The 51,416-nt window shown below is 61.2% G+C and carries 46 protein-coding genes and 2 tRNA genes; 37 read left to right on the top strand and 11 right to left on the bottom strand.

What is annotated here, in order from left to right:
- From QMB55_RS13055 to QMB55_RS13065, 3 genes are all read right to left on the bottom strand, one after another.
- On the bottom strand, positions 1–127 hold a 127-nt coding region (locus tag QMB55_RS13055; RefSeq protein WP_497589197.1), incomplete at its 3' end, for an Hsp70 family protein.
- A gap of 87 nt (positions 128–214) precedes the next feature.
- Entirely contained in the window at positions 215–760 is a 546-nt protein-coding gene (grpE, locus tag QMB55_RS13060) for a nucleotide exchange factor GrpE (RefSeq protein WP_497589156.1), read from the bottom strand.
- 111 nt (positions 761–871) lie between these two features.
- On the bottom strand, positions 872–2,479 hold the full coding sequence (locus QMB55_RS13065) for a methyl-accepting chemotaxis protein (protein WP_497589157.1): 1,608 nt from the start codon (positions 2,477–2,479) through the stop codon (positions 872–874).
- 296 nt (positions 2,480–2,775) lie between these two features.
- On the opposite strand from QMB55_RS13065, the gene QMB55_RS13070 reads away from it, so the two are divergent.
- Positions 2,776–4,119: a protein kinase domain-containing protein gene (locus tag QMB55_RS13070; RefSeq protein WP_497589158.1), complete on the top strand. Its 1,344-nt coding sequence runs from the start codon at positions 2,776–2,778 to the stop codon at positions 4,117–4,119.
- A gap of 9 nt (positions 4,120–4,128) precedes the next feature.
- Here the strand turns inward: QMB55_RS13070 and QMB55_RS13075 are convergent, their stop codons facing one another.
- From QMB55_RS13075 to hrcA, 4 genes are all read right to left on the bottom strand, one after another.
- Positions 4,129–5,739, bottom strand: a complete 1,611-nt coding sequence (locus QMB55_RS13075) for a methyl-accepting chemotaxis protein (protein WP_497589159.1) — start codon at positions 5,737–5,739, stop codon at positions 4,129–4,131.
- 173 nt (positions 5,740–5,912) lie between these two features.
- A complete protein-coding gene (locus tag QMB55_RS13080; RefSeq protein ID WP_497589160.1) occupies positions 5,913–7,001 on the bottom strand; it encodes an SPM autocatalytic domain-containing protein in 1,089 nt (362 codons plus the stop codon).
- A gap of 224 nt (positions 7,002–7,225) precedes the next feature.
- Entirely contained in the window at positions 7,226–8,272 is a 1,047-nt protein-coding gene (hemH, locus tag QMB55_RS13085; protein ID WP_497589161.1) for a ferrochelatase, read from the bottom strand.
- A gap of 17 nt (positions 8,273–8,289) precedes the next feature.
- Complete coding sequence (gene hrcA, locus QMB55_RS13090) at positions 8,290–9,315, bottom strand: heat-inducible transcriptional repressor HrcA (RefSeq protein WP_497589162.1); 1,026 nt, start codon at positions 9,313–9,315, stop codon at positions 8,290–8,292.
- Between the two features lie 109 nt (positions 9,316–9,424).
- On the opposite strand from hrcA, the gene QMB55_RS13095 reads away from it, so the two are divergent.
- From QMB55_RS13095 to QMB55_RS13105, 3 genes are all read left to right on the top strand, one after another.
- Complete coding sequence (locus tag QMB55_RS13095) at positions 9,425–10,360, top strand: NAD kinase (protein ID WP_497589163.1); 936 nt, start codon at positions 9,425–9,427, stop codon at positions 10,358–10,360.
- A gap of 33 nt (positions 10,361–10,393) precedes the next feature.
- Positions 10,394–12,064 (top strand): DNA repair protein RecN, encoded by a 1,671-nt coding sequence (gene recN, locus QMB55_RS13100; RefSeq protein WP_497589164.1) that lies wholly within the window; start codon positions 10,394–10,396, stop codon positions 12,062–12,064.
- Positions 12,065–12,186: 122 nt separating this feature from the next.
- Positions 12,187–12,759: a putative metalloprotease CJM1_0395 family protein gene (locus QMB55_RS13105; RefSeq protein ID WP_497589165.1), complete on the top strand. Its 573-nt coding sequence runs from the start codon at positions 12,187–12,189 to the stop codon at positions 12,757–12,759.
- A gap of 50 nt (positions 12,760–12,809) precedes the next feature.
- On the opposite strand, the gene fur is transcribed toward QMB55_RS13105, so the two are convergent.
- Entirely contained in the window at positions 12,810–13,277 is a 468-nt protein-coding gene (gene fur / locus QMB55_RS13110) for a ferric iron uptake transcriptional regulator (RefSeq protein WP_497589166.1), read from the bottom strand.
- Positions 13,278–13,411: 134 nt separating this feature from the next.
- Here fur and QMB55_RS13115 point away from each other — a divergent pair, with 134 nt between their 5' ends.
- From QMB55_RS13115 to greA, 6 genes are all read left to right on the top strand, one after another.
- Positions 13,412–13,888 carry an outer membrane protein assembly factor BamE gene (locus tag QMB55_RS13115; RefSeq protein WP_497589167.1) on the top strand — a complete coding sequence of 159 codons (477 nt, stop codon included), beginning with the start codon at positions 13,412–13,414 and terminating at the stop codon, positions 13,886–13,888.
- 1 nt (position 13,889) lies between these two features.
- Positions 13,890–14,699, top strand: coding sequence for a 4-hydroxy-tetrahydrodipicolinate reductase (gene dapB / locus QMB55_RS13120; protein WP_497589168.1), 810 nt, complete (start codon positions 13,890–13,892; stop codon positions 14,697–14,699).
- Positions 14,700–14,716: 17 nt separating this feature from the next.
- Positions 14,717–17,296, top strand: coding sequence for a response regulator (locus QMB55_RS13125; RefSeq protein ID WP_497589169.1), 2,580 nt, complete (start codon positions 14,717–14,719; stop codon positions 17,294–17,296).
- Positions 17,297–17,459: 163 nt separating this feature from the next.
- Complete coding sequence (gene carA, locus QMB55_RS13130; RefSeq protein WP_497589170.1) at positions 17,460–18,608, top strand: glutamine-hydrolyzing carbamoyl-phosphate synthase small subunit; 1,149 nt, start codon at positions 17,460–17,462, stop codon at positions 18,606–18,608.
- A gap of 3 nt (positions 18,609–18,611) precedes the next feature.
- On the top strand, positions 18,612–21,818 hold the full coding sequence (gene carB / locus QMB55_RS13135) for a carbamoyl-phosphate synthase large subunit (protein ID WP_497589171.1): 3,207 nt from the start codon (positions 18,612–18,614) through the stop codon (positions 21,816–21,818).
- 74 nt (positions 21,819–21,892) lie between these two features.
- Entirely contained in the window at positions 21,893–22,369 is a 477-nt protein-coding gene (gene greA, locus QMB55_RS13140) for a transcription elongation factor GreA (RefSeq protein ID WP_497589172.1), read from the top strand.
- Between the two features lie 95 nt (positions 22,370–22,464).
- Here greA and QMB55_RS13145 read toward each other — a convergent pair whose 3' ends face one another.
- Complete coding sequence (locus tag QMB55_RS13145) at positions 22,465–22,812, bottom strand: YhbY family RNA-binding protein (RefSeq protein ID WP_497589173.1); 348 nt, start codon at positions 22,810–22,812, stop codon at positions 22,465–22,467.
- Between the two features lie 46 nt (positions 22,813–22,858).
- On the opposite strand from QMB55_RS13145, the gene rlmE reads away from it, so the two are divergent.
- The 27 genes from rlmE to QMB55_RS13280 all read left to right on the top strand — a co-directional run bounded on the left by rlmE (position 22,859) and on the right by QMB55_RS13280 (position 50,066).
- The gene (gene rlmE, locus QMB55_RS13150) at positions 22,859–23,479 is read left to right on the top strand and encodes a 23S rRNA (uridine(2552)-2'-O)-methyltransferase RlmE (protein ID WP_497589174.1); all 621 of its coding nucleotides are present in this window, start codon (positions 22,859–22,861) and stop codon (positions 23,477–23,479) included.
- Between the two features lie 124 nt (positions 23,480–23,603).
- Entirely contained in the window at positions 23,604–25,487 is a 1,884-nt protein-coding gene (gene ftsH, locus QMB55_RS13155) for an ATP-dependent zinc metalloprotease FtsH (protein WP_497589175.1), read from the top strand.
- Between the two features lie 75 nt (positions 25,488–25,562).
- A complete protein-coding gene (gene folP, locus QMB55_RS13160) occupies positions 25,563–26,384 on the top strand; it encodes a dihydropteroate synthase (protein WP_497589176.1) in 822 nt (273 codons plus the stop codon).
- 168 nt (positions 26,385–26,552) lie between these two features.
- A complete protein-coding gene (locus QMB55_RS13165) occupies positions 26,553–28,073 on the top strand; it encodes a CYTH and CHAD domain-containing protein (RefSeq protein WP_497589177.1) in 1,521 nt (506 codons plus the stop codon).
- A gap of 115 nt (positions 28,074–28,188) precedes the next feature.
- Positions 28,189–29,556 (top strand): phosphoglucosamine mutase, encoded by a 1,368-nt coding sequence (gene glmM, locus QMB55_RS13170; protein WP_497589178.1) that lies wholly within the window; start codon positions 28,189–28,191, stop codon positions 29,554–29,556.
- 79 nt (positions 29,557–29,635) lie between these two features.
- A complete protein-coding gene (locus QMB55_RS13175; RefSeq protein WP_497589179.1) occupies positions 29,636–30,625 on the top strand; it encodes a PstS family phosphate ABC transporter substrate-binding protein in 990 nt (329 codons plus the stop codon).
- A 60-nt stretch (positions 30,626–30,685) separates the two neighbouring features.
- Entirely contained in the window at positions 30,686–31,633 is a 948-nt protein-coding gene (pstC, locus tag QMB55_RS13180) for a phosphate ABC transporter permease subunit PstC (protein ID WP_497589180.1), read from the top strand.
- Position 31,634: 1 nt separating this feature from the next.
- The gene (gene pstA, locus QMB55_RS13185; protein WP_497589181.1) at positions 31,635–32,558 is read left to right on the top strand and encodes a phosphate ABC transporter permease PstA; all 924 of its coding nucleotides are present in this window, start codon (positions 31,635–31,637) and stop codon (positions 32,556–32,558) included.
- 29 nt (positions 32,559–32,587) lie between these two features.
- A complete protein-coding gene (pstB, locus tag QMB55_RS13190) occupies positions 32,588–33,379 on the top strand; it encodes a phosphate ABC transporter ATP-binding protein PstB (RefSeq protein WP_497589182.1) in 792 nt (263 codons plus the stop codon).
- 137 nt (positions 33,380–33,516) lie between these two features.
- Complete coding sequence (tpiA, locus tag QMB55_RS13195; protein ID WP_497589183.1) at positions 33,517–34,272, top strand: triose-phosphate isomerase; 756 nt, start codon at positions 33,517–33,519, stop codon at positions 34,270–34,272.
- A 9-nt stretch (positions 34,273–34,281) separates the two neighbouring features.
- The gene (gene secG, locus QMB55_RS13200; RefSeq protein WP_497589184.1) at positions 34,282–34,653 is read left to right on the top strand and encodes a preprotein translocase subunit SecG; all 372 of its coding nucleotides are present in this window, start codon (positions 34,282–34,284) and stop codon (positions 34,651–34,653) included.
- Between the two features lie 64 nt (positions 34,654–34,717).
- Positions 34,718–34,802 (top strand) — tRNA-Leu (locus tag QMB55_RS13205).
- 58 nt (positions 34,803–34,860) lie between these two features.
- On the top strand, positions 34,861–35,235 hold the full coding sequence (locus QMB55_RS13210) for an NADH-quinone oxidoreductase subunit A (protein ID WP_497589185.1): 375 nt from the start codon (positions 34,861–34,863) through the stop codon (positions 35,233–35,235).
- 3 nt (positions 35,236–35,238) lie between these two features.
- Positions 35,239–35,715: a NuoB/complex I 20 kDa subunit family protein gene (locus QMB55_RS13215; RefSeq protein ID WP_497589186.1), complete on the top strand. Its 477-nt coding sequence runs from the start codon at positions 35,239–35,241 to the stop codon at positions 35,713–35,715.
- Between the two features lie 18 nt (positions 35,716–35,733).
- A complete protein-coding gene (locus QMB55_RS13220; RefSeq protein WP_497589187.1) occupies positions 35,734–36,330 on the top strand; it encodes an NADH-quinone oxidoreductase subunit C in 597 nt (198 codons plus the stop codon).
- Position 36,331: 1 nt separating this feature from the next.
- Positions 36,332–37,585, top strand: coding sequence for an NADH-quinone oxidoreductase subunit D (locus QMB55_RS13225; RefSeq protein ID WP_497589188.1), 1,254 nt, complete (start codon positions 36,332–36,334; stop codon positions 37,583–37,585).
- Entirely contained in the window at positions 37,585–38,058 is a 474-nt protein-coding gene (gene nuoE, locus QMB55_RS13230; RefSeq protein ID WP_497589189.1) for an NADH-quinone oxidoreductase subunit NuoE, read from the top strand. The genes QMB55_RS13225 and nuoE overlap by 1 nt, the downstream gene beginning before the upstream one ends.
- Positions 38,059–38,084: 26 nt before the next feature.
- Positions 38,085–39,386 (top strand): NADH-quinone oxidoreductase subunit NuoF, encoded by a 1,302-nt coding sequence (nuoF, locus tag QMB55_RS13235; protein WP_497589198.1) that lies wholly within the window; start codon positions 38,085–38,087, stop codon positions 39,384–39,386.
- A 9-nt stretch (positions 39,387–39,395) separates the two neighbouring features.
- Positions 39,396–41,726 (top strand): NADH-quinone oxidoreductase subunit NuoG, encoded by a 2,331-nt coding sequence (gene nuoG, locus QMB55_RS13240; protein ID WP_497589190.1) that lies wholly within the window; start codon positions 39,396–39,398, stop codon positions 41,724–41,726.
- A gap of 59 nt (positions 41,727–41,785) precedes the next feature.
- Positions 41,786–42,832: an NADH-quinone oxidoreductase subunit NuoH gene (nuoH, locus tag QMB55_RS13245; RefSeq protein WP_497589199.1), complete on the top strand. Its 1,047-nt coding sequence runs from the start codon at positions 41,786–41,788 to the stop codon at positions 42,830–42,832.
- 10 nt (positions 42,833–42,842) lie between these two features.
- The gene (gene nuoI, locus QMB55_RS13250) at positions 42,843–43,331 is read left to right on the top strand and encodes an NADH-quinone oxidoreductase subunit NuoI (RefSeq protein WP_497589191.1); all 489 of its coding nucleotides are present in this window, start codon (positions 42,843–42,845) and stop codon (positions 43,329–43,331) included.
- Positions 43,332–43,344: 13 nt separating this feature from the next.
- A complete protein-coding gene (locus QMB55_RS13255) occupies positions 43,345–43,977 on the top strand; it encodes an NADH-quinone oxidoreductase subunit J (protein ID WP_497589192.1) in 633 nt (210 codons plus the stop codon).
- 77 nt (positions 43,978–44,054) lie between these two features.
- Complete coding sequence (gene nuoK / locus QMB55_RS13260; protein WP_497589193.1) at positions 44,055–44,360, top strand: NADH-quinone oxidoreductase subunit NuoK; 306 nt, start codon at positions 44,055–44,057, stop codon at positions 44,358–44,360.
- Positions 44,361–44,362: 2 nt separating this feature from the next.
- Positions 44,363–46,414, top strand: a complete 2,052-nt coding sequence (nuoL, locus tag QMB55_RS13265; protein ID WP_497589200.1) for an NADH-quinone oxidoreductase subunit L — start codon at positions 44,363–44,365, stop codon at positions 46,412–46,414.
- 26 nt (positions 46,415–46,440) lie between these two features.
- Entirely contained in the window at positions 46,441–47,925 is a 1,485-nt protein-coding gene (locus QMB55_RS13270; protein ID WP_497589194.1) for an NADH-quinone oxidoreductase subunit M, read from the top strand.
- 27 nt (positions 47,926–47,952) lie between these two features.
- On the top strand, positions 47,953–49,425 hold the full coding sequence (gene nuoN / locus QMB55_RS13275) for an NADH-quinone oxidoreductase subunit NuoN (protein ID WP_497589201.1): 1,473 nt from the start codon (positions 47,953–47,955) through the stop codon (positions 49,423–49,425).
- Between the two features lie 65 nt (positions 49,426–49,490).
- Positions 49,491–50,066 carry an NUDIX domain-containing protein gene (locus QMB55_RS13280; protein ID WP_497589195.1) on the top strand — a complete coding sequence of 192 codons (576 nt, stop codon included), beginning with the start codon at positions 49,491–49,493 and terminating at the stop codon, positions 50,064–50,066.
- 128 nt (positions 50,067–50,194) lie between these two features.
- On the opposite strand, the gene QMB55_RS13285 is transcribed toward QMB55_RS13280, so the two are convergent.
- Together QMB55_RS13285 and QMB55_RS13290 are read right to left on the bottom strand one after the other, a co-directional pair.
- Positions 50,195–50,271 (bottom strand) — tRNA-Arg (locus QMB55_RS13285).
- Between the two features lie 95 nt (positions 50,272–50,366).
- The gene (locus QMB55_RS13290) at positions 50,367–51,176 is read right to left on the bottom strand and encodes an IclR family transcriptional regulator (RefSeq protein ID WP_497589196.1); all 810 of its coding nucleotides are present in this window, start codon (positions 51,174–51,176) and stop codon (positions 50,367–50,369) included.
- Between the last annotated feature and the right edge of the window lie 240 nt (positions 51,177–51,416).

Consider the following 51,416-nt stretch of genomic DNA (forward strand, 5'->3'; position numbering starts at 1 on the left):
TGTAGGCGACGATCGACGGCGTGGTCCGCGCGCCTTCCGAGTTTTCGATGACTTTCGGCTTGCCGCCTTCCATGACGGCGACGCAGGAGTTGGTCGTGCCGAGGTCGATACCGATGATTTTGCCCATTTCAGTGTCCTTTTTGAATTTCGTGAATACCGTGAATCTGCCGGATGGCCCCTAGATGGGGCGGGTCATTTCGATTTCAAGCCCGGCTCAGGATTTGGCCTTGGCAACGATGACCAGCGCCGGGCGCAGGACGCGGTCGGCGAGCAGGTAGCCCTTTTGCAGCACCGTGACCACGGTGTTCGGCTCCTGGTCGGACTCGAGCATGCTGATCGCCTGGTGGACATTGGGGTCGAACTTCTCGCCCAGGGGATTGATCTCGCGCAGGTTGGACTTCTCAAAGGCGGCGACCAGTTGCTTGAGGGTCAACTCGCTGCCCGATTTGAGGCTCTCGACGCTGGGCGTCTCGGTGGCGAGGGCGGCTTCGAGGCTGTCCTTGACCGCGAGCAGTTCGCCGGCGAACTTCTCGACGGCGAATTTGGCGGCCTTGGCGATGTCCTCCTGGGCGCGGCGGCGGACGTTCTCGGTCTCGGCCTTGGCGCGCAGCCAGGCGTCGTGATGCTCTTCGGCCTTGAGTTCGGCCTGGCGGATCATCTCTTCGAGGCTGGGCGTGCTTTCCGTCCCGGCGTTGGCGGCGGTCGCCGCGTCTTCGGCGCCCTGAGGCGCGTTCTTGTTGGGGTCTTGGCTCAGTTCCATGGTGTGGTCTCCCGGATAACCCCATTCATCTGGGGGTGGTTTTCCGGGTTTCAAGAGGAAAAAATCAAAAACCGGGAACGTCGGCGTTCCCGGGGCGATGCAGGGGGGCGCTCAGACCTTGAAGCGGACGATGGCTTCACGCACCGCGCTCGCCTGCCGGTCGAGCAATTGCGCCGATTCGGCGCTGTCGCGTGCGGCGGCGCTGCTTTCCTCGGCCATTTCGGCGATGCGTTCGATGTGGCGGGCGATGTCGTTGCTGGCCGAACTCTGCTCGCGGATCGAGGTGGCGATTTCTTCGACCATGCGGACCCCGGCCTGGCTTTGTTCGCCGATCTGAACGATCGTGCGGCTGGCATCGTCGGCGCGGCCGACCCCGGTCTGCACCAAGTCAACGGCGTGGCGCACGCTCAGGCTGGCGGCGCCCGAGACGCTGCGGATGGCTTCGATCATGCCGCCGATCTCCTTGGTTGAGCTGGCCGTGCGTTCGGCGAGCTTGCGCACTTCGTCGGCGACGACGGCGAAGCCGCGTCCATGCTCGCCCGCGCGTGCCGCTTCAATGGCGGCGTTGAGGGCCAGCAGGTTGGTTTGCTCGGCCAACTCGGAGATGACCGAGACGATGCTCGAGATGCCGTTGCTGTGGCCTTCCAGTTCGCGCAGGCGTTCCGAGACCTGTTGCACCGCAGCGGCGATGGCCTTGATGTCGTTCACCGTCTGGCTGATGACTGCATTGCCGGAAAGCGCCATTTCGCCTGAGGTGCGCGAGAGCTGGTGCGCTTCGCCGGTACGCTCGCTGACCAGGCTGATGCTGACCGTCATCTGCTCGACGCTGGCGGCCATTGTCGATGCGGCCTCACTTTGTTGGGACGAGGCGGTGGCCGTCTGCGACGCGGCGCAGGCGAGTTGAGCCGAGGCGTCGGCGATGCCATGTACACTCTGCGCGATCGCGGCGAAGCTGCCGCGCAGGGTGGCGAGCAGGCGGTTGAGCGCCTGCGAGACTTCGGCGATCTCGTCCTTGCCGGTGACTTCGGCGCTGAGCGTCAGGTCGAGTTCCCGCTCGATGCGGGTGACGGCGCTCTGGATCGGCGCCAGCGCCCGGCGCACCGCGCGCGCGGTGGCGAAAGCCAGGCCGCCGACCACGAGCAGGACGAAACCGCCGATTGCCGCGAGAACGAGTGCGTCGTCGAGGTAGGTTTTTTCGATGTCGTCGGTGAATTGCCCGAAGCCCACGATCCAACCCCATTCGGGCAGTTTGCGCACGCCGTTGATCTTGCCGACGTAGGCCTTGCTCCCCGGTCGAGTCGTCTTGAGGTCGACAAAGGCGAAGTCCTGAGTGCTCAAGGCTTTCAGGTACCGCTGATGGACTGAGTTGCCGTCTTCGTCCTGCAGGCCGAGGTCGATTTTACCCAGGCGTTGGGCATCGGGGTGGACCAGCATGCGGCCATCGAAGTCCCGCACGAAAATGTAATCGTCGCCCTTGCGCAACTGCGCCAGCGTTTCCTTGGCGCGCTGTTGCGCCTCAGCGCGCGTCAGGACGCCGCTTTTTTCCTGGGCGATGAAGGTGTTGATCTGGTTGGTGGCGAGGGTGACGGTCAGTTCGATCTGGTTGCGCCGGTCTTCGAGCATCCCGACGTAGAGGATGCGCAAGGCGGAGGCGATCAGGATAAGCAGGCCGACGGCGGTGCAGACCGCGACCAGATTGAGTCGGGTGTTCAGCTTCATGGTGTGGTTCTGGGGGCGTTGCGCGCAAGTCGGCCCGGCACCGCAAAGGGAGCCAAGCCGATGATGCGAGGGATACAGGGATTAGGCGCCGGATACGCGCGGCGACGCGACGCTGCCTAAGGCGCGCGGACAAACGGTTGGTGCATGATCTCCCCTGTTTATTTCTGGTCTCTGCTCGTTGCGAGCCGGACGTGTCTGTGGTATTTGGTTAGCATGCTAAAGCCGGTTGGCCGGCATGCTTTGCATTTTTAGATTATCACGATTCCGCGGCAAGGCTTTGGGGCGAAGAACCTGGTATGGCAGAAAAAATCGGCAAATACGAAATCGTGCGCGAACTCGGCAAGGGCGCGACGGCCGTCGTCTATCTGGCGACCGATCCGGACACCGGGGAAGACGTGGCGATCAAGCTGATTCGCTTCAACGAGAACAACGCGGCGATGTCGCGCCGCCTGCGCAAGCTGTTCCAGACCGAGGACGCGATCGGCCGCCGGCTCGAGCATCCGAACATCGTGCGCGTACACGACGCGGTGATCGAAGAGAAACAGGCGTGGCTGGTGATGGATTACGTCCAGGGGCAGCCGCTCGACGCCTTTTGCGCGATCAACAAGCTGCTGCCGATGCATCGGGTGATCGGCATTGTCTTCAAGTGCTGCCTGGCGCTCGATCACGCTTTCCGGCAAGGGGTCGTGCACCGCGACATCAAGCCGGCAAACATCCTGATCACCGACGACGATGAGCCGAAGATCACCGACTTCGGTCTGGCGCTCAACCTGCACAAGGATCTCGACAAGGATTCGACCTTCGTCATGGGCGTCGGCTCGCCGGCCTACATGTCGCCGGAGCAGATCAAGAACTACCCGCTCAACCAGAAGACCGACCTCTATTCGCTCGGCGTCGTGCTCTACCAGTTGCTGACCGGTCGCCTGCCGTTCCGCGCCAGCAACCAAGGGGCGCTGGTCTATAAGATCGTGAATGCCGACATCCCTTCGGCCTGCGCGCTCAATCCCAACCTTCCGCCGGGGCTTGACCCCATCATTCGGAAGGCGCTGGAGAAAGACCTCTACAACCGCTACCGCAACGGCGCGGAGTTCGCCAAGGACCTGTCGGCGGTCCGCTACCAGATGCTCGAGGAAGACACGACGCAGCAGGACGCCGAGCATTTCGAGCGTTTGCGCCGGCTCGAGTTTTTTGCCGATTTCGAAGACGTCGAATTGTGGGAGGTGCTGCGTATCAGCGTCTGGCGCGAGGTGGCGACGAAGGTGACCTTGCTGCGCGAAGGTGAGAACAACCGGATGTTCGGCGTCGTGGTCGAGGGCTTCGTCGAAGTCTCGGTGGGTGGGCGCGTGCTTTGCCGGCTCGGCTCCGGAGAAGTGATCGGCGAGATGGCCTACCTGCATCCTGCCGACAGCACGCGCTCGGCGACCGTGGTGACGCTCGAGCCGACCTTGTTCCTCGAAATCAACAGCGCGGCGCTGGACCTCTCTTCGGATGAACTCGTCGAACGCTTCCGCCGTACGCTGGTGGCCAAGGTGCTGGCCCGTCTGCGCGAGGCTAATCAGGCCTTGGCCAAATTAGGCCAATCCGCGGTGGTGGGCAGCAGCGGGCTCGGCGCTGGCGAACTGGCACTGGCGCCGCCCTGAGCCTTAAGACTAAGCCTTGAAACGACTGACCGAGTCGCGCAGCGATTCGGCCAGGGCGTCGAGCGTCTGCGCGGCTTGCGAGGTCTGCTTGAGGGCGGCGTGGTTGGCTTCGGTGGCCGCGGCGATGGCGGTGATGCTGGCGCGCATCTCTTCGCTCGAGCGCTCTTGATCGGCCGCAGCGGCGGCGATGGCGTTCAGCCCCTCTCCAACCTGGTGCACCGAACCGTGTTCCGATGCCAGTATGTCGGAGACGTTGTCCACCGTGCGATGGCTGGTGACGATGTGCGCCAAGCCCTCGTCGATGCTCTGGCGGACGAGGACCGACTGGGCATTGAGCGTTGTCGTGATGTCGTCGATGTCGCGCGCCGCGCGGCCGGACTGCTCGGCCAGCTTGCGCACTTCGTCGGCGACGACGGCAAAACCGCGTCCGGCTTCGCCAGCGCGCGCAGCCTCGATGGCGGCGTTGAGGGCCAGGAGATTGGTCTGTTCGGCAATGTCCTGCACGCCGCGCGTGATGCGGTGAATGGCTTCGGTGTGGCGCACGAATTCGTCGATGGTGGTCGACATCCGTTGCACGGCCGCTTCGGTGTCGTTCATGGCTTGAGTCAGGCCGAGCAGGCTGGCTTGCCCGGCATCGGCCCGACGCAGGCTTTCCTGCGATTGCGCATGCACGCCTTCGGTGCTTTCGGAAATGGCGTGGATGCTGTCGTCGAGGGCGCCGATCGAGAGCGAGGCCTGGGCGGTCTGTTGCGTCTGCTGCTGGATACCTGCAGCAACTCGGCGGGCGGCGGCCGAGACTTCGTGCGATTGGGCGGAGACACGCAGGGCCGCCTCACGGATTTGGCGAATGAGTTGGGCGACGTTATCCATCATGGCGTTGAAACTGCCGGCGGTTTGCCCGATTTCGTCCTGACTGCGAACGGGCAGGCGACGCGTCAGGTCGCCTTCGCCGTGTGCGATTTCGCGTAACCCCTGTTCGAGTTGCTCGATCGGTCGGGTCACGAAATGCCGGGTAAAGTAGAAGATCAGCGCGAGCAGGACGAGGCTGGCGGTGGCCGCAGCCAGGGCAATCTGAAGGCGGAAGCGCGATGCGTCCGCTTCGACCGTGGCGAGGGATACTTTCATGCTCACGACGCCCAGGACCGTGCCTTCCGGTACCTGATGGCAGGCGATGCAATCCTTGCCCAGGTAATTGCTGGACGCGAGGGTTGGGGTGATGACCCGAAGCACCGGGATGCCCTGGTCGCTGTCGATCCGTGTGAGCCCTTTGCCTTCGTTCAAAACCTGTTGTTCCAGCGGGTCCAAGGGACGTCGATCCACGCTGTCGGCCCCGAACAGGCGGCTGACGGCCGGGGCACGAGCCACGTGCAGATCGCGGATCAGACTCAACTGGCGGATCTGATCGAGGAAGACGGCGCGCTCGGCGATGGTGCCCGTGATCATCATCCCGGTCAGGCCGGCCATCGTCATCTCATGGACGCTCTGGGCGAAGTCGCCGGCCTGGCGGATCGAGGTTTCGCGGCTGACGTTGCTCTGCCAGTGGATCATGCCGGCCCAGACCAGAACCAGCATGCCCCAGATGGCGGCCGTTAGACGAATCCAGATCTTTGGCGTTTTCATCCCGCAGTTCTCCACGAAAACCGGACCTGCACTGGCGCGAGGGGAACGGCCTCCAGTCTCTCTCCAGTATGGGAGGCGCTGCGTTTCGCTTCAAGACGGGACGAGGGGCCACGCGGCGGTCTGTGCCATCGACACGCCGCCGGGCAAGAGGTTCGCGCTCGGGCGAGGCGCGCTTAGACGCTCAGGTCGATCTGCTGGACGACGCCCGGTGTGCCGTTTTCGCCGAGGAAGAGGCCGCTGCTGCGGATTTCTCCTGGCGATGCCTGGTTCGCCGTCTTAAGTTCAAATGGTGAACTGACGCGACTGAGCGCGATGGCGCCGACCTGGGCTTCGTGCAGCGTGCTCAGTCGCTCCTGGCCGTCTGCGTCTTTGCGCAACAGGCGCAGCTGGGCGTAGGCCGGGTCATTCTCGTCGATCCAGCCGTTGGCATCGCTGTCCAGGCTGACCAGTTCGGCGAAACCGTCACCGCTCTGTGCGCCGAACAGCTCCTTGCCGTTGTCGATGCGCCCGTTGCCGTTGCGGTCGAGGGCCAGGAAACCGCTGCCGCCGGTGGCGAAGTGAATCTGGTCGGCCTTGCCGTCGCTGTCGAGGTCGAAGGCGAAGCGTTGGCTGGTCAGTTGCGCTGCCGGGCCGGCGAAATTGAGGATCAGCGGGTCTTTCTTGGGGCGCGCGGCGTCGCCGAGTTTCAGGCTTGTCTCACTGCTGAAGGAAAAGCTCCGGTTGAGCGTGAGCGAGAGGTCGAAACGAATGTCCTGCCCGTCGGCGGTGCGGATCATCCCTGAGGCGGAAAAGCTCATCGATTCGCTTTCGCTGTACTGCACGGATTGTGAAAACTCAACGCCCCAGCCGACCGCAGGCGCACCGGCGTTGGCTTGTGAGGGGGCGGCAGTGGGCGTCTCGGAGGCCGGCGCGTCCGCGGAGGTCTCGGTGGCGGAGGCGAAATCGCTGAGGCTCAGCGAAAGCGGGTCCTTCCCGGTCAGCAGGGCGATCAGGGCGCGGAGGAGGCTCAGCCGTGGGTCGTTTTCAGCGGCCTGGGCCGCATCCTCGATGGCGCTGGTTGCATTGCTTTCGTCGGCTTGAGCCTTACGCCCAGCTTCGGAGAGGCTGACCCGGGCGGGGCTGGTGGCCGGCGGAGTGGAGGGCGAGGGGGCGGCGCGGTCGGTGGGCGCGTCGCGCCAAGCGCGCAGGGATGTGCTTTGACTGTAGCTTTCCTGGCGTTGATGCAGGGCGTCGAGGTGGAGGGCGGAAGCGGCGATCTTCATGGCGGTCTCCTTCTGAGCAGAAGAAGCCTTGTGCCCGTCCCGCAGGCGGCGGGGCGTGCAAGGGCGGCAAGGGGGAGCGGGGGCAGTCGGTGCAGGCCGGTTGTTGGGTCCCGATATCCGGTTAACGGTGTTACGGGGGAGGACTTGAGCGCCGGTTGCAGGCGGAGGCGTTGAAGAGGGGCGGCCGCAGCAACTGGCCTGGGTGAGATTGGCCGAGATGGGCCTCAGTCGGGCCTGCGCGTCGGCCAGCCCTGCAAATGGCGTTCGGCGAGGTCGGCGAGCGCGGCGATCCACTCCGGCCGGTCGTTGAGTGCCGGAATGTAGTGGTATTCGCCACCCCCTGCGGCGAGGAATTCTGCCTTGCCTTCAAGGGCGATTTCTTCGAGCGTTTCGAGGCAATCGGCCGTGAATCCGGGGCACAGGACGTCGATGCGGGCGAGTTTCTGTTTTCCGAGTTCAACCAGGGTGGGCGCGGTGTAGGGTTGTAGCCACTCGGCGCGCCCAAAGCGCGACTGAAACGTGACGACCAGTGTTTCGTCCGAGAGGCCGAGGGCCTTGGCGAGCAGGCGCGCGGTCTGGAGGCATTCTCCGTAATACGGGTCGCCGAGGTCGCGCGTGCGGCGCGGGACGCCGTGGAAGCTGGTCAGCAGGCGATAACCCGTGGCGGGGCGCGGGTGGGCCTGCCAGTGTTGGCGGACGCTGGCGGCGAGCGCCTCGATGTAGCCGGGATCGTCGGCGTAGGCGCGCAGGCTGCGCCATTCGGGTTGCCGACGTTGTCGCGTCAGCCAACCGGCGGCGGCGTCGACGGCGGTGGCCGTGGTGCTGGCGGCGTACTGAGGATAGAGCGGCAGGAGCAGGATTCGGCTGCAGCCTTCGGCCTTGAGTCGGTCGAGGACGGCGGGGATGGACGGGGTGCCGTAGCGCATCGCGTAGTCGACGACGACCCGGTGGCCGCGCGCGGCCAGGGTGTCGCGCAACAGCGCGGTCTGGCGTTCGGTGAACACCTTGAGCGGCGAGCCTTCGGGCGACCAGATCGCGGCGTATTTGGCGGCTGATTTGGCCGGGCGAGTGTTGAGGATGATGCCGTTGAGGATGGGCCACCAGATGAGGTGCGGAATCTCGACGACGCGGGGGTCGGAAAGGAACTCCTTGAGGTAGCGCCGGACGGCCTCTGCGGTCGGCGCCTCGGGGGTGCCGAGGTTGATCAACACGATCCCCGTTTTTTGCGGGGCGTCGCTCGGGTCGGCGGGTGCGGCGGCGTAACGTGGCATGGATTGTCCGTTGGCGCTCAGGTGCCGCGCTGGGTGAGCGCCGAGGACAGCAGCCTGGCGGTGATGTCGATGATCGGGATGACCCGTTCGTAGGCCATGCGCGTCGGGCCGATGACGCCGACCGAACCCACCACTTGACCGTCGACCTCGTACGGCGCGGCGACAACGCTGCATTCGTCGAGTGGGGCAAGGCCCGATTCGCCGCCAATGAAAATCTGGATGCCGTCGGCGCGCTGCGAAATGTCGAGCAATTGCATCAGGGCGGTGCGCTGTTCGAAGAGGTCGAACAGTTCGCGCAGGCGCTTCATGTTCGACGACAGTTCCTCGACTTCGAGCAGGTTGCGTTCGCCCGAGATGACGTAATCGTCGCCGGCGTCGCGCAATGCCTCGTCGCCAGCGACGAGCGCCGCGGCCATCAGGTCGTGCAGGTCGGTGCGCAGGCGGAGCAGTTCGTCCTTGACGCGGGTGCGGATGTGTTCGAAATCGTGGCCGGCGAAATACTGGTTGAGGTAGTTGGTGGCGACGACGAGTTCGGAGGCCGAATAGGCGCGCTCGGTGAACAGAATGCGGTTCTGCACGTCACCGTCGGCGGTGACGAGGATCAGCAGGATGCGCTTCTCGGCCAGGCTGACGAACTCCATGTGCCGGATTTTCGGCGTTGCCCGGCGCGGGGTGAGGACGATGCCGGCAAAGTGGGTGAGTTCGGAGACGAGGTGCGAGGCGTTACTGATCAATTGCTGCGGTTGGCGCGGGTGAAGTTGCCCGGCCATGGCGCTGATGCGCTCGTTTTCGAGCGGCTGCACGGTGAGCAGTGAGTCGACGAAGAGACGGTAGCCGCGCGGGGTCGGGATGCGCCCGGCCGAGGTGTGCGGGCTGGCGATCAGACCGAGGTCTTCGAGGTCGGCCATGACGTTGCGCACCGTTGCCGCCGAGAGGTCGAGGCCGGAATATTTGGAGAGCGCCCGCGAACCGACCGGCTGACCGTCGGCGATGTAGCGTTCGATCAGGGTCTTGAGCAGGGTTTTGGCGCGTTCGTCGAGCATGGGTTCGATTTTACAAAGCCCGGGCGAGGGCGGCAAATCGGCGCGAGAATGCGCTGTGACGGCCGCGACGCGGCGGCGCGCCGACAATGAAATGTGGTTTAATTTCAGGATGACTAAAAATGACCCGAAAGCCCAGCGCCGCCCCACCGGAGACGCCGGCTCAACGCGTACCGTGGCGCTGATCGGCAAATACCACAGCCCGGAAATCGCCGAATCGTTGGTGGCGATGGCGCATGCCTTGAGCGTGCGCGGTGTGCGGGTGGTCATCGAGACGGTGACGGCCAAGAATTCGATCTCGCCCGACGAACTGCGTCCCTGGGAATTCATGGATTTCCAGGCGATCGGCGAATGCGCCGAGATGGCCGTCGTGATCGGCGGCGACGGAACGCTGCTCAATGCGGCTCGCCAGTTGGCGAGCTACGGCGTGCCCTTGGTCGGGATCAACCAGGGACGGCTCGGGTTCATGACCGACATCGCCCGGCAGGACATGCTGACCTGCATTGACGATCTTCTCGACGGCCGTTTCGCACCGGAAACGCGCATGCTGCTCGACGCCGACGTGTTACGCGGCGGGGTGCGCATCGCCGCCAACCTGGCGCTCAACGACGTGGTGGTCGACAAAGGGGCGATCGGTCGGTTGATCGAATTTGAACTCTTCATCGACGGCGAATTCATCTACAGCCTGCGTTCGGACGGTTTGATCGCGGCCACGCCAACCGGCTCGACCGCTTATTCGCTCTCGGCCAACGGGCCGATCCTGCATCCCGCTGTGTCCGGCATTGCGCTGGTGCCGCTCTGTCCGCATTCGCTCACCAATCGGCCGATCCTCGTCGGCGACCGCAACGAAATCGGCGTGCGCATCGTGCGCGCGACCGACTCGCGCGTGCACTTCGACGGCCAGGTCACCTTTGACCTCAAGCAAGGCGACCTCGTGCGCATCCGCCGTTCGGCGCATTCGATCTGCCTGCTGCACCCTCCGGGCTACAGTTACTTCGCCATGCTGCGCAAGAAGCTGCATTGGAGCGAGCAGCCCATCCCCCACTGACCGACTCTCCTGATCCGAACGGACCCGCTTGCCATGCTGCGCCGCCTGAACATCCGCGATTTCGTCCTCGTCGATCGTCTCGAACTTGAGTTCGATGCGGGCTTCGGTGTGCTGACCGGGGAAACCGGGGCTGGCAAGTCCATCCTCGTCGATGCCTTGGCCTTCGTGCTCGGCGAGCGCGCCGATGCCGGCCTCGTGCGCAACGGCTGCGAACGTGCCGAAGTGGGGGTGAGTTTCGATCTCGACGATGCGCCTGCCGCAGCCGCTTGGCTCAAGGCGCTCGACCTCGATCAGGACGGCGAACTGGTGCTGCGGCGCGTGCTCGATGCAGGCGGGCGTTCGCGCGCCTACATCAATGGCGCGCCGGCGACGGTGCAGCAATTGCGCGAAGTGGCCGAAACCTTGGTCGACATCCACGGCCAGCACGCGCACCAATCGCTGCTGCGGGCCGATGCGCAACGCCTCTTGCTCGACGGCCACGCCGGGCTGCTGCCACAGGCCGCCGCGGTGGGCGAGGCCTGGCGAGTCTGGAAGGCCGCGCTGACGCGCCTCGCCGAAGCCGAGGGCGGCGCCGAAGCCTTGGCCGAAGAACGCGAACGTCTTGAATGGCAGGTGGGCGAGGTCGATGCGCTGGCCTTTACCACCGACGAATGGGAGTCGCTCAACCTCGAGCACAAACGGCTCGGGCACGCGGCCGGGTTGGCTGAGGGCGCGCGTTTTGCGTTGGCCGCTTTGTCCGAGGACGAGACCGCCTGCGCCAGCTTGCTCGACGGCGTGGTCAAGCGCCTCGCCGATCTGGCCGAATACGATCCGGCGCTTGCCGAAATCGGCGGCGTGCTGCGTTCGGCGCAAGCCGAGCTTGCCGACGCCGTCTCCGACCTGCGTCGCTATGCTGACCGCGTTGAGCTTGATCCGCAGCGGCTGGGCGAAGTCGAACGACGCATCGATGCGGTGCTCGGGTGCGCCCGCAAGCACCGTGCCACGCCCGAGGAACTGCCTGGGCTGCTGGCCGGCTGGAAGGCGCGTCTGGCGGCGCTTGGCGAGCAGGCCGATCTGGAGGCGCTGCGCGCCCGTTGCGCGGCCGCGCAGCAGGCGTACCAGCGCAGTGCCGAAGCGCTGGGCAAACAGCGGGCACGGGCGGCACAGCAACTGAGCAAGGACGTCAGCCGCGTGATGCAGCAGCTGGCGCTGGCGGGCGGGCGTTTCGAAGTCGCGCTGCTGCCGCTCGAAGGCGGGTCGGCGCAGGGGCTCGAAAGCGTGGATTTCCGCATTGCCGGCGCCGGCAACGGGCCAGCGCGACCGCTGGCCAAAGTCGCCTCGGGCGGCGAGCTGTCGCGCATCAGCCTGGCCATTCAGGTGGTCACCAGCCAGGCGGCGAGCGTGCCGACGCTGATTTTCGACGAGGTCGATGTCGGCATCGGCGGTGGCGTTGCCGAGGTCGTCGGCCGCCTGTTGCATGAGTTGGGGCGCGAGCGGCAGGTGCTCTGCGTGACGCATCTGCCCCAGGTGGCGGCGCGCGCCGATTGGCAGTGGCAAGTCAGTAAGGGCATCGAAAGGGGCGTGCTCAAGAGCCGAGTTACGGCGCTCGACGCCGATGCCCGCGTCGAGGAGTTGGCGCGCATGCTGGGGGGCGTGGAAATCACCGCCATTACCCGCCAGCACGCCCGCGAGATGCTGACCCCGGGGGCGTCGGCGCAAGCGTGATTCGGGCCGCGATCCTGGTCGGGGTGGTGCGGGGTGCGGGTCGAGGGGGCGGCGCAGGGCGTTCTGGATTTACGCGGCCAGCTCGACTACCTTGAGTGAAGGGTGTTTCGAGGCGTTTGCCAATGATGAATGCGCAAGCGGCCGGATCGTCGTCCGATCTCGGTTTTTCCACCCTCTCCCGGTTCCTGGCCGGCTCGGATACAAGTGCCGCGAAGGTTCAGGCTCGGCAGAGCAGTCGCGCTACAGCGCAGGCGGGAGTAGCGCTTTCTCCTGCCGAACTGCAGGACGTTGCCCGTTTGCGCGCCACTGATCGCGCGGTCCGGGCTCACGAGCAGGCGCATCTGGCGGTTGGCGGCGACTTGGTGCGCGGCGGTGCCAACTTTTCCTACACCACGGGGCCGGACAGCAAGCGCTATGCCGTGGCCGGGGAGGTTTCGATCGACGTCTCGCCGGGGCGTACCCCACAGGAAACCCTGCCCAAGGCGGCACATATCCGGGCGACGGCCTTGGCGCCGGCCGATCCTTCTCCGCAGGACCATTCTGTGGCCGCGCACGCGACGCAGATGGAGCAGCAAGCACGGATCGACCTGGTGGCGGAGCGGCAGGCCGAGGCAGCGCATGTGCTTTATGCGCCCGATGGGCGCGCAGAAAGCAACCTCGCCGGGCTTGGCGCTCGATTGGATCAGTACGCTTGATTTGCACGCCCCGTGCCATTACGGCAGCAGGGCTCAGGTAGGGGAGGGGTTCAGGCGCCGCCGTGCTGTGGCTCGTGGTTCGCGCTTTCGCCTTCCGCACGATGCGGGCAATCCGGCTTGTTGCATTCGGCGTAGAGGTAGAGCGCGTGTTCCTGGATCACGAAGCCGCGTTCGCGCGCAATGCGCTTCTGGCGGCGCTCAATCTCTTCGTCGACGAACTCTTCGACCCGGCCGCAATTGATGCAGACAAGGTGGTCGTGGTGCTGCCCGGCCTTCATCTCGAACACGGCTTTCCCGGATTCGAAATGATGCCGTTCGAGCAGGCCGGCCTGTTCGAATTGGGTGAGGACGCGGTAGACGGTGGCCAGTCCGATGTCCATGTGCGCACCGAGCAATTGCCGATAGACGTCGTCGGCGCTCAGGTGCCTTTGTTCGGCCTTTTCGAACAGTTCAAGAATTTTCAGGCGCGGCAGGGTCGCTTTGAGACCCATGCTCTTCAGTTCGTTCGATCGGCTCATGGCTGCTTTGCGAGAAGGTGTCTGCTTTTCGGTTATGATATACCGCCGATACGACATGCGTTATGCGGATCGGTTCATGTGGCCGGCTCCACGGCTTCGGGCCGGTCTTGATTCAACTATCCCAGACCACAGGCATGACTTTCTACCGCCTCTTTCGTTCAGTCTTCCTGCTGACCCTGCTTGCCGGTTGCTCGTCAGTACCGCGCATCGTAAACGAGTACAAGATCGACGTACAGCAGGGCAACGTCCTGTCCCAGGAAATGGTATCGCAACTGCGACCGGGGCTGAGCAAGGACCAGGTCCGTTTCATCCTCGGCACGCCGATGCTGCAGGACATGTTCCATGCCAGTCGCTGGGATTACGTCTATTCCCTGAAGAAGGGCAGTACCGGCGAAGTCGAGTTGCGCAAGTTCTCGACCTTTTTCGACGCCAACAACCGCTTGGTGCGGGTGGCCGGCGACGTGACGGCGGCGACTGCCGAAGATACGTCCAAGGCGGGCGAGAGCCGGATGCGCGAGATCGACCTGGGCTCGATCAGTGCCGACGCTGTCGCGCCGCCGCCCGAGGAGCAGGGGTTCTTCTCCAGAATGTTGGAAAAAGTAGGGTTCTGATATGAGTGCAGCGATCAAGATTGCAGTGGTGGGCGCCAGCGGGCGCATGGGACGGATGATCATCGAGTCGGCGCTGAAAGACGCCGGCGTTCGCCTCGTGGCAGCGATCGATCAGCCGGGAACGTCGGCGATCGGCAAGGACGCGGGCGAACTCGTCGGCCAGCCGTGCGGGGTCATGGTGACGTCCGACGTCGAGGCTGGCATCGCGCTGGCCGATTGTCTGATCGATTTCACCCGCCCTGAAGGAACGCTGCATCACCTCTCGATCTGCCGTCGACATCATGTCGGCATGGTGATTGGGACGACCGGCTTCGATGCCGCCGGAAAGGCGGCTATCGCCGAAGCCGGGAAGGAAATTCCGGTCGTCTTTGCGCCGAACATGAGCGTCGGCGTGAACGTGGTTTTCAAGCTGCTCGACATGGCTTCGCGGATCATGAACGAGGGGTACGACATCGAGATCGTCGAGGCCCATCACCGGCACAAGATCGACGCGCCGTCAGGCACTGCGCTGCGCATGGGCGAAGTGGTGGCTCAAGCGCTCGGGCGCGACCTCAAGGAATGCGCGATCTACGGGCGTGAAGGCGTGACCGGTGAACGCGATCCGTCGACCATCGGTTTTGCCACCGTGCGCGGCGGTGACATCGTCGGCGATCACACGGTGATGTATTGCGGTACCGGTGAGCGTGTCGAGATCAACCACAAGGCCGGCAGCCGCATGCCGTATGCGCTTGGCAGTCTGCGCGCGGCACGTTTCCTGGCCGGGAAGCAGAACGGCCAGTTCGACATGCAGGACGTCCTCGGGCTGCGCTGAGTCCGGGCGAGGGCGCGATGAAATCGCCGCTGCTCGCGGCCCGGGTCCATGCGATCTTCGGCGCCGAGGGCGAAGCGGCCCTGCGGCGGTTGCTGAACACTGCGGCGCCGCAGCATCCTGCGCTCACCGATGGTGTCTCTCGGCTGGTCGCCATGGCCGACGCCTTGGTTGCGCAGCTTGCCGCAGTCCAGCGGGTCCAGGCCGAGCTTTCCGGGGATGCGCTCGCCGACTGGAATCTCCGGAGCGGGCGCATTGATTCCGGGCGTCATTGGAAGCAACTGCTCGGTTTTTCCGACGGCGACCTCGAGGACACCCTTGCCGCATGGCGTTCGCTCGTCCATGTTGACGATCTTGAGCGCCTCGATGCGGCCATCGCTGCGCATGTCGGGGGCGAGGCCCCGTTTTTTCAATGCGAATGCCGTCTCCGTACCCGTTCCGGGGCGTGGGCCTGGTTGCTCGTCAAAGGCAAGGCCATGGCCCGCGACGAGCGTGGCGGCGTGCAACGCATCATTGTCTTGCAGCGCGACGTGTCGTCCTTCCGCCAGTCGGAAGCTGATGCGCTGGCCGCAAAATCGGCTGCCGAAGCCGTCAGCCAGGCGCGTAGCGCCTTTCTGGCCAACATGAGCCACGAAATTCGGACGCCGATGAACGGCATCATCGGGATGACCGAACTGGCCCTCGATACGCCGCTCGACGCCGAACAGCGGCATTACCTTCGCACCGTCAAATCTTCCGCCGAGGCGTTGCTGGCGATCGTCAACGACATCCTCGATTTTTCCAAGGTCGAAGCCGGCAAGCTCAGCCTCGAGACGATCTCTTTTGCACTGGCGCCAGTGGTCTTCGAAGCGGTACGGACGCAGGCCGTTGCGGCGCATCGCAAAGGGCTCGAGGTGGTCGTGGTTCTGGCCGACGATGTGCCGCTACGGGTGCTTGGCGACCCGACTCGTCTGCGCCAGGTCATCGTCAATCTGGTCGGGAATGCGGTCAAGTTCACCGAGCGGGGCGAGATCGAGGTTCGGGTTGCCGTTGACTCGCAGACAGCACGCGAAAGCGTGCTTTGTCTCTCTGTGCGCGACACCGGCGTCGGCATTCCGGAACACCGTCGCAGGGCAATCTTCGAGGCGTTTTCTCAGGCCGACGACTCGACCACCCGGAAATACGGTGGAACAGGGTTGGGCTTGGCCATCTGCAGTCATCTCGTAGAGCTGATGGGAGGACGGATCTGGGTCGAGAGTACGCTCGGGCACGGGGCCTGTTTCCGTTTTACCGCCCATTTCGGGCGTGATGCCGAGGCGGGTGAGTTACCGCAAGCGCCGGTGCTGGTCGGAAAGCGGGTATTGCTGCTGGCCGATCATCCGGGTTTGGTCGCCCAATTGCAGGCGGTGCTGGGTGCGACGGGCGGGGAGGTTTGCGTGGCCCACGATCCAGAGGTGGCGGTCCGGCTCCTGACGCCGGCGCCGGAGCTTGCGCCCACAGCCCCGTTCGATGTGGTGCTTGCCGATGCCCAGATGGGCGCGCCTTGCGGTCTGGCCTTGCCTGAATATTTGGCGGCGCGGGCCGCCGGGCGCGAAGTGCTCGGGCGGACGATCATGCTGATCAACAGCGAGCAGCAACGCGAGCATTTTTCCCGTTTGCGTGAGCTCGGGGTGGCGGCGCATCTCGTCAAGCCGGTGGCTGCGGAAGATTTGTACGCGGCTTTGCGCTTGGTGTTCGGCTGCGGCAGCGAGAGTGGCAGTCTGCTCGATCCCTTTGTTCTGCCAGACACGTTGGCCGCGTCGGATGCGCCGAAGCGGGAAGCGTTGGTGGTCGAGGATAATCCGGTCAATCAGGAGCTCGCCGAGCGTCTGCTGACGCGGTGCGGCTTTAAGGTCACCCTGGCCAACCACGGTGCGGATGCTGTGGAGTTTTTCGAAAAGCGTGCCTTCGACCTCGTCTTCATGGACATGCAGATGCCGGTCATGGACGGCCTGGAGGCGACCGAGGCGATCCGTTCGCGCGAAATGCGTCGCAGCTGGGTCGTTTCCCAGGAATTTCGTCCGGTCTACATTGTGGCGATGACGGCCAATGCAATGCCGGGCGATCGCGAGCGCTGTCTACAGGCCGGAATGAACGACTACGTGGCCAAGCCTCTGCGTCCGGTAGAGCTTGATGCCGCGTTGGCGCGCTACCGCGATTATCTCGGGGGTGATCTACCTGTGCCGCGGATGGCGGTGTCCTCCCCAGCGTTACCGAGCGGAGCCGAAGTCTCCCTGGACTTGCCCGCCGCGCTGGCCGATTTGGGCGACGTAGAGTTGTTGCTGACCATGGCGCGGATGCTGGTCGGCGAATGGGATCAGCACACCGAGCGCATTGCCCAGCGGCTCCGCGAGCGAAACGCAGCGGCCTTGTGCATCGATGCGCACACCCTGAAAAGCCTGCTCGCCATCTTTCATGCTCACAAGGCGCGACGACGTGCCTTGGAATTGGAGGAGGCTGCGAAGAAAGGTGGCGAGGCCGACTGGCCGGCGATCACGGCGCAGGCGGAAGTGCTGCTGGCCGAACTCAAGCGTCTCAAGCCTGAAATGCAAGGTTTCGTCGAACGTGGTACGGTCGTCTAAGCGGTGGTGGCGGCGCGGTGGCGCCGTGGTCGCGGCTTTTTTGTATTCATGGCTTGCGCTTGGTGTAAAAAATCCATATAATCAAAAGGTTTGACGTGCAAAGCGGAACTGGGTCAAACCGGTTCCGCTTTTGTGTATATAAGCTACGGATCAGGAGTTCTACGTGTCGTTGTTACCCTCTTTTCCGCCCGCGATTCTCGCGCTCGCCGATGGCACCCTCTTCAGAGGCTTCTCGATCGGCGCGCCTGGTGCCACCTGTGGCGAGGTGGTCTTTAATACGGCCATCACCGGTTATCAGGAGATCTTGACCGATCCCTCGTACAGCCGACAAATCGTTACCCTGACCTATCCGCACATCGGCAACGTCGGCTGCAATGTCGAGGACTTCGAGTCCGGCGCGAACTATGCCGCCGGTCTGGTGATCCGCGATCTGCCGTTGCGCGCTGAAAACTGGCGCATGCAGGACACCTTGCCCGACTATCTGCAAAAGCACGGTGTCGTGGCCATCGCCGGCATCGACACCCGTAAGCTGACGCGCATCCTGCGCGAAAAAGGGGCGCAGGCCGGTTGCATTATGGCCGGCAACGTCGATGAGGCAGCCGCCATCGCCGAAGCGCGCGCGTTCCCCGGGCTGGCCGGCATGGACCTGGCCAAGGTGGTGTCTTCCACCTCTGCCTACGTTTGGAACGAAGGCGAATGGACGCTCAAGGGCTACGTCGATGCGCCTGTCGGCGAGTTCAATGTCGTGGCCTATGACTTCGGCGTCAAACGTAACATCCTGCGCATGCTCGCCGCCCGTGGCTGCAAAGTTACCGTCGTGCCGGCGCAGACGCCCGCCGCCGAGGTGCTCAAGCTCAATCCCGACGGCGTCTTCCTCTCCAACGGGCCTGGCGACCCCGAGCCCTGCGATTACGCGATCACCGCCATTCGCGAAATTCTCGCTGCCGGCGTCCCGACGTACGGCATCTGCCTGGGCCACCAACTGCTCGCGCTCGCTTCGGGTGCCAAGACGGTGAAGATGAAATTCGGTCATCACGGCGCCAATCACCCGGTCAAGGACCTCGACACCGAGCAGGTGCTGATCACCAGTCAGAACCATGGCTTCGCGGTCGACGCAGAGACCTTGCCGGCCAATCTGCGCGCCACCCACGTTTCGCTCTTTGACGGTTCGTTGCAGGGCATTGCCCGCACCGACGTGCCGGCGTTCTCCTTCCAGGGGCACCCGGAAGCAAGCCCGGGCCCGCGCGACGTGGCCTACCTGTTCGACCGATTCATCCAGCTGATGCAAGCCAAGAAGGGCGGGAGTAAGTAATTCATGCCGAAGCGTACAGACATCCAGAGCATCCTCATCATCGGCGCAGGTCCGATCGTCATCGGTCAGGCCTGCGAGTTCGACTACTCCGGCGCCCAGGCCTGTAAGGCCCTGCGCGAGGAAGGATTTCGCGTCATCCTGGTGAACTCCAATCCGGCGACGATCATGACCGACCCGGAGATGGCCGATGTGACCTACATCGAGCCGATCAACTGGCAGGTCGTCGAGAAGATCATCGAGAAGGAAAAACCCGACGCACTGCTACCCACCATGGGCGGCCAGACGGCGCTCAACTGTGCGCTCGACCTCGCGCGCCACGGCGTGCTTGAGAAGCATGGCGTCGAGATGATCGGTGCCTCGCAAGAAGCGATCGACAAGGCCGAGGACCGCGAGAAGTTCAAGGCTGCGATGACCAAGATCGGCCTTGGCTCGGCGCGTTCGGCGGTCGCCCACTCGATGGAAGAAGCGCAGCAGGTGCAAGCGATGATCGGTTTCCCGGTCATCATCCGTCCGTCCTTCACCATGGGCGGTTCAGGCGGCGGCATCGCCTACAATCAGGAAGAATTCGTCGAGATCTGCAAGCGCGGCCTCGAGGCTTCGCCGACCAGCGAACTGCTGATCGAGGAGTCGCTGATCGGCTGGAAAGAATTCGAGATGGAGGTGGTGCGCGACCGTAAGGACAACTGCATCATCGTCTGCTCGATCGAAAACCTGGATCCGATGGGTGTGCACACCGGCGATTCGATCACTGTCGCTCCGGCACAGACGCTGACGGACAAGGAATACCAGATCATGCGCGATGCCTCGATCGCGGTGTTGCGCGAGATCGGGGTCGATACCGGCGGTTCGAACGTCCAGTTCTCGATCAATCCCGACGACGGTCGGATGATCGTCATCGAAATGAACCCACGTGTCTCGCGTTCGTCAGCGCTGGCCTCGAAGGCGACAGGCTTCCCGATCGCCAAGGTTGCGGCCAAGCTGGCGGTCGGCTACACACTCGACGAATTGGCCAACGAGATTACCGGCGGAAAAACACCGGCTTCCTTTGAGCCGTCGATCGACTACGTTGTCACCAAGGTGCCGCGTTTCGCCTTCGAGAAATTCCCGACCGCCGATTCGCGCCTGACCACGCAGATGAAGTCGGTCGGCGAGGTGATGGCCATCGGCCGAACTTTCCAAGAGTCTTTCCAGAAAGCGTTGCGCGGCCTGGAAGTCGGCGTCGATGGGATGAACCAGCGCACCACTGACCGCGAAGAGCTCGAACGCGAACTCGGCGAGCCGGGGCCGGAGCGCATCTGGTATGTCGGCGATGCCTTCGAGAACGGCTTTACGCTCAATGAAGTGCACCAGCTCACGCACATCGATCCGTGGTTCCTGGCGCAGATCGAAGACATCGTGCGCCTCGAAATGCTGCTCGACGACATGGCGCTGAATGACCTCAACGCGCCGACGCTGCGCGAATTGAAGCGCAAGGGCTTCTCCGACCGCCGCTTGGCCAAGCTGCTGCATACCACTGAGGCACAGGTGCGCGCCCGTCGTCACCTGCTCGGCATTCGTCCGGTCTATAAGCGCGTCGATACCTGTGCCGCCGAATTTGCGACGAGCACCGCCTACATGTACTCGACCTACGAGGAAGAGTGCGAGTCGCGGCCGAGCGACAAGAAGAAAATCATGGTCCTCGGCGGCGGCCCGAACCGCATCGGTCAGGGCATCGAGTTCGACTACTGCTGCGTGCATGCCGCGCTCGCCATGCGCGAGGACGGCTATGAAACGATCATGGTCAATTGCAACCCGGAGACCGTCTCGACCGACTACGACACCTCGGACCGCCTGTACTTCGAGCCGCTGACGCTCGAAGACGTGCTCGAGATTGTCGCCATCGAGAAGCCAGTCGGCGTCATCGTCCAGTTCGGCGGCCAGACGCCGCTCAAGCTGGCGCGCGACCTCGAAGCCAACGGTGTGCCGATCATCGGCACTTCGCCGGACATGATCGACGCGGCCGAAGACCGCGAGCGCTTCCAGAAGCTGCTCCACGACCTCGGCCTCAAGCAGCCGCCCAACCGCACCGCGCGCACCGAGGCCGACGCCCTGCGCATGGCCGAGGAAATCGGCTATCCGCTGGTCGTCCGTCCGTCTTACGTGCTCGGCGGCCGGGCGATGGAGATCGTGCATGAGCCGCGTGACCTCGAGCGCTACATGCGCGAAGCGGTCAAGGTCTCGAACGACTCACCGGTGCTGCTCGATCGCTTCCTTAACGACGCTTGCGAAGTCGACGTCGATGCGTTGTCCGACGGCGAAACGGTGATCATCGGCGGCGTGATGGAGCACATCGAACAGGCCGGCGTTCATTCGGGCGACTCGGCGTGTTCGCTACCGCCGTATTCGCTGTCGCAGGAACTTCAAGACGAGTTGCGGCGTCAGACCAAGCTGATGGCCAAGGGACTCAACGTCTGCGGCCTGATGAACGTACAGTTTGCGATCAAGGACGACGAAGTTTACGTCCTGGAAGTGAATCCGCGTGCCTCGCGCACCGTGCCCTTCGTTTCCAAGGCCACTGGCTTGCCGCTCGCCAAGATTGCCGCACGTTGCATGGCCGGGCGTACGCTGGAAAGCCAGGGGGTGACCAAGGAAGTGATCCCGCCGTATTTTTCGGTCAAGGAAGCTGTCTTCCCGTTCAACAAGTTCCCGGGCGTCGATACCATCCTCGGCCCGGAAATGAAGTCGACGGGCGAAGTCATGGGCGTCGGACGGAGCTTCGAGGAGGCCTTCGTCAAGAGTCAGATGGCGGCCAGCGTCAAGCTGCCCGAGTCGGGGCGCGTGTTCATCAGCGTCAAGGATTCGGACAAGAACAAGGTGGCCGCGATTGCGCGCGACCTGCACGACGCCGGGTTCACGATCCTCGCCACGCGTGGGACGGCGGCCGTGATTTCGGCCGCTGGACTGCCGGTAACGGTGGTGAACAAAGTCGTCGAAGGACGTCCGAACATCGTCGACATGATCAAGAACAAGGAAGTCGCCTTGATCATCAACACGGTGGACGAGCAGCGCAACGCGATCAACGATTCGCGTTGGATCCGTATCTCTGGACAGGCGGCTCGGGTTACCATATATACGACGGTGTGGGGCGCCGAAGCGGCCGCGGTCGGGATCAAGAACCGCGGCGAGTTGGTCGTCTATCCGATCCAGGAGTTGCACGCCCAACTCAGCTGATTTTTTTCTAACGAACAGACCGCCGGGAACCCGCGCGCTGCGGGCCGGCGGTTTTGCTTTTGGCAAGCGAAGAGATGAGTAAAGTACCTTTGACCCTGAAGGGCGCCGAACTGTTACGCGCCGAACTCCATCAACTGAAGACCGTTGGTCGTCCGAACGTGATTGCCGCGATCGCTGAGGCGCGCTCGTATGGCGACCTCTCGGAGAACGCCGAATACGATGCGGCCAAGGAGCGCCAGGCCTTCATCGAAGGTCGCATCCAAGAGCTTGAGGGCAAGCTCTCGAATGCGCAGATCATCGATCCAAAACTGCTCGACGCCGATGGGCGCTGCGTGTTTGCGGCGACGGTCGATCTTGAGGATCAGGAAAGCGGTGCGCAGATGACTTACCAGATCGTCGGTGAAGATGAAGCCGACATCAAGGAAGGCAAGATTTCGGTGAATTCGCCCTTTGCCCGTGCGCTGATCGGCAAGTTTGCCGGCGACGTGGCGCAGGTGCAGGCGCCGGGCGGCTTGCGCGAGTACGAAGTGCTCGAAGTGCGCTACGAATAGCGCGCGAGCAGCATAGGGCAGGTGCCCGGTTCATGCCATGAAAAAGCCCGGCTTGGCCGGGCTTGTCATTGGGGCGGGGTAGTGGGTGGCAGTGTTCAGGCGCCCTGAAAACTGCGCTTGGTGCGCCGGGCCTCCGGGCGGGCGCCGCGCGACTTCTTGGCGCCTTTATCTTCCGGCGCCGGGCGCCAGACGACCAGAAGCTTGCCGATGTGCTGGACCGGGGCGGCCCCGAGGGTGTCGCAGATGGTCTTCAGGTAGCCTTCGCGCAGTTCGCGTTCGTCGCCGAAGACCCGGATCTTGATCAGCTCATGGGCGTCGAGGCTGTGGCTGATTTCGCGCAGGACGGCGTCGGTGAGGCCGTTCTGGCTGATGGTGACGACGGGATTCAAGCCATGGGCTTGTGCGCGCAGGTCGCGACGTTGGGCAATGGAAATTTCGAGCATGTATTCTTCAACCTTTCAAAGCAGGCATTTTACCGGGTTTTAGCCGATGAAACGAACGCGTACAAGCAAGGCCTGGATGCACGAGCACGTGACTGACGTTTACGTGCAGCGCTCCAAGGCCGAGGGCTATCGCTCGAGGGCGGCCTACAAATTGATGGAGATCGACGATCGCGATCGATTGATTCGTCCGGGCGATACCGTCGTCGACCTCGGCGCGGCGCCGGGCGGGTGGTCGCAGGTGGTCGCCAAGCGCTTGTCCGGGCGCGGTCGCATTGTCGCGCTCGACCTTCTGGAAATGGCCCCGATTCACGGCGTGGACTTCATCCAGGGCGATTTCCGCGAGGATGACGTGTTGCAGCAACTGGAAAATCTGCTGGGCGGGGGGAAAGTGGGGCTTGTACTTTCCGACATGGCCCCCAATATGTCGGGTATCCCGCTCTCTGATCAGGCGCGGGTGATGCATCTTGCCGAACTCGGTCTCGAATTCGGCCGCAACTGGCTGAAACCGGACGGCGCCTTTTTGGTCAAAGTTTTCCAGGGCCATGGTTATGAGGAACTGGTGCGCAGCATGCGCGAAACGTTTCGCAGTGTGGTGACGCGCAAACCGGATGCGTCGCGTGATCGAAGCGCCGAGGTTTACCTGCTCGGAAAAGGGTTGCGCGAATGATTGCCGGACAAGCGGTTTGTCGTGCTGGCCGAAAGGCTTGCTACAATATGCTTTTGACTGTTTTTGCTCCCTGAGGCTGCGCCACTCCTGAGCGCTGCGGGAACGACGAGGAAGAGGTAAGGCTTTGAATAACATGTTCAAGAACCTGGCTGTATGGCTGGTCATCGGCATGGTGATGATGACCGTCTTCAACCAGTTCAATTCCCGTCAGGCGCCGCAAGCCTCGATGGAATACTCGCAGTTCCTCGAGGAGGTCGGCCGCGGCACGATTTCCAAGGTGGTGATCGAAGGTCGGGTGCTCAAGGCGACGACCAACGACGGACGTAAGCTCACGACGTATGCGCCGCCCGATCTGTGGATGGTTTCCGATCTACTCAAAAACGGCGTCAAGGTCGAGGCTAAGCCGGAAGAAGAGCAGTCTTTCCTGATGAATATTTTCGTCAGTTGGTTCCCGATGCTCCTCCTCATCGGCGTGTGGATTTTCTTCATGCGCCAGATGCAAGGCGGCGGCAAGGGCGGCGCCTTCTCGTTCGGCAAGAGTAAGGCGCGCCTGCTTGATGAGTCGAGCAACAGCATCACCTTCGCTGATGTTGCCGGTTGTGACGAAGCCAAGGAAGAAGTTTCCGAACTGGTGGATTTTCTGCGCGATCCGTCCAAGTTCCAGAAGCTCGGTGGACGCATTCCCAAGGGCATCCTGCTCGTCGGTAATCCCGGTACCGGTAAGACCTTGCTCGCCAAGGCCATCGCAGGCGAGGCCAAGGTGCCGTTCTTCTCGATCTCGGGTTCGGACTTCGTCGAAATGTTCGTCGGTGTCGGCGCAGCACGCGTGCGCGACATGTTCGAAAATGCCAAGAAACACGCGCCGTGCATCATCTTCATCGATGAACTCGACGCGGTTGGCCGTCAGCGCGGTGCCGGTCTCGGCGGCGGCAACGACGAGCGTGAACAGACCTTGAACCAGATGCTGGTTGAAATGGACGGCTTCGAGGGCAGTTCCGGCATCATCGTGATCGCCGCGACCAACCGTCCTGACGTTCTCGATCCGGCGCTGATGCGGCCGGGGCGTTTCGACCGTCAGGTCGTGGTGCCGCTGCCTGACATCCGTGGGCGCGAGCAGATCCTCAATGTGCATATGCGCAAGGTGCCGCTGTCCGGTGACGTCAAAGCCGACATCATCGCGCGCGGGACCCCAGGCTTCTCCGGTGCGGACCTCGCCAATCTGGTGAACGAGGCGGCGCTGTTCGCCGCGCGGGGCAACAAGCGCCTGGTGGACATGGAAGACTTCGAAAAGGCGAAGGACAAGATCATGATGGGCGCCGAACGGCGCAGCATGGTCATGAACGAGGAAGAGAAGCTCAATACGGCGTATCACGAATCCGGGCACGCCGTCGTCGCCAAGCTCGTGCCGAAATCCGACCCCGTGCACAAGGTAACGATCATTCCGCGCGGACGTGCGCTCGGCGTGACCATGCAGTTGCCGGAAGAAGACCGCTACGCCTACGACCGCACTTACCTGATGTCGCGCATCGCCGTGCTGTTCGGCGGTCGCGTCGCAGAAGAACTGTTCATGAACCAGATGACCACCGGTGCCTCGAACGACTTCGAGCGCGCGACGCAGATGGCTCGCGACATGGTGACCCGTTACGGCATGTCGGATGCGCTGGGTCCGATGGTGTACGGCGAGAACGAGGGGGAAGTTTTCCTCGGTCGTTCGGTGACCACGCACAAGAACGTTTCCGAGGCGACGATGCAGCAGGTCGACGCCGAAATCCGGCGCATCATCGACCAGCAGTACGCATTGGCGCGCAAGCTGCTTGAGGATAACCGCGACAAGGTCGAGGCAATGACGAAAGCGCTGATGGAACTGGAAACCATCGACGCCGAGCAGGTCGACGACATCATGGCTGGTCGCCCGCCGCGCTCGCCGAAGTCGTCTTCGGCAAGTGCGCCCGCTTCTGGCGACTCGCCGCCGGCGGACGCGGCGCCGACGACCGAAGCCACGGCCTAACGGGCATCTGAATCGAACGGGGGAGCGCAGGCTCCCCCGGTTTTTTTGAGGAAAGTTTTTGAGGGTAAGCGACGCATGACTGCATTGCGCTGCGGGAAATTCCTGCTTTCGCTGGAACGTCCCTTGATCATGGGGATCGTCAATCTGACACCGGACTCGTTTTCCGGTGACGGCTTGGCCTCCCAGCGCGACGCCGCGCTCGATCAGGCCTGGCGCATGCTCGAAGCGGGCGCGGATTTGCTCGACCTGGGGGCGGAATCCTCGCGTCCCGGGGCCTTACCGACCTCGGAGACGGACGAGCTCGAGCGCTTGCTGCCCTTGCTCGACGCTTTGCGCGATTGCGGCAAGCCGCTCTCGATCGATACCTACAAACCTGCGGTGATGCGAGCTGCGCTTGATCGCGGCGCCGACATGATCAACGACATCTATGCGTTCAGGATGCCTGGCGCTTTCGACGCCGTTGCCCACAGCGATTGCGCGCTGTGTCTGATGCACATGCAGGGCGAGCCGCAGACCATGCAGGAGCAGCCGCAATATGGCGACGTGACGGCCGAAGTCCGCACTTTCCTCGCGGAGCGGATCGAGGCGGCACGCGGGGCGGGAATTGCTGCCGAACGTCTGTTGCTCGACCCGGGCTTCGGTTTCGGAAAGACCTTGGCGCACAATGTTGAACTCTATCGTCGCTTTCCCGACTGTCTGCCGGAGGGTTTTCCCGCGTTGGTCGGGGTTTCGCGCAAGTCCATGCTTGGCGCGATCACGGGACGGCCTGTGTCCGAGCGTCTCGCGGCCAGTATTACGGCGGCGCTGGTCGCGGTGCAGCGTGGCGCCCGGATCATCCGGGTGCATGACGTTGCCGAAACCCGCGACGCCCTAGCGGTCTGGGACGCCTTGCGCTGAAGTCCCTGCTCCTGTCGTGCACCTCAGGATGATCATGTCCGAGGAGGCGCGTACGCGCTCTGCTATGCTTTGTCGATCTTCGTCCTCCTTACAGGGGTGCGAAGATGGATCGTCATGGCGCCTGCCTCTGCTGGCGCCTCTGTCCGCCTGTGCCAAGGATGATTGGACATGTCGAAGGAAATCGAACTCAAGCTGACCTTGCCGCCGGAAGTGGCCGAACGTTTTTGCGAGCATTCGTTCCTGGCTGCGCAGATGTCGAAACACCGGCACCTGTACAACACCTATTACGACACTCCTGAATTCGACTTGCGGCGCCGGGGGATTGCGCTTCGCCTGCGGCGCATCGGGGAGAGTGAGTGGGTGATGACCGTCAAGGGGGGCGACTCGGGGGCGGGCGGCCTGGCGGCGCGCAGCGAATGGGAAGCCCCGACGCAGCCGGGCGTCTTCGATTTCGGGATCGTCGGCGACGTGGCGTTGCGCGCCTTCCTGCTCGGTTACACCCCTCGATTGCAGGCGGTGTTTACCACCGATTTTACTCGCCGCCTCTGGGTGCTTGAGCGCCCGGGCGCGCGTATTGAATTGGTGCTCGACCGGGGCTGCGTTGTAGCCGGAGCCGGTCGGCGTGAGGAGGCGATCTGCGAAGTCGAGCTTGAACTGCTTGCCGGTGATTCGACCGACGCGCTGTTCGACCTCGCCATCGAGTTGTCGGCCGACTTCCACCTGCATCCCGAGGTTCGGAGCAAAGCGGAGCGGGGCTACGCCCTGTGCGATGCAGTGCAGCGTCTTGTGCCATTTAAGGCGCAGGCTTCGATGCTTGCAGCGGAAATGACGCCTGTTGAGGCCTTCCGAGCGATCGCTTTGGCCTGTGTACTCCATTTGCAGCGCAACGAGGTGGGTGTACAGCAAGATGGGGAGGCGGAGTTTATTCACCAGGCGAGGGTGGCAATCCGCCGCTTACGCTCGGCCTTCAAGTTGTTTGCGCCAGTCCTGGCGCCCGCTTTCGTGGCGGTGTACGCGCCGCGTTGGAAGGCCTTGGCGATCAGGTTGGGGGCGGCGCGCGACTGGGATGTCTTTGTTGGTGAGACCTTGCCGGCGTTCGCTGCCGCAAGCGAAAACGGCACGGCACTGCAAGCCTTGCATCAGGCAGCGGACGTTGCGCGGCGCAGCGCACGGGAGGCTGCGGCCGCAGCGTTCTTCGATCATGAGTACAGCCGCCTCGTGCTGGCCTTCAGTGCCGCCTTGTTGCGCGAAGATGTGCTGGCGATCGCGAAGGTGCCGTCCTTGCGTTACCGCGGGCTGGGCTTGAAGGCTTTTGCGGAACGACGCTTGCGTCGCCTCGAAAAGGCGGTCGAAAAACGCAGCCGCCGGGCTGAGGCATCAGAAAAACGTCGCCACAAGCTGCGCATCGATTTCAAGCGCCTGCGCTATGCCTTCGATTTCTTTGCGCCGCTTTTCGGCCGGAAGCGGACGCCGGCCTATCAGGACATGCTCGCGCGTTTGCAGGACGTTCTCGGTCAGCTCAACGACCTGGCGACGGCGGAGGCGTTGTGCGCCCAGCTGCCGATGGAGCCGGCATTTTCTCAGCAGTTGGAAGGCTGGCTGGACGGGGCGCGGAAACGTCAGCAGGCCGAGCTCGTGCAAGTGCTGCTCCGCTTCGCGCGTTGTCGCCCGCCTTGGCGGAACGCGTAAACGAAAGTCTCGGGCCGGGCCCCTTTTGCTCATCGCGCGTTTCCGTCGACGGCTGCTGCGCGCCTGAAGTCCAGTAAAATGCCAGACTTTCTGCGTGCAAAAACAGGGAGAACAAATGTCGAGGAAGTATTTTGGGACCGACGGTGTCCGCGGCCGTGTCGGTCAGGCACCCATCACCCCCGATTTCGTGATGCGTCTCGGGTATGCGGCAGGCAAAGTCCTCGTGGCGCATGCTGGTGAGCGCGGGGCGCAAAAAACGGGCGAGCGCCCGGCTGTTCTGATCGGCAAGGACACCCGGATTTCCGGCTACATGCTTGAAGCCGCGTTGGAGGCCGGATTTTCCGCCGCCGGCGTCGATGTCTGCCTCGTCGGGCCGATGCCGACACCGGCCATCGCTTACCTGACGCGCGCGCTGCGCTTGCAGGCAGGAGTCGTCATTTCGGCGTCGCACAATCCTTATTACGACAACGGGATCAAGTTTTTCTCCGCGCAAGGAAGCAAACTTGACGATGCCATCGAGGCTGAGATCGAAGCTGGCATCGATGCGCCGATGCTTTGCGTGGCCTCGTCAGAACTCGGTCGAGCACGCCGGATCGACGACGCAGCCGGGCGCTACATCGAGTTCTGCAAGAGCACTTTCCCGAATGATCTGGACTTGCGCGGATTGAAGATCGTCATCGATTGTGCGCATGGTGCGGCGTATCACATCGCGCCGCACGTCTTTCACGAGCTGGGTGCCGAGGTCGTGGCGATCGGGGCTGAACCGAACGGTCTCAACATCAACAAGGACGTCGGCGCAACGTCCCCGCAAGCCTTGAGCGAAGCGGTCCTGGCGCACCGCGCCGATCTGGGGATCGCCCTCGACGGCGATGCGGACCGGCTGATCATGGTCGATGCGGCAGGCGAGATTTACGATGGCGATCAGCTGCTCTACGCCTTGGTCCGCAGTCGTTTGCGCCAGGGGCGCGTCGATGGGGTGGTCGGCACCTTGATGACCAACCTCGCCTTCGAGCATGCGCTTGCCGATCTTGGTGTGCCTTTCGCCCGTGCAGCGGTCGGCGACCGTTACGTGCTGGAGATGCTGTACGAAAAAGGTTGGCTCTACGGCGGTGAAAATTCGGGGCATCTGCTGTGTCTCGACAAGCACACCACCGGCGACGGGATCGTCGCCGCGCTGCAGGTGTTGACGGCCCTGCGCCAGGAGGGTGGTAGTCTGGCGGCCCTGCTGGGTGGCTTGCAGCTTTATCCGCAGCAATTGATCAATGTGCCTTTGGTCAAGGGCTTCCCCTGGAAGGATCATCCCGCGATTGCCGCTGCGCGCGTGGCGGTCGAGGCGCAACTGGATGGTAAGGGGCGGGTGCTGCTGCGCGCTTCGGGGACGGAGCCACTGCTGCGGGTGATGGTCGAAGGGCGCGATGCCGCCTTGGTGCTCTCCTGTGCAGAACAACTGGCGACGGCCGTGCGGGAGGCGGTCGCTGCCTGATGTAACAGACGCGTAACACGACCTCGCTAGACTGCCCTTATCCCGCACCACGAGTGCAGTCCTGGCGAGGAGTGTTGTCATGAAAATCAGAGCTTTTGCCGTTTGCGCGGGCCTGTCGGCGCTTACGATGTCGGCGGCCGTTCAAGCGCAGATGATGGTCAAGGTGGACGGTTCTTCGACGGTCTATCCGGTGACCGAGGCGGTGGCCGAGGATTATCAGAAGTCGAAGCAGAACCAGATCCGGGTGACCGTCGGGATTTCCGGAACCGGTGGTGGCTTTAAGAAGTTCTGCCGTGGCGAGACCGACGTCTCGAACGCATCGCGCCCGATTTCCAAGAAGGAGATCGCCGATTGCAAGGCGGCCGGCGTTCAATTCATCGAACTTCCGATCGCTTACGATGCCTTGACCGTGGTGGTCAATCCCAAAAATACCTGGGCCCGAACGATGACCGTGGCGCAGCTCAAAGCCATTTGGGAGCCGGCGGCGCAGGGCAAGATCACCAACTGGAAGCAGGTCAATCCGGAATGGCCGGATCGTCCGCTCAAGCTCTACGGTCCCGGGGCGGATTCTGGAACCTTCGAATACTTCACCGAGGCGGTTAACGGCAAGGCCAAGTCCACACGCGGCGATTTTACGGCCTCGGAGGACGACAACGTGCTCGTTCAGGGCGTTTCTCGCGACATCGGCGGGCTCGGTTACTTCGGCTACGCGTACTACATCGAGAACAAGGACAAGCTGCAGGCGGTGGCCGTGGCGGCCGATGGCAAGACGGCGGTGGCGCCGTCGATCTCAAGCGTGGTCGATGGCAGCTACCAGCCGCTGGCGCGCCCGATCTTCATCTATGTCAATGCCAAGTCGGCTGAGCGCCCTGAGGTCAAGGGGTTTGTCGAATATTACATGCGTCACGGCGAGGCACTGGCCAAGGAAGTGAAGTACGTCCCGCTGCCGGCTCGAGCGTATGAATACAACCTCCGGCATTTCGCCAAGCGCGATCTTGGTACCAAATTCGATGGCGAGAACAAGGTTGGCCTGACCATCGATGCCTTGATGAAAATCGAAGCCAAGTAAGCATCTGCCCGATTCCGCCCAGGGCTTCGGGCGGGATCGGGTTGTCTGGAGAGCATTGCATTGAATCAGAAAACAATCGCTGACGCGTCCGAGGGCACCGTTCGGACAAGCGCGCGTCTGCGCAAGGACTACACGCGGCACGTCAAAGAACGTTGCATCGAAGCGCTGCTGTTCCTGGCGGCCTTTGTCTCGGTGTTTACGACGACGGCGATCGTCTACATCCTGGTCCGCGAATCCTGGACGTTCTTCCAGCACGTGCCGGTTACCGAATTCCTGTTCTCCACGCAATGGACGCCTCTGTTTGAGGACGCGCATTACGGCATCATCGTGCTGCTTTCCGGGACCCTCACCAGCTCGGCGGTTGCTCTGCTGGTCGCCATCCCGCTCGGGACGCTGATCGCCATCTACCTTTCGGAGTTTGCGCCTTTCGGTGTGCGCGAGGTGGCCAAGCCTTTCCTGGAGCTTCTCGGCGGCATCCCGACCATCATCTACGGCTATTTCGCCTTGCTTTTCCTGACCCCGTTGTTGCAGCGCTTTTTCCCCGAGTTGCCGGGTTTCAACCTGCTGTCGGCCGGGCTCGTCATGGGGGTCATGATCATCCCGTACGTGGCCTCGCTGTCCGAAGATGCGATGCGCGCCGTGCCCATGGCCTTGCGCGAAGGCTCGTATGCGACCGGCGCTACGCGCCTGCAGACGGCGCTCCGCGTGGTGGTGCCTGCGGCGATGTCGGGCATTGCCTCAGCCTACATTCTCGGTGTCTCGCGCGCGGTGGGGGAGACCATGATCCTGGCCGTGGCCGCCGGCATGCAGCCGAACCTGACCTTCAATCCGACCGAGCCCGGGGCGACGATCACCTCCTTCATCGTCCAGGTGGCGCTCGGCGACCTGCCGCACGGGAGCATCGGTTACCAGACGATTTTTGCGGCCGGGCTGACGCTCATGCTGCTTACCCTGGCCTTCAATCTGGTGGGTTATTTCATGCGTAAGAAATTCCGCGAGGCTTATTAAAATGAATCAACGTGAACTCGCAGAACTGCGCGCCATGATCGCCGCGCACAAGCGCTGGGACGTGATGTTTGGCGTCCTTGGCGTGCTCGCCCTGATGCTGGCCTTGATGACCTTCACCGCGTTGTTCGCCGACATGGCGCTCAAGGGGGTGGGGCGCATTGACCTCGATTTCCTGACTTCCTTCCCTTCCCGGCGCGCGGCCAATGCGGGCATTCTCTCGGCTTGGGTCGGCTCGTTGCTGGTGATGCTGGTGACCGCCTGCGCCGCCGTTCCGCTCGGGGTCGCCGCTGGTGTTTATCTCGAAGAGTACGCACCGAAGAACTGGGTCACCGACGTCATCGAGATCAACGTCACCAACCTCGCCGGCGTGCCGTCAATCATTTACGGCCTCCTGGCGCTCGGGCTCTTCGTCTACGCGTTCGGCCTCGGGCAGAGCATCCTGACCGCCGGGTTGACTCTGGCGTTGCTCATTCTGCCTGTGGTCATCGTGGCGACGCGTGAGGCGATCCGGGCGATTCCGCAGATGATCCGGGAAGGCGCGTACGCCTGTGGGGCCACGACCTGGCAGGTCGTCAGCGACCACATCGTGCCGTATTCGAGTCCTGGCATCCTCACCGGGGTGATCATCGGGATGGCGCGCGCGATCGGCGAGACGGCGCCGATTATCACGGTCGGGGCGCTGACCTTTATCGCTTTCCTGCCGCCGGTGCCGTTCCAGGGCGAGCCCGCCGCCGGTCTTTTCGATTGGTTGTCGGCCCCCTTTACGGTGATGCCGATCCAGATGTTCAACTGGACCTCGCGTCCAGAAGCAGCCTTCCTCAACAATGCGGCCGCAGCGGGCTTCATTCTGGTGCTCATGACGTTGGCCATGAACGGTCTTGCGATCTGGCTGCGCTACCGCCTGCGCAAGAGCATCAAGTGGTAACAGTACGAACGACAACGGTGAACTCACAAATGACCGAATACACGATTCCGGGTGCGGTGCCTCCGCTGAAAGCCGAAGCGCGCGATCTGCATTTTTATTACGGCGGTTTTCAGGCGCTCAAGGGCATCAGCATGCCGATTTACGAGAAGCGGGTGACCTCGCTGATCGGCCCTTCTGGCTGCGGCAAGTCGACCTACCTGCGCTGTTTCAATCGCATGCACGACCTCTATCCGGGGAATCGCTACGAAGGTTCGATCGAGTTTTATCCTGATCGCACCGATTTGCTGTCCAAGGATGTCGATCCGATCGAAGTGCGGATGCGAATCAGCATGGTGTTCCAGAAGCCGAATCCGTTCCCCAAATCGATCTATGAAAACGTGGCCTATGGCTTGCGCGTACGGGGCGAGAAATCCCGTTCGGTGATTGACGATAAGGTCGAAATGGCCTTGCGCGATGCGGCCTTGTGGGGGGAGGTCAAGGACCGCCTCAAAGATCTGGGGGCCAACCTTTCGGGTGGGCAGCAGCAGCGTTTGTGCATCGCCCGGGCGCTGGCGACCGACCCCGAGTTGCTGCTGTTCGACGAGCCCACCTCGGCGCTTGACCCGATTGCCACGGCCAGCATTGAAGAGCTGATTGCCGGGCTCAAGGAGCGGGTGACCATCCTGATCGTAACCCACAACATGCAGCAGGCAGCGCGGATTTCCGACTACACTGCATACATGTACCTGGGCGAGATGGTTGAGTTTGGCGAGACGGATCGGATTTTTATCAAACCAAAACGCAAAGAAACTGAGGATTACATCACCGGGCGTTTCGGGTGATCGCGTGCCGTCGGCGAGGCTTTGTTGTAGCGACTTCGGCGGGTAAAACATTTGCATGATCAGGGCTTTTCCGGTCTTTTGGTTTGACCGGAAAAGCCCTGTTTGTCTATAATTCGCGCTTTTGCAGAGGGGGTTCTATGCGCCAAAAACTGGTGGCAGGGAATTGGAAAATGCACGGCGGCCTGGAGGTCAATGCCGCCCTTTTGCGTAGCGTTGCCGCGGGTGTGGCTGGTTTGGAACAGGTTTCGGTGGCGGTTTGCGTCCCGTATCCCTACTTGGCGCAAGCACAGTCGCTGTTGGCCGGGACCTCGGTTGCCTGGGGGGCTCAGAACTTGAGCGAACATGCCCGGGGCGCTTATACCGGCGAGGTCAGCGCGGCCATGCTCGGTGATTTTGCGTGTCGCTATGTGCTCGTCGGTCATTCCGAGCGGCGCTCGCTTTACGGTGAAAACGACGCCCTGGTGGCTGCGAAATTCATCGCCGCGCAGTCTGCGGGCCTGTGCCCGATACTGTGCGTCGGCGAAACCTTGGAGGAGCGTGAGCGCGGGCAAACGGCAAGCGTCGTCGCCGCGCAGATCGATGCCGTGCTCAACGCGGCCGGGATCGAAGCGTTCGCCAAGGCGGTGGTTGCCTACGAACCGGTTTGGGCCATCGGAACCGGGCGCACGGCAACGTCGGCCCAGGCTCAGGAAGTGCATGCCGCGATTCGGGCTCAGCTTGCATCGGCGGACAGCGGGGTGGCAGGGGGGCTGCAAATCCTATATGGTGGCAGCGTCAAGCCGGGTAATGCGCAGGAACTTTTCGGCATGCCGGATATCGATGGCGGGCTGATTGGTGGTGCGTCTTTGGTGGACGAGGATTTCCTCGCGATTTGTCGCGCAGCGACTCAATAAAGAGGTCTTATGGATTTTCTGTTTACGATCATTCTGGTGGTTCATGTTCTGGCGGCCGTTGGCATTGTCGGTTTGGTGCTCGTTCAGCACGGTAAGGGCGCCGACATGGGTGCGGCTTTCGGTAGCGGCGCTTCGGGCAGTCTTTTCGGAGCGACGGGTTCGGCCAACTTCCTGAGCCGTACGACGGCGATTCTTGCCGTCGTATTTTTTGTCACCAGCCTGACTTTGGCCTATATCGCTTCAAATAAGCCAAAAAACACTGGCGGCCTGATGCAGAATGCAGTAGAATCTCGTTCTGTTACGGCGCCGCCTGCAACCGGAGCTGACAAGGCTGGGATCAGTATTGATCCTGCCTCGAAAGCGAAGGATATTCCAAAATAAATCAAGCCGTGACAGAACAGCCCGGGGTTTTATTCCTCTTTACCCCGGTTGTTTTTTGAGTAGTGCCGACGTGGTGAAATTGGTAGACACGCTATCTTGAGGGGGTAGTGACTTCGGTCGTATGAGTTCGAGTCTCATCGTCGGCACCAAACAGAGCTTCTCTTCGATGGGGCTCCTGTCTAAACATGAGCGAGAGCGTGGCGGATCATGTTGGAAAGCTACTTTCCTGTATTTGTATTCATCCTGATCGGCGTTGTGTTTGGCGTCGCGCCGGTGATTTCCGGCCTGATTGTGGCGCCTTATCGCCCCGATAGCGAGAAGCTCTCACCGTACGAGTGCGGTTTCGAGGCGTTTGAGGATGCGCGCATGAAGTTTGATGTGCGCTACTACCTGATTGCCATCCTGTTCATCATTTTCGACCTTGAAGTTGCTTTCTTGGTGCCTTGGGCATCGATCTTCAAGGAAATTGCCGCCACCGAATCGGTGCGCTGGTTCGGCTTTATCGAAATGATGGTCTTTCTTGTCATCCTGGTCATCGGCTATGTCTATGCCTGGGCCAAGGGTGCGCTGGACTGGGAGTAGGCGATGGGTATCGAAGGCATCCTCCAGGAAGGCTTTGTCACCACTACGGCTGACAAGCTGATCAATTATGTCCGCACGGGGTCCATGTGGCCGATGACTTTCGGCCTGGCCTGTTGCGCGATCGAGATGATCCACGCCGGTTGCTCGCGCTATGACCTCGACCGTTTCGGCATCGTTTTCCGACCGAGTCCTCGTCAGTCTGACGTGATGATTGTCGCCGGGACCTTGACCAACAAAATGGCGCCGGCCCTGCGCAAGGTTTATGACCAGATGGCCGAGCCGCGTTGGGTGGTGTCGATGGGTTCTTGCGCCAACGGCGGCGGTTATTACCACTATTCGTATTCCGTGGTGCGGGGCTGTGACCGCATTGTCCCGGTCGATATCTATGTGCCGGGTTGTCCGCCGACCGCTGAAGCGCTGATCTACGGCTTGCTGCAGCTTCAGAACAAGATCCGTCGGACCTGCACCATCGCCCGTTAATTCCTCCGAGAGTCTGTTATGTCTGCCAAGCTTGAAATGCTTAGCCAGCGATTGCATGTGTACCTCGGTGATCGGATCAAGGCCTCGAATCTGGCCCTTGGGGAATTGCGCATCGATGTCGGTGCCTCCGATTATCCGGCGGTGATGCAAACGCTGCGCGACGAGCCTGAACTTGATTTTGCGCAGTTGATCGATTTGTGCGGCGTCGATTATTCGACCTACGGCAACCAGCCTTGGGAAGGAAAACGATTCGCCGCAGTGAGTCAGCTTCTGTCGATCACTCACAACTGGCGCCTGCGTGTGCGTTGCTTTGCTGACGACGATGATTTCCCTTCGGTGCCTTCGGTCGTCTCGATCTGGAATTCGGTCAATTGGTTCGAACGTGAGGCCTTTGACCTTTACGGCATCGTTTTTCCGGGGCATCCGGACCTGCGCCGCATCCTGACCGACTACGGCTTTGTCGGACATCCGTTCCGCAAGGATTTTCCGGTGGTCGGCCACGTCGAGATGCGCTACGACCCTGATCAGCAACGTGTTGTCTACGAGCCGGTAAGCATCGAGATGCGCGAGATCACGCCGCGGGTGGTGCGCGAAAAGACCTACGGGGACGTCTGAAATGCCTGATATCCAGAATTACACGATCAACTTCGGGCCTCAGCACCCGGCCGCGCACGGGGTGTTGCGCATGGTGCTTGAATTGGACGGCGAAGTCGTCGTGCGCGCCGATCCGCACATCGGCATGCTGCATCGCGCGACCGAGAAGCTGGCCGAGAGCAAGACCTGGATTCAGTCTGTCCCGTTCATGGATCGACTCGACTACATGTCGATGATGTGCAGCGAGCATGCCTACTGCCTGGCGATCGAGAAGCTGCTGGGCATCGAGGTTCCGGTTCGCGCGCAGTACATCCGCGTCATGTTCGACGAGATCACGCGCATCCTGAACCATCTGCTGTGGATTGGGGCGCACGGCCTTGATGTCGGCGCGATGACCATGATGCTTTACGCCATGCGTGAGCGTGAGGATCTGGTCGATTGCTACGAGGCGGTCTCCGGCTCCCGCTGGCACGCGGCCTACTATCGTCCGGGCGGCGTGTATCGCGATTTGCCGGATCGCATGCCGCAGTATCGCGAATCGAAGTGGAAGAGTGCTGCCGACGTGCGCAAGCTCAACGAAGTGCGCAGCGGCTCGATGCTCGATTTTCTTGAGGACTTCGTCAATCGCTTCCCGAAGATCGTCGACGAGTACGAAACCCTGCTTACCGACAACCGAATCTGGAAGCAACGTCTGGTCGGTGTCGGAGTGGTCTCGCCGGAGCGAGCGCTGCAACTTGGGTTTACGGGCGCCATGCTGCGCGGTTCGGGTTTTGCCTGGGATTTGCGCAAGAAGCAGCCGTACGCGGTCTATGACCGGCTCGATTTCGACATCCCGGTCGGCGTGACCGGCGATTCTTACGACCGTTATCTCGTGCGCGTCGAGGAAATGCGCCAGTCCAATCGCATTGTCAAGCAGTGCATTGATTGGCTGCGCGCCAATCCAGGCCCGGTGATTACGGACAACTACAAGGTTGCCCCGCCGCCGCGTGAGCGGATGAAGGCCAACATGGAAGAGCTGATTCATCACTTCAAGCTCTGCTCCGAAGGGATGCATGTGCCCGAGGGTGAGGTGTATGCGGCCATCGAGCATCCCAAAGGCGAATTCGGCGTCTACGCGGTTTCCGATGGCGCCAACAAGCCGTACCGCTTGAAGCTTCGTTCCCCGGGTTATGTGCATCTGTCGGCCATGACGGAGCTGACCCGCGGCCACATGATCGCCGACGTGGTGACGCTGGTCGGCACGATTGACATTGTTTTTGGCGAGATTGACCGCTGATGCTGACTACTGAATCCCTGAAGAGAATCGACCGCGAGGTCGCCAAGTATCCGGCCGATCGCAAACAGTCCGCGATCGTCGCCTCGCTGGCGATCGCTCAGGAAGAGAAGGGCTGGCTGGCGAACGAAACGATCGAGTTCGTCGCCAACTACCTCGGCATTCCGCCGATTTCGGCCTACGAAGTTGCAACCTTCTACAGCCTCTTCAATCTCCAGCCGGTCGGCAAATACAAGCTCACGGTGTGTACCAACCTGCCGTGCATGCTTTCCGGCGGCGTGGATGCCGGCGAATACCTCAAGCAGAAGTTGGGGATCGAATACGGCGAGACTACGCCGGACGGCAAGTACACCCTGAAGCAGGGCGAGTGCATGGGTTCCTGCGGTGAAGCGCCGGTGATGCTGGTCAACAACCAGCGCATGTGCAGCCACATGCTGCCCGAGGACATCGACAAACTGCTGGCGGAGCTCGAATAATGGCGATCCTTGGCTCGATCAATCCGATGCTTATGCGCGGCCTGGACGGTGACAAGGCCTGGCGGCTCGAGGATTACGTCAAACGCGGGGGCTATGCTGCCTTGACGCGCATCCTGACCGAGAAAGTGCCGCCCGAGGCAGTCATCAGCGAGGTCAAGAAATCGGTGTTGCGGGGGCGTGGCGGCGCGGGTTTTCCGACCGGGCTGAAGTGGAGCTTCATGCCGCGGGTCTTCCCGATCGACAAGTACATCGTCTGCAACTCGGACGAAGGCGAGCCGGGGACGTTCAAGGATCGCGACATCCTGAGCTACAACCCGCATTCGGTGATCGAAGGCATGGCGATCGCCGCGTATGCCATCGGCGCATCGCGCGGTTACAACTACATCCACGGTGAGATCTGGGCGATCTACAAGCGTTTTGAAGAAGCGCTCGACGAAGCCCGAGCCGCCGGTTACATCGGCCAGAACATTCTCGGCTCGGGGTTCGACTTCGAACTCTTCGCGCACCATGGCTATGGCGCCTACGTCTGCGGCGAGGAAACCGCGCTGATCGAATCGATCGAAGGCAAAAAAGGGCAACCGCGCTTCAAGCCGCCGTTCCCGGCGAGCTTCGGGTTGTTCGGCAAGCCGACGACGGTGAACAACACGGAAACCCTTGGCTCGATTCCCTTCATCATGAACCTCGGCGGCGATGCTTACCTCGAGGCGGGCAAGGCCAACAGCGGCGGTACCAAGATTTTTTCCGTCTCGGGCCACGTCAATCGCCCGGGCAATTACGAAGTGCCGATGGGGACGCCGTTTTCGACGCTGCTCGAACTGGCGGGCGGTGTGCGTGGCGGGCGGAAGCTCAAGGCCGTCATTCCCGGCGGCTCGTCGGCACCGGTCGTTCCGGCAGAGATGATGATGGAAACTACGATGGACTACGACTCGATCGCCAAGACGGGGTCGATGCTCGGTTCCGGCGCTGTCATCGTGATGGACGAGTCGACCTGCATGGTCAAGGCGCTCGAGCGTCTGGCCTTCTTCTACTATGAAGAATCTTGCGGCCAATGCACGCCGTGCCGCGAAGGCACCAACTGGATGTACCGCATCATCCACCGGATCGAGAACGGGCAAGGGCGCCCGGGCGACCTCGATCTGCTCAAGGACATTACGCCCAACATCATGGGGCGCACGATCTGCGCGCTCGGCGACGCCGCTGCGATGCCTGTGCAGAGCTTCCTCAAGCATTTCGGTGACGAATTTGCATACCACATCGAACACAAGCAGTGCCTTGTCCCGCGCGAGCTTCAGCGCATCGGTAGCGGGTTTTTCAAGGCCACGGCATAAGGTAGCGATATGCTAGAAATCGAAATCGACGGCAAGCTTGCCAAAGTTCCCGAGGGCAGTTCCATCATCGATGCCGCCGAGCTGGTTGGCGCCTACGTTCCTCATTTCTGCTATCACAAAAAGCTCTCGATCGCCGCCAGTTGCCGCATGTGCCTAGTGCAGGTCGAGAAGGCACCAAAACCCGTGCCCGCCTGCTCGACGCCGGTGACCAACGGCATGAAGGTGTTCACGCATTCGGACATGGCGGTCAAGGCACAGAAGGGGGTGATGGAGTTCTTACTCATCAACCACCCGTTGGACTGCCCGATCTGCGACCAGGGTGGTGAATGTCAGTTGCAGGATCTGGCGGTCGGTTACGGCGCTGCGGCCTCGCGTTACGACGAACCAAAGCGTGTCTTCTTCCACAAGGATGTGGGCTCGCTCATCTCGATGCAGGAAATGTCGCGCTGCATTCATTGCACGCGCTGCGTCCGCTTTGGGGTCGAGATTGCTGGTGTCAAAGAACTCGGCATGGCCAGTCGTAACATGCATTCCGAGATCATGACTTTTGTTGGCCGTTCGGTGGATTCAGAACTGTCGGGCAACATGATTGACCTTTGCCCGGTCGGAGCCCTGACCTCCAAGCCTTTCCGTTATCAGGCGCGCAACTGGGAACTGTCACGTCGTCGTTCGGTGAGCCCGCATGACAGCATCGGCGCCAATTTGACGGTGCAGGTGAAGGGCAATCGCGTCTTGCGCGTTTTGCCGCGCGAAAACGAGGCGGTCAACGAATGTTGGCTTTCCGACAAGGACCGTTTTTCGTACGAAGCGCTGTGCAGCGCTGAGCGCCTGCAGAAGCCGATGATTCGGGTTGATGGCAGCCTACGTGAAGTCGAGTGGCCAGTCGCTCTGGACTACGTGGCGCACGCATTGAAGGATATCGTGGCCCGTCACGGCGCCGAACAGGTGGCGACGCTCGCTTCGCCGCATGCCACGCTTGAAGAGCTTTATCTGGCTCAGAAACTCACTCGCGGCCTGGGCTCGGGCAACATCGATTTTCGTCCGCGTCGGCGCGATTTCTCCGCCGACGGACAGCGTGCTGGTACGCCCTGGCTGGGGTTACGCCTCTCGGACATTGAGGAGCTTGATTCCGCCTTGGTCATTGGCGGTTTCCTGCGCAAGGATCACCCGCTCTTCGCCCAGCGTCTGCGTCAGTTGGCCAAGAAGTACGGTGGCGAGGTGAGCCTGATCGCCGTGACCGACGACGATCCGCTGATCAAGCTGCATGAGCGGATGACCGCGTCTCCCGAAAACTTGCCGCATGCCATGGCGGCGGTACTCAAGGCCGCAGCCGAACTGAAAAAAGTCGCACTCCCGTCCGGTCTGGACGGCGTGACGACGTGTGCGCGAAGCCGTGCCATTGCCGAGAGTCTGCTGGCCGGCAACAAGCGGGCGATATTCCTCGGGAACATCGCCGAGCAAAGTCCGCATGCCGGCACGATTCACCGTCTGGCGCTGGAGTTGGGAAAACTTACCGGCGCCAAGGTTGGCTTCGTGGGCGAGGCCGCAAATTCGGTCGGCGGTTATGTGGCCAAGGCCGTACCAAACGGTTTGAATGCCTACGAGATGTTCGCGCAGCCGCGCCAGGCCTACCTGCTGCACGGAATCGAACCCGAACTCGATTGCCATAATCCGCAAGGGGCGCTTGCCGCGCTCAAGCAGGCCGCTTTGGTCGTAATGCTGACGCCATTCAAGCATCCGGCGGCTCTCGAGTACGCCGACGTGCTGTTGCCGTGCGCTCCCTTCGCGGAAACTTCGGGAACCTTCGTCAATTGTGAAGGGCGGGTGCAGAGTTTCAACGGAGTGGTCCCGCCGCAGGGGGAAACCCGGCCGGCGTGGAAGGTGCTGCGTGTCCTCGGAAACCTGCTCGGGCTCGAAGGCTTCGCCTACGAAACCAGCGAGCAAGTTCGTGCTGAGGTTGTGGGTACGGAGGAATTCGCAAGTGGTCTCGACAATGCGTTGAGTGCTGAGCCTCTGTCGCTGCCCGCCGTGACGACGGGACTGCAGCGCATCAGCGATGTTCCGATCTACTTCGCTGATCCGCTGGTCCGGCGTGCTGAAGCCCTGCAGAGGACGCAGGATGCGACGGCACCGACGGCGCGCATGAATGCGGCGACCCTGGCGACTCTCGGACTGAAGGATGGCGATGCAGTGCGTGTCTGTCAGGGCGAAGGTGTGGCGGCCCTCAAGGCACAACAGGATGAACGTGTTCCGGCCAACTGCGTGCGGGTCGCGGCGGCCCATGCTGCGACGGCCATGCTCGGCGACATGTTCGCAACGATTAATGTGGAGCGTGCATGATGGCCGAGGCGTTGCAACAAATGCTTCCTTCCTTCCTGGTCCCGTACTTCGCGAGTTTCATGCAGTTCGGGCAGTCGGTGTTCGGAGCCTGGTGGGACGGAATTGTCCTGACGGTCTGGACGGTGATCAAAATCATGTTGATCATCATGCCCTTGCTGATGGCTGTCGCATATACGACCTTCTGGGAGCGCAAGGTCATCGGCTGGATGCAGGTGCGCATCGGTCCGAACCGAGTGGGACCGTGGGGGCTGATCCAGCCGATTGCGGACGGTCTCAAGTTGCTGCTCAAGGAAGTGGTCATCCCGTCGGGGGCCGACAAAGCGGTGTTCCTGCTTGCACCGATCTTTGCCTTTGCCCCGGCGCTGGCGGCTTGGGCTGTGATTCCGTTCAACGACTACATGGTGCTGGCGAACGTCAATGCCGGTCTGCTGTACATCATGGCGGTCACCTCGATCGGGGTCTACGGGATCATCCTTGCCGGTTGGGCCTCGAACTCCAAGTATGCTTTCCTGGGCAGCATGCGCTCAGCCGCTCAGCTCATCTCGTACGAAATTTCGATGGGCTTGTCTATCGTCGTGGTCCTGATGATCTCGAACAGCCTCAACCTCGGCGATATCGTGCGTGGACAGGCTGAGGGGCGTTTCGCCGACATGGGCTTGAACTTCCTGTCTTGGAACTGGTTGCCGCTGTTGCCGATGTTCGTGATCTATCTGGTCTCGATCGTCGCTGAAACCAACCGGGCGCCGTTTGACCTCGCAGAGGGCGAGTCCGAGATCGTCGGCTTCCACGTTGAATATTCTGGGATGGCGTTCGCGGTGTTCTTCCTTGCCGAATACACCGCGATGATCCTCTGTTCGGCGATGGTGTCGATTCTGTTCCTCGGTGGCTGGCTGTCGCCGGTCGGCTTCCTGCCGGACAGCATATTCTGGCTGTTCGGCAAAATCTGCGCGATTCTGTTCTTCTACTTTTGGATCCGCTCGACTTTCCCGCGTTACCGTTATGACCAGGTCATGCGTCTTGGATGGAAGGTGTTCATCCCGGTCTGCCTTGTTTGGATGCTGGTGGTCGGGTGCTGGATGATGTCGCCGTGGAACATCTGGAAGTGAGAGGCTAGGCATGGGTTCGATGAAAGAAATTTTCAGCAGTTTCTTCCTTAAGGAACTGCTCAAGGGATTGTCGGTGACCGGGCGCCACATGTTCTCGCGCAAGATCACCGTTCAATACCCGGAGGAAAAAACGCCACAAAGTTTCCGCTTCCGCGGGCTGCATGCCCTGCGGCGCTACCCGAACGGGGAGGAGCGCTGCATTGCATGCAAACTCTGCGAGGCCGTCTGTCCGGCGATGGCGATCGTGATTGAATCGGATCAACGCGATGACGGTTCGCGTCGCACCACCCGATACGACATCGACCTCAATAAGTGCATTTTCTGCGGCTTTTGCGAGGAGGCCTGTCCGGTCGACGCGGTTGTCGAAACGCGGGTCTTCGAATACCACGGCGAGAGCCGTGGCGAGCTGTACTACACGAAGCCGATGTTGCTGGCCAACGGTGACCGCTACGAGGCGGAAATCGCCGCGGACCGGGAACTCGACTCGAAATACCGCTAACGGGTGTTGCGCGATGGATTTTAAAACCTTCGTTTTCTATTTCTTCTCCGTCATCCTGGTGTACGCCAGCTTGCGCGTGGTGACCTTGCGTAACCCGGTGCACGCTGCGTTGCATCTGATCCTCGCTTTTTTCAGTGCAAGCGGGATCTGGGTGCTGCTGCAGGCCGAATTTCTGGCGATTGCCTTGGTTCTCGTCTATGTCGGCGCGGTGATGGTGCTCTTCCTCTTCGTTGTGATGCTGCTTGACATCAACCTCGATCGGCTACGGGAAGGATTTTGGAGCTATCTGCCCATGGGCGGTATCGTTGCCTTGCTGATGGTTGCGGAGATGAGCCTGATCCTCGGCGGCAGCTACTACGGCGTTTTCGAAAGTGATGTGCCGCAGACCGATGCCAAGCACAGCAATGTCCAGGCGGTTGCGCGTCTCCTGTTTACTGAATACGCCTATCCTTTCGAACTGGCTTCCGTCGTCCTTTTGGTCGGCATCGTGGCTGCGGTTGCGCTGACAATGCGCGGCAAACGCAAGAGTAAGGCGATCAGTCCGTCGGAACAGGTCTTCGTGAAAGCCAAGGATCGTGTCCGCGTGCTCAAAATGCCCGCGGAGCAGGGCGAGCAGGCTATAAAAGACGAGAAAGTCGAAAGCTGATTGCAGCGTTTGATTGCGGATCATTTGAGAATTAGGCATGACGGCGTAGCCGTCAGTGAAGGAACCAGGGAGGCACCTTGCTTACACTGTCCCATTTTTTGATACTCGGTGCGATTTTGTTTGCCATCAGCATCGTCGGTATTTTCCTTAACCGGAAAAATTTGATCGTCATCCTGATGTCGATCGAATTGATGCTGCTCGCGGTGAACATGAACTTCATCGCGTTCTCGCATTTCCTTCAGGATTTGGCGGGGCAAGTCTTCGTCTTCTTCGTGCTGACCGTGGCGGCCGCCGAATCGGCGATCGGTCTGGCCATTCTCGTCGTGCTGTTCCGTAATCTGAAGACCATCCACGTGGATGATCTGGACAGCCTGAAGGGTTGATCATGGAAATGCAAAAACTCTATCTGCTGGTTCCGCTCGCACCATTGATCGGGGCTGCCATTGCCGGCCTGTTCTGTCGTGTCATCCCGCGTTGGGTTGCGCACACGGCGACCATTTCCGGTGTCGCCATCGCCTTTATTGCATCGCTGTTCATTTTTCAGGATGTGCAGGCCGGGAACACCTTCAATGGTCCGGTCTACCAGTGGCTGTCTACGGGTGACTACACCTTCGAGGTCGGCTTCTTGATCGACCCGCTGACCGTGACCATGATGTTGGTCGTGACCTTCGTCTCCTTGATGGTGCATATCTACACCATCGGCTACATGCAGGACGACCCAGGCTACAACCGCTTTTTCAGCTACATCGCCTTGTTCACCTTCTCGATGTTGATGCTCGTGATGAGCAACAACTTCATGCAACTGTTCTTCGGCTGGGAGGCGGTCGGCCTGGTGTCCTACCTGCTGATCGGTTTCTGGTTCAAGCGTCCGACGGCGATCTTCGCCAACATGAAGGCCTTCCTGGTTAACCGCGTCGGCGACTTCGGCTTCATTCTCGGTATCGGCTTGGTCCTCGCTCACTTCGGCTCGCTCGACTACAAGACCGTTTTCGAAGCTGCGCCGCAGTTGGCGGATAAGACGATCAACCTCTGGGGCGCGGCCGAATGGTCCTTGATGAGCGTCACCTGCATCCTGCTGTTCATCGGTGCAATGGGCAAGTCGGCCCAGGTGCCTTTGCATGTGTGGCTGCCGGATTCGATGGAAGGTCCGACCCCGATCTCGGCGCTGATTCATGCCGCAACCATGGTCACGGCCGGCATCTTCATGGTTGCGCGCATGTCGCCGCTCTTTGAATTGTCGAGCACGGCGCTTTCCTTCGTGCTCGTGATCGGTGCCATCACCGCCCTTTTCATGGGCTTCCTCGGCATCATCCAGAACGACATCAAGCGTGTCGTCGCTTACTCGACGCTGTCCCAACTCGGCTACATGACGGTCGCGCTCGGCGCCTCGGCGTATTCGGTGGCAATCTTCCACTTGATGACGCACGCTTTCTTCAAGGCGCTGCTGTTCCTGGCCGCAGGTTCGGTGATCATCGGCATGCACCATGATCAGGACATCCGCAATATGGGCGGTCTGCGCAAATACATGCCGATCACCTGGCTGACTTCCTTGATCGGCTCGCTTGCCTTGATCGGAACGCCGCTTTTTGCCGGGTTCTATTCCAAGGACATGATTATCGAGGCAGTCAAGTTGTCCACGATCCCAGGGGCTGGTTTCGCCTATTTCGCCGTGATGGCCGGCGTGTTCGTTACCGCCTTCTACTCGTTCCGCATGTATTTCCTCGTCTTCCACGGCGAGGAGCGCTTTGGCAAAGCCCATGATGTCGCGCATGATCATGCAGCACATGCCGCCCAAGACGATGCGCATCACGCCGATGATGAGCATGAGGAAGAACACCACGGCCTTGCACCTGGTCAGAAGCCTCACGAAACGCCTTGGGTGGTCTGGCTTCCGCTCGTGCTGTTGGCGATCCCCTCGGTGGTGATCGGCTATATGGCGATCGAGCCGATGCTCTTCGGGACGTTCTTCCGTGATGCGATCTTCATCGATCATCAAGCACATCCGGCCATGACTGAGTTGAAGTCGCATTTCCATGGTGCGATGGCCATGGCTGCCCATGCTTTTGTCACGCCCGTTTTCTGGCTCGCCTTGGCCGGAGTCGTTTCGTCGTGGTTCCTCTACCTGAAGCGCCCCGACATTCCTGCGGCGATCAAGCAGGCCGCTGGGCCCCTCTATACCCTGCTCGAGAATAAATACTACTTTGATCGGATCAACGAGACGGTCTTTGCTGGCGGCGCCCGCTTGCTTGGCCGCGGTTTGTGGAAGGGCGGCGATGCCGGCCTGATCGATGGCTTGATTGTCGGCGGCAGTGTGCGGGTCGTGAATGTGCTTGCAGCACTGGTGCGCTACTTCCAGTCCGGCCACATCTACCACTACGCCTTCACGATGATCTTTGGGGTTTGCGCATTGCTCTCCTTCTGGCTGCTGCGCGCCTGAACTGAATAGAAAAGACTGGGAACGATATGTCAGAAATGCCGCTACTGTCATTCGCCATCTGGGTGCCGATCTTTGCCGGCCTCGTTGTCCTCCTCACGGGATCGGACAGGAATGCACCCCTGGCGCGAGGACTTGCCCTGCTCGGCGCGATTGCCGGCCTCGTGGTGACGTTGCCGCTCTACACTGGGTTCGACGTGACGACTCCGGCGATGCAGTTCGTCGAGATGGCGCCTTGGATTCCGCGTTTCAACATCAATTACCACCTCGGCGTCGACGGGATTTCGGTGCTGTTCGTTATCCTCAACAGCTTCATCACCCTGATCGTCGTCCTCGCCGGGTGGGAAGTGATCAAGCAGAAGGTTGCACAATACAACGCCGCGTTCCTGATCATGTCGGGTTTGCTCAACGGCATCTTCGCCTCGCTCGACGGGCTTCTCTTCTACATCTTCTTTGAAGCGTCGCTGATTCCGCTCTACCTCATCATCGGGGTCTGGGGCGGGCCGCGCCGGGTCTATGCAGCGTTTAAGTTTTTCCTGTTTACGCTGCTGGGCTCTTTGCTCTTCCTGGTGTCCTTGATCTACCTGTTCGTAAACTCGGGAGGGAGCTTCTCGATCCTCGATTGGCATCAATTGCCGATCCCGATGCCGCATCAGAGCTGGATATTCCTGGCTTTCCTGGTGGCCTTTGCGGTCAAGGTGCCCATGTGGCCGGTCCATACGTGGCTTCCCGATGCCCACGTCGAGGCGCCGACCGGCGGCTCGATCGTCCTGGCGGCCATTGCCCTGAAGCTCGGTGCATACGGTTTCCTCCGCTTTTCCCTTCCGATCGCTCCAGATGCATCGCATGAATATTCCGGACTGATCATCGCCCTGTCGCTGATCGCCGTGGTGTATATCGGTTTCGTGGCGCTCGTTCAGGAGGACATGAAAAAGCTGGTGGCCTACTCGTCGATCGCTCACATGGGCTTTGTGACTCTGGGATTCTTCATGCTGACGCCGTTGGCCGTCGAAGGCGCCATCGTGCAGATGATTTCGCACGGTTTTGTTGCCGGGGCCATGTTCTTCTGCATCGGCGTGATGTATGACCGCGTGCATTCCCGCATGATTGCCGATTACGGCGGCGTCGTGAACAAGATGCCAAAGTTCGCGGCCTTCTTCATGCTCTTTGCCATGGCCAATGCCGGTTTGCCCGCAACCTCGGGATTTGTCGGCGAATTCATGGTCATCCTGGCGGCAGTGAAGTACAACTTCTGGGTGGCCGTCGCCGCGGCGACGACGATGATCCTCGGAGCGGCTTATACGCTCTGGATGTACAAACGCGTCGTCTTTGGTGCCGTAGCCAACCATCACGTGGCCGAATTGAGCGACATCAGCGGACGCGAATTCCTGATTCTGGCGATGCTGGCGCTCGGGGCGCTTGGCATGGGGATTTATCCGTATCCCTTTACCGAGGTCATGCACAGTTCGGTCAATGAACTGTTGCGTCACGTCGCTGTAAGCAAGATTCTTTGATTGGTGTCCGATATGACGCTTGCCGAAATGAACTTCCTCCCGCCTGACCTCAAGCTGGCCAGCGCGGAGCTCTTTATCCTGGCGATGGCCTGCGTGACCTTGATCAGCGATCTGTTTGTCAAAGATCGCAAGCGTACGCCGACCTTCGTGCTGACCGTGCTTGCGTTGCTTGGCGCTGCGTTGCTGACCGTCGCCAACAGCACTGGAAACATCGCCTATACCTTCAGCAACATGTACGTCGCCGACTTGATGGGCGACTTACTCAAGGTCTTGCTGTATTTGACGGTGTTCGTGGTGCTGTTCTACTCGCGTCCCTATTTACTTGATCGGGCGCAGATGTGTCGGGGTGAGTACTACAGCCTGACCCTCTTCGCGACCTTGGGCATGATGGTCATGATCTCGGCGAATCACTTGGCCGCCGTCTATATCGGGATCGAGCTTCTTTCGCTGTCGGTCTATGCCATGGTCGCGCTCAACCGCGATTCAGTGAAGGCGACCGAAGCCGCCATGAAATATTTTGTACTCGGTGCCTTGGCGTCCGGTCTCTTGCTCTACGGCATGTCCATGGTGTATGGGGCGACGGGGAGTCTCGAAATTACGTCCATTGCCGAGCAGTTGATCGTCGGTCAGGCGAACCGGACGATCTTGTCGTTTGGCGTCGTCTTCATCGTCGCAGGCCTCGCGTTCAAGCTTGGTGTCGTTCCTTTCCACATGTGGATTCCCGACGTCTATCACGGGGCGCCCACCTCGGTGGCCTTGTTTATCGCCAGTGCCCCCAAGCTGGCCGCGTTTGCCATCGTGATTCGCGTCCTGGTCAATGGTTTGTTTGTGGCCGCTCAGGATTGGCAGGCAATGCTACTCATCCTGTCGGTGCTGTCGATGGCGGTCGGCAATTTCGCTGCAATCGCTCAGACCAACATCAAGCGCATGCTCGCGTATTCGGCGATTTCACACATGGGTTTCATGCTTTTGGGGCTGGTTACCGGCATCGTGGGCGGGGATCCGGGTAACGCGCTCAATGCCTACAGTTCGTCGATGTTCTACATCATCACCTACGTTCTGACCACGGCGGGCACTTTCGGCGTGATCCTTTTGCTCTCCCGTGCGGGCTTTGAGTCAGAGGAAATCAGCGACTTCGCTGGGCTCAACAAGCGCAGTCCATGGTTCGCTGCGGTCATGATGATGATGATGTTCTCAATGGCCGGGATTCCTTTCTTCGTCGGCTTCTTCGCCAAATTCTCCGTCCTGCAATCCGTCATTGCGGTTGATTATCTGTGGTTGGCGATCGCCGCAGTGTTCTTCTCGCTGGTTGGTGCGTACTATTACCTGCGCATCGTCAAGGTAATGTATTTCGATTCGCCTCAGCATTCTGCAGCGATTGCAGCGCCAGTGAACGTCAAGATACTGCTTTCAGCCAACGGACTTGCCGTTGCGCTGCTCGGCATCTTCCCTCAGCATTTGATGTCGCTCTGTGCCTTCTCGTTGCTGAGGTCTCTTTGAGCCGAGTCTTTTAAACCTATATGAACGCCCCGAGTTCCGGGGCGTTTTTGTTGAAAGCGCGCGTCATGCACACCTTGAGCAGCTTGCCCGTGGAAGTCGGGCACCTTGAAGAACACCAGCTTGAATCGCAACAGGTCTTTTCCGGGCATTTGCTTGATGTGCGACGGGACTTGGTTCGTACGCCGGATGGCCATGAGGCGACCCGAGAATATGTGCGTCACCAAGGAGCTTCCGTTGTCATTCCTTGGTTGGAAGGCGGGCATTTGCTGATGGAGCGACAATTTCGCTACCCGTTACGACGCGCCTTTATCGAATTTCCTGCCGGCAAGATCGATCGCGGCGAAGATCCGCTCCAGACGGCCCAACGAGAGTTGTTGGAGGAGACTGGATATAGCGCTCGTGTCTGGCGGCATCTCGGAACTACACATCCGTGTATTGGGTACTCTGACGAGAGGATTGAAATTTTCGAGGCGCGAGAACTTTGCGCGGGAATGCGCTGCTTGGATCACGGAGAGCATCTAGAGTTGCTTGCGCTTAGCTTGGAGGAGGCGCTTGACGCCGTGCGGCGTGGTGAAATTACCGACGGGAAAACTATTTCAGGTTTGCTCTGGGCTGAGCGGATTGCCCACGCTGATTGGTAAGCATCCTCAAGCCGCGATTTTGTGGCGGCGGCAACGCATTCTACGAGAGGGGATGTCATCGCGAAACGATGGTTTCGCGGCAGAAACAAAAAAGCCAACCTTTCGGTTGGCTTGATTGTTTGTTGAATTGGCGCGCCCGGAGCGATTCGAACGCCCGACCCCTTGGTTCGTAGCCAAGTACTCTATCCAACTGAGCTACGGGCGCGCTGCAACAACGAAGACAAAACTATACACGAGCCTCTGCGGGTGTGCAACTGTTTTTCGCCAGTTCGCTGTTGCAATTGTTTCGAGTGTTGGATTCTAAGTGATGAGTGTGTCGGTGTGTGCGCGGTAACCAAGCTGGCGTGAGAGTGATGCCGCGTTCACTTTGATCTGCTGCGCAAGAGGAGCGTCCCAGGCAACATCGAAGTGGCCGATTGTTCCGAGCGCAGTTATCGCAGCGGTCATTCGGCCCGTATGATCGAATACTGGAGCGCTGAAACCATTGATGCCCGGCGTTAAACTTCCACTTGCCCGAGCAATGCCGTGTCCGCGAATTTCGTTAAGTCGGTTTTCGAAAGCTTGTTTTGTATCCACTAGGCTCAGGCTTGTTTGTTCTGCCTGGTAAGTGAGTTCGCGTTCGAGTTGCTGCTTCATATAGGTTGAGCGTGAGAAAGCGGCAAAGGCCAGTCCAGTGGCGGATGTGGTCAGGGGGAGTACAGCCCCTGTGCGCAAGCCAATGGTTACGGGCCCTCCGGTGTCCACCCAGCGTACACATGTGGCTCCGTGGCTTCCCCAGATGGCGAGGGCAACGGTTTCACCGATATGTTCGCAAAGTTCATCAAGAATCGGGTCGGCCAGCCTGATGACGTCGATGCGGCTTAGGCGAGCGAGACCGAGTTCCAGTGCAAACTCGCCAAGATCGTAGCAGGCAGATTTCGCGTCTTGAGTGACGAGCCCCATGCGCATGTAGCTGACAAGGTAACGGTGTGCTTTAGCCGCAGGCATTTCAGCAGCACCTGCAAGGTCACGTAGCATCATCGGTTTCGGGCTTTCGGCCAGAACATGGAGGAGGCGGGTGCCGACTTCGATCGATTGGATGCCTTGCTGCTTTCGTTGTGTCTGCTTCATATCTGTATGCTCAACTGTGTAGTGGCATCGATTCTACAATGTGGCGCAGAAGTGTTGACGGTAGTTTCCGGTCTTGCTATAGTTCGAATCTCTGCGGCGCACGACGCGTTGCTAATTCGAAAGCGAGTTGGCAAATAAGTGTTGACGCAGTGATAAAGAAGTGATTATAATTCTTCTTCTTTGTTGGCGCGGGGTGGAGCAGTCTGGCAGCTCGTCGGGCTCATAACCCGAAGGTCACAG

Source organism: Propionivibrio sp., from assembly GCF_041441355.1.
GTDB lineage: Bacteria > Pseudomonadota > Gammaproteobacteria > Burkholderiales > Rhodocyclaceae > Propionivibrio.

Excerpts from the sequence above, each read along its gene's own strand:
- grpE (WP_497589156.1), bottom strand. The coding sequence starts at position 760 with ATGGAACTGAGCCAAGACCCCAACAAGAACGCGCCTCAGGGCGCCGAA.
- QMB55_RS13065 (WP_497589157.1), bottom strand. The coding sequence starts at position 2,479 with ATGAAGCTGAACACCCGACTCAATCTGGTCGCGGTCTGCACCGCCGTC.
- QMB55_RS13070 (WP_497589158.1), top strand. The coding sequence starts at position 2,776 with ATGGCAGAAAAAATCGGCAAATACGAAATCGTGCGCGAACTCGGCAAG.
- QMB55_RS13075 (WP_497589159.1), bottom strand. The coding sequence starts at position 5,739 with ATGAAAACGCCAAAGATCTGGATTCGTCTAACGGCCGCCATCTGGGGC.
- QMB55_RS13080 (WP_497589160.1), bottom strand. The coding sequence starts at position 7,001 with ATGAAGATCGCCGCTTCCGCCCTCCACCTCGACGCCCTGCATCAACGC.
- hemH (WP_497589161.1), bottom strand. The coding sequence starts at position 8,272 with ATGCCACGTTACGCCGCCGCACCCGCCGACCCGAGCGACGCCCCGCAA.
- hrcA (WP_497589162.1), bottom strand. The coding sequence starts at position 9,315 with ATGCTCGACGAACGCGCCAAAACCCTGCTCAAGACCCTGATCGAACGC.
- QMB55_RS13095 (WP_497589163.1), top strand. The coding sequence starts at position 9,425 with ATGACTAAAAATGACCCGAAAGCCCAGCGCCGCCCCACCGGAGACGCC.
- recN (WP_497589164.1), top strand. The coding sequence starts at position 10,394 with ATGCTGCGCCGCCTGAACATCCGCGATTTCGTCCTCGTCGATCGTCTC.
- QMB55_RS13105 (WP_497589165.1), top strand. The coding sequence starts at position 12,187 with ATGATGAATGCGCAAGCGGCCGGATCGTCGTCCGATCTCGGTTTTTCC.
- fur (WP_497589166.1), bottom strand. The coding sequence starts at position 13,277 with ATGAGCCGATCGAACGAACTGAAGAGCATGGGTCTCAAAGCGACCCTG.
- QMB55_RS13115 (WP_497589167.1), top strand. The coding sequence starts at position 13,412 with ATGACTTTCTACCGCCTCTTTCGTTCAGTCTTCCTGCTGACCCTGCTT.
- dapB (WP_497589168.1), top strand. The coding sequence starts at position 13,890 with ATGAGTGCAGCGATCAAGATTGCAGTGGTGGGCGCCAGCGGGCGCATG.
- QMB55_RS13125 (WP_497589169.1), top strand. The coding sequence starts at position 14,717 with ATGAAATCGCCGCTGCTCGCGGCCCGGGTCCATGCGATCTTCGGCGCC.
- carB (WP_497589171.1), top strand. The coding sequence starts at position 18,612 with ATGCCGAAGCGTACAGACATCCAGAGCATCCTCATCATCGGCGCAGGT.
- greA (WP_497589172.1), top strand. The coding sequence starts at position 21,893 with ATGAGTAAAGTACCTTTGACCCTGAAGGGCGCCGAACTGTTACGCGCC.
- QMB55_RS13145 (WP_497589173.1), bottom strand. The coding sequence starts at position 22,812 with ATGCTCGAAATTTCCATTGCCCAACGTCGCGACCTGCGCGCACAAGCC.
- rlmE (WP_497589174.1), top strand. The coding sequence starts at position 22,859 with ATGAAACGAACGCGTACAAGCAAGGCCTGGATGCACGAGCACGTGACT.
- folP (WP_497589176.1), top strand. The coding sequence starts at position 25,563 with ATGACTGCATTGCGCTGCGGGAAATTCCTGCTTTCGCTGGAACGTCCC.
- QMB55_RS13165 (WP_497589177.1), top strand. The coding sequence starts at position 26,553 with ATGTCGAAGGAAATCGAACTCAAGCTGACCTTGCCGCCGGAAGTGGCC.
- glmM (WP_497589178.1), top strand. The coding sequence starts at position 28,189 with ATGTCGAGGAAGTATTTTGGGACCGACGGTGTCCGCGGCCGTGTCGGT.
- QMB55_RS13175 (WP_497589179.1), top strand. The coding sequence starts at position 29,636 with ATGAAAATCAGAGCTTTTGCCGTTTGCGCGGGCCTGTCGGCGCTTACG.
- pstA (WP_497589181.1), top strand. The coding sequence starts at position 31,635 with ATGAATCAACGTGAACTCGCAGAACTGCGCGCCATGATCGCCGCGCAC.
- pstB (WP_497589182.1), top strand. The coding sequence starts at position 32,588 with ATGACCGAATACACGATTCCGGGTGCGGTGCCTCCGCTGAAAGCCGAA.
- tpiA (WP_497589183.1), top strand. The coding sequence starts at position 33,517 with ATGCGCCAAAAACTGGTGGCAGGGAATTGGAAAATGCACGGCGGCCTG.
- secG (WP_497589184.1), top strand. The coding sequence starts at position 34,282 with ATGGATTTTCTGTTTACGATCATTCTGGTGGTTCATGTTCTGGCGGCC.
- QMB55_RS13210 (WP_497589185.1), top strand. The coding sequence starts at position 34,861 with ATGTTGGAAAGCTACTTTCCTGTATTTGTATTCATCCTGATCGGCGTT.
- QMB55_RS13215 (WP_497589186.1), top strand. The coding sequence starts at position 35,239 with ATGGGTATCGAAGGCATCCTCCAGGAAGGCTTTGTCACCACTACGGCT.
- QMB55_RS13220 (WP_497589187.1), top strand. The coding sequence starts at position 35,734 with ATGTCTGCCAAGCTTGAAATGCTTAGCCAGCGATTGCATGTGTACCTC.
- QMB55_RS13225 (WP_497589188.1), top strand. The coding sequence starts at position 36,332 with ATGCCTGATATCCAGAATTACACGATCAACTTCGGGCCTCAGCACCCG.
- nuoE (WP_497589189.1), top strand. The coding sequence starts at position 37,585 with ATGCTGACTACTGAATCCCTGAAGAGAATCGACCGCGAGGTCGCCAAG.
- nuoF (WP_497589198.1), top strand. The coding sequence starts at position 38,085 with ATGCTTATGCGCGGCCTGGACGGTGACAAGGCCTGGCGGCTCGAGGAT.
- nuoG (WP_497589190.1), top strand. The coding sequence starts at position 39,396 with ATGCTAGAAATCGAAATCGACGGCAAGCTTGCCAAAGTTCCCGAGGGC.
- nuoH (WP_497589199.1), top strand. The coding sequence starts at position 41,786 with ATGCAGTTCGGGCAGTCGGTGTTCGGAGCCTGGTGGGACGGAATTGTC.
- nuoI (WP_497589191.1), top strand. The coding sequence starts at position 42,843 with ATGGGTTCGATGAAAGAAATTTTCAGCAGTTTCTTCCTTAAGGAACTG.
- QMB55_RS13255 (WP_497589192.1), top strand. The coding sequence starts at position 43,345 with ATGGATTTTAAAACCTTCGTTTTCTATTTCTTCTCCGTCATCCTGGTG.
- nuoL (WP_497589200.1), top strand. The coding sequence starts at position 44,363 with ATGGAAATGCAAAAACTCTATCTGCTGGTTCCGCTCGCACCATTGATC.
- QMB55_RS13270 (WP_497589194.1), top strand. The coding sequence starts at position 46,441 with ATGTCAGAAATGCCGCTACTGTCATTCGCCATCTGGGTGCCGATCTTT.
- nuoN (WP_497589201.1), top strand. The coding sequence starts at position 47,953 with ATGAACTTCCTCCCGCCTGACCTCAAGCTGGCCAGCGCGGAGCTCTTT.
- QMB55_RS13280 (WP_497589195.1), top strand. The coding sequence starts at position 49,491 with ATGCACACCTTGAGCAGCTTGCCCGTGGAAGTCGGGCACCTTGAAGAA.
- QMB55_RS13290 (WP_497589196.1), bottom strand. The coding sequence starts at position 51,176 with ATGAAGCAGACACAACGAAAGCAGCAAGGCATCCAATCGATCGAAGTC.